Origin of the sequence: Sphingobium sp., assembly GCF_048594625.1 — a bacterium.
In the GTDB taxonomy this organism is placed as follows: Bacteria; Pseudomonadota; Alphaproteobacteria; order Sphingomonadales; family Sphingomonadaceae; genus Sphingobium.
On record NZ_JBMDWL010000082.1, the window covers coordinates 1 to 42839 of the forward strand.

The following is a 42839-nucleotide window of genomic DNA, read 5'->3' on the forward strand; positions in this document are numbered from 1 at the left end:
ATCAGAGGGGATGGGCTGCGGGCATCACTTCCGGCGTGCTGATGTTTGCCTTCGCCATCTGGATATGGCGGCGGCAGATCATCAAGTATCCAGACGACACTTGGAAAGCTCGCTTCTAACCAATTTGTCCACGCCGCCTAGCATGAATGGGACTTTTGAAAATCCAAAAATATGCTTGGGGAATGTTGGCACGCGGATTAGGCCCGTGGGTTGACAGGTGCAAAGAATGGCGGCCGTCCATGCCGGATAGGGAGATGCGGTCCTGCGCTGGCGCGATCCGGGGTGAAACTTGGAGCGTATGCCGGACGCGACTTCGGATCAGACTGCCTGTGGGATGGGGTAAATCGCCGTCATACCGATCAATCTACATTCCGTACTGCTGGCTGTCGGCGCGGAGAATTCTGACGGAAATTCCATATTCCCAGCTTGTTTTTGACTCTCTGCGGTACCAAACCAGAATGGAAAGGCGCAGTTTCGCGCGCAAATTTAGGATCTTATCCAGTCTTTTGAACTACTTAAGACTAGATGGCGGGCGGGAGGGAGTAGAATCGACTCGATATATTATTGATATATCGAGATTATTTGTAAGGATAAAAATCCTTGCCCACATTATTCCCCACACTTTCATGATGTGTACCCATTTCAGTTGGTAGGAGGGGTGTGGTCAGCGTCGTTGGATGCACTGGCTGCATGGTTCGTCCCGTAATGTTTGATTCCGGTGAACAACGTGCAGCCTCCCCTGATTCGGGAGTCTGCGAAAGCCTCTGGCATTCCATTTCCCTCTCAGTCTGAAGCGAGAATAATTTTTTATTCTATGTTTTTCGAAGCACCCAAAAATTCAAAATGCGGAAAATCGCGATTGAGAGGGGATACGTGAAGTGTGTGAAAGTTTTATTGTCGCATTATCTCTTGAATAGATAGTCATAATTAAGTTGCGTTAAGTATTTGTTGTTGAAAGCTTTTAAATTTTTCGTATGTGTACGGATGCCACCGCATAAGTGTGGTTAATAACGGAAATTTAAAATGTTAAGTTCGATTAAGAGTGCATCACAAGCTTTGGGAATAGGTAGAACACTGACCTATAGTCTCATCAAGCAAGGGCGATTAGATACGGTGAAAATCGGCAGCCGCACCTTGGTTAAGGTGGATAGTATAAAGGCGCTGATCGACGGCGCGACTGGCGGTGCCGTATGAACCATGCAACGATAGAAAAAGGGCCAGACGCTGCGTCAACAGCGACCGGCCCGGATGTTGTCATAGCTACGAACCAGACGGCCCTTGATAGTGCAAATATGCACCTGCTGCCAGATGAAAACCTACTTTCTGATGGTGAGGGAATTGATGGAGCGGACCTGCTGGATCGCATTCATGCCTTTGCTCGTCGGTTCATATGTTATCCCTCCGATATGGCCAGCATTGCGCATGTATTGTGGATTGCCCACACGCATTTGATGGATGCTTGGTTCTCGTCGGGACGTCTAGCCGTCTTGTCGCCGGAGCCGGGAAGCGGGAAATCGAGGGTTTTGGAGATAACGGCGCTGCTGGTGCCTAACCCTCTGCTGTCGGTTAATTCATCTGCTGCATATATCCTGCGGAAAGTCGCCTATCAGGAGAATCGGCCCACCATTTTATACGATGAAATTGACACGATCTTCGGCCCTGCTGCTCGTGGGAACGAAGACCTGCGCGGAATGATCAATGCCGGGTATCGACGTGGTGCCGTAGTTGGGCGTTGCAATACCGAACGCGGAAAGGTTCAGACCGTCGAACTGGATACCTATGCTGCTGTAGCGATGGGCGGTCTCGGCAATTTGCCGGATACAATTATGACTCGGTCAGTCATCATTCGTATGCGGAAACGGGCGGTTGGCGAAAAGGCTGAACCACTTCAGCCACGTATCCATGAACAAGAGGCAGGTGTTCTGCGGGACGAATTGGCGGACTGGGCTTCTGGCATTTTCAGCATGGCAGAAATGGCTAAACCTGAATTTCCTGATGTCATCGTTGATAGAAATGCTGACGTATGGGGTCCGCTTTTTGTAGTGGCTGATCTGGCGGGCGGTCACTGGCCTCAGTTGGCTAGGCAGGCTGCTATGGATGCTGTCATGTCCGCAAAGGCGAATGAGCGCCCCTCTTTAGGTGTTCAACTGCTGGTCGATATCCGCACCTGTTTGGGTGATGCTGACCGTATCACGACAGCCAAATTGGTTGAGGGGTTGCTGGCTGATGAGGAAGCACCTTGGGGTGATCTCAAAGGCCGGAAAATAGATGCTCGGAAGTTGGCGCATATGCTCCGTTCCTATGGCATTCGCTCGGTTACGATCCGTATGCCCGATGGTTCAACGCCGAAAGGCTACAGGCGGGCAGACTTCATTGATGCATGGGAACGCTATCTGCCTAAGTCGGGATCGAGCGCAACAAACGCAACATCCGCCACAGGTCATGAAAGCCCTGAGAAAACCGGGGATTCTGGTGTTGCGGATGATAGTCCGTCTCCGCCATGTGGCGTCAAGGGCGACGATGTTGCTGATCCAGAAAGTTGAAAAACATAGGTAATCCGCCATTGTTGCGCTGTGGCGCTTGTGGCGGACAAGTTAGGGGAGCGGTGAAAAAGTTCAACTTTGCCGTTCCCCGATAGCCTAAAGTTGGGACGGAAGTAGAGATGTTGAAAAGTTCAACGGACAATCCCATGCAACCGGCAAATCTGGCTAATGCGCCAAGGTGTGGAGCCACGACAAGGTCAGGGGAGCCTTGCCAGTCACCTGCCGTGAGAGGACGAAATCGCTGTCGGATGCATGGGGGAACCAATGGTGGTGCGCCCAAAGGCAATCGGAATGCATGGAAGCATGGAAATCGTTCGGCGGAAGCTGAGAGCCAGTTGAAAACCGTGAAAGCCATTGATCGCGATCTTCGATTGTTAGGAAAGATCAGGAAGGGGGTAAGCCTACGATCGGACGAGTTGGATCGGTTGATAGAATTATCTATCGGAAAAATTGAATCATAGTTGAAAAGAATTAGGCGGATTTCTCCGCCTTTTTCTTGTCATACTCTTCCAGAAGGTCCATTTTCCGTTTGAATGCGGAATTGAATTTTTCGGAATATGAGGGGTTTCTGCAAAGTTGATCGACCTCATCGAGTAGGTCTGCTTCTGCCTTTGCATTCTGGGTCACGAGTTTCTGACGCCTGTGATCCTTGTTGATAACTTCGGATTCTTGCAGGTCTTCCAGCCACTGTTCTGCAATGATGTTGAGGCCGGATACACCCTTGTGAACAAAGTTCACGCTGCCGACGACGGTGGATGAGGAGGCGGTGGCGATATTGAGTATGCCGCTAAATGCCTGAGCCATATTGGCCATGCTGTTCGATCCTTCTGAAATGTCGTGAGGGTTATGATGCAGTGAATGCATCCACACGACCGTAAGGTCGTTATCCTTGCTGCCATGGTGGGGGTGGGTGTTTATATGTGTGGGAATGACCGGGGGGGGGGGGTATGTTGGGATCGCCGGGTGTTGATCCCGTGTTTATTGATGCCGGACATAGTTGGAGCCAGAATGGAAACCTGCCCCCCCTTTCGCCTTCGCAGCGGGGGCGCTTCGGGCAATGCATTATGATATTGAGCATCGCGACAAACAACCTACCCGCTGGACCGGAAAGCGCCAAACCCGCCCTTCAAATTTGTCCAGATGAGTGCAATATACCGACGCTGGATAATGATTAGAATTAGCGGGATCGGCTTACCGCTCCTCGTCGCAACATATAATCAAATATTGCAATCAATATCTCTTGGTAGGGCAAAATGGCAGAGCAAACATTCTCGGACGGCATTAGTGATCCTCCCGCCACATCAAGTCTGGAGGAGGCTGGTACAATTGCTGAAGCAATCCAGAGCATTCTTGAGGAATTTGATGTTCAACCAGTCTTGTTTGTTGGCGCCGGAATTGCGCGCAGATATATCGGTGCTCCGGACTGGGAGGGCGCGTTGAGGTTTGCGCTCGACCAAGTTCAGCCGGCCAGTCAGCCTTACTCATATTTCTTACAAAAATTTGGCGACGATAAAGTCGCCATTGGAACGGCGATCGCTGACATAATTTTTGAGTGGGCATGGACCACAGGCAAAGACCGATTTTCCGAAAGTCTCTTTGAAGGTGCCGACCGTCACGTTTTTATGAAGGCGCTTATAGCGGAGCATCTGCTAGAAATAACTCCTCCGTCTCTGGCAGCGCTATCAGAAGAGCAACAGGAGGAATTGCAAGCGCTTGCTAACATACGGCCGCACGCCATCATAACTACAAATTATGATGAGCTTCTTGAACAAGTTTTCAAGGGTTACGAACCAATCGTTGGAAGAGGTGTTCTGCGCTATGATCTAAATTCATTCGGAGAGATATTTCATATTCATGGAATGGCGGGAAATCCAAGAACTCTGGTGCTCACAAGTCCGGACTATATAAATTGGGAAAAGCAAAGTCGATATTTTGCTGCTAAACTTTTAACTTATTTTGTAGAACATCCAGTGTTTATTTTTGGATATGGATTAGGAGATCCAAATGTAAGAACCCTTTTAAGGGATATTGGACGGATTGCTGCGGATGATAGCGGTCTTATTACAAATGTAGCCCAAGTGGTTTGGCATCAAGAGTTAAAATCAGGCGCGAATCAATCAGAGGTCGTTATTGATGACGAGGATGACGGTCGGCAATATAGGTTGAGAGTATTTAATGTAACGTCTCTCATAGATGTATTTCAATTGCTCGCAGCACGTCACGAACTGAAGCAAGTCAACCCCGCATTGCTGCGCACCCTTGCAGCTAGGCTGATGAAGTTGACCCGAAAAGACATCCCCGGTGGTACTATAGAAGTGGATTATGCTACGCTGGAGAAGGTGGCGCAAGATGATGATATGCTACCAAAAATGTTGGGCCTTACCTTTGCTGATAGCGACAACAAAACACATCCTTTCACGCTTACACAAGTGGCTGATGAATTAAATCTTAAAGGATGGAATGCGCTTGATCGAATTATAAAGAAGATCAAGTTTGAAACGGGCAATGATCTGCGTGCTTCCGATAACCGTTATCATGAGAGAATTAAGACAGGAAAAAAAGATTCATCTGCGGTAAGAAAATGGTCGCACGAAGCGGTTGCTCTGTTTGGTACTATACTTGCAGGCAAGCCGTACAAGATTATTGATTGATGGAATCCTGAGCTATGCCGCTGCGTCAGCTTCCTATTCGGCGATTGAGGGTAAGTTGAAGGCGGCTTTCTGCCGTCACAGTAAGTAGCCGGACATTCTCCTGTCGACTAGTGTTGCCCAGTCACGGTAGGGCTGCCTTATGTGTGCAATGCGAAGTCGGCTGGGCGTGTAGTTGGGTAGCCCTGCCACTTCCATCATGCAGGCTTCGACCCGTCCGTAACGGAGGCTGCCCAGAGGCCCGGAGCGCAGCGAGGACCGATAGGGCAAGGCGAGAGTGAAGGGCGGGGCGGGAGCCATGGAGTGAAATTTAGATCACCCATTTAATCAAAATCGGCGCTTGGGTGATTTTGAATTTCTTATCTCTGGTTCAGGGAAGGGGATGCTTGTCTTGGTTCAAATGTTGACCGGCTGGCCCCATCCTTTTCCACTCCTGTCCCACCGCCTGCGGCGGATGTGTTGGGTGGTCGGCTGGGCCAACCGGTCAATCTCGGTGGATGGGGAATTTGCCATAATAATTACTAATACGGATATTCTGAGCTGTAATCTTTTCCTTCATAAATAATTTCGAACGGTAAGCTGTACGGCTTTCTAATGGAAGATATTATTCCAAATTTTGATATATATCTCATTTCATCTATTAAGATTTTCTCAAATTCATCTTCATTAAAATCTTCAGAGTATGATGTAATTTTTATAGCAACTTGAATTATGTCATCTTTATTGTCATGAAATCTTCCACTGTTTTTTAACGTCATTTCTATTGCAGAAGAAAATTTCATAACCCTATTTATGATTTCTGAATCTGCCATGTTTGACAGCCCCATCTGCCTGCCAACGAAGCTATGATACTTCTCAACAATTTCTTTTCGGACAATGGATGCTGCTGATGCAATAAGAATTGCGTCATTTATCTGGTCTAATTTTTTCTCTTTTTTAATGAAAAAAGTTATTGCGGTGGCAACCGCAATAGATATCCCAAAAGTTGGGATCGCTAATACGAGTGCGATTACCCATATTAAGAGCAGCATATTTTTCTCCAAATTTTTGGAAAATTGGAACAATGGTATTGTTGCTTCTTACATTGATGATTTCGGCGAATAAATATGTTTAACCAATCCAATCGAGCGATCGAAATATGATTGACTGAAATAGGCCGATTTATTTGGCGTGACCGAACTGCATCGCAATCACATTGGCGGCATTGAGCGTGGTGAACGAAATATCACCATCAGGACCATATTGGCATTGGCTCAGGCGCTAGAGGTTCGGCCAGCCGATTTGCTGGCGGATTATTCATTTTGAGAGTGGGCGGGGAAAATTGATCTCGCCGCCCACATGCTATCCTGCCTGCTTGAACGGTACGACGTTCGCCAAAGTGGTATCATTGGAGCAATAAGCTCCCCATGCTTCCATTAGCTTCCGGCGTTTATCGAGCAGATCGCCGCGTTGATATGCTCGCTCAACTTCATTGGGATTCTGATGGGCTAATGCGGCTTCTGCCACTTCGCCGGGGAAATTGGTTTTCTCTGCTACCCAAGTGCGGAATGAGGAACGGAAACCATGGACTGTCACTGGCTCCTTCATGCGACGGATAACGGCCAGCAATGTCATATCAGACATTATGCCGCCGTTTGTTCCGGGGAATACGAGGTCCGTTCCTGTCAGTCGGACAGCCGATGCGCTTTGCAATACTGCCAACGCTTCTGGTGAAAGAGGGACAGTGTGTTCCCGCTTCATCTTCATGTGATCGGCTGGAACGGTCCACAGCGCGGTTTCGATGTTGAACTCATCCCAAGTCGCTTTCCGCACTTCCTGCGATCTGGCTGCTGTCAGAATGGCAAATTCCAGAGCCAGCCTTCCCCACACTCCACCTGACGCTTTAAGGCGGGTCAGGAAAATAGGAACATCCGCATATTGCATAGCGGCGTGATGTTTTCCGCCCTGCTGCTTAGGCAGTCCTTTGCCTACAGCCAGCGCCTTATGCGGGGCTTCGGTCGCCCGCCAGCCACGCGCATGGGCATAGTCTAATATAGTGCATATTCGCTGCTTCACTCGTCGCCCGGTTTCAGGCGTCTTTGTCCATACTCCCATGATTGCGGTGATAATCTCACCTGCGGTGATATCGCCGACTGGCTTTGAACCAAGAGCCGGAAAAGCATGGGTTTCAAGCGTATTTAGCCACTGGTCCTCATGCTTATCGTTGGCCCACTGGTGTTTGTGCGTATCGAGGTAAGTGAGGGCGGCTTCCTTGAAAGTGACAGCCTCCGCTTTCGCCTTGCGCTTTTCCGCGACAAGATCGCGTCCGTCTTCACGGATCGCTCTACGGGCTTCTGCTGCCTTGGCTCGCACTCCGGCCAGTGTCACCAGTTTGGCGCTTCCAAGTCCTATGTCGCGTCGTTTGCCTTCATGCTGGACGCGAAGTAGCCAGCTTGCGCCACCGGACCTACTAACTTTTAGAAAAAGGCCGTCACCATCGCTGTAGGTTCCGGGCTTTGAAAGTGCGGCCTTAACTTCGTTGGCTGTCAGCTTTCCCATGCTGGTTCTCCATGTGTTTAGGGTGGCCTTCCCCACACTCGGAAATTTCCCCACACTGTTCCCCACATAATAGCGCGATTGCTGGTGAACGCAAACGAACCGCAGCGGTCTGAAGTGGTCAGATTATCCTCAGAAATCCGCGACTTTGCGCGGTCAGGGGTGAACAGGTCTGAATGGGTAAATGGCGGAGCGGGAGGGATTCGAACCCTCGATACGCTTTTGACGTATACTCACTTTCCAGGCGAGCGCCTTCGACCACTCGGCCACCGCTCCGCATGCACTGGAAGGCGGCTCCCTATCGTGCGGCGTAGCACTAGGCAAGGGGGGATGATAAGTCGCTTTACATTATCCCGATCGCGCTGTTTCATCGGGGCATGAAAGCTTCCTTCGCGCTGGCCCTCTCCGCCGCTCTCCTTGCCGCTTCCGCCCCTACCATCGCCGCCGACTCGCCCGCCACGCCGTCTGCGGTCGTGGCGCAGGCGCCTGCCACCGCGTGGCGGGCGATCCCGGCCGATGACCTGCTGGTGATGCGCGTGGAAGGCGGAAGGCGCGTTGTCATCCAGCTGGCGCCCGGCCTGTCGCCCGGCCATGTCGGCAATATCGTCAAGCTGGCGAAGGCGCATTGGTGGGACGGGACCAGCATCAACCGGGTGCAGGACAATTATGTCGTGCAATGGGGCGATGCGACCGAAAAGAAGCCGATGCCGCCCGGCCTGTCGCCTACCAGCCCGGACGATTATGCCCTGCCGCTGGCAACACGGCGGCTGGCGGTGACGCCATTGCCCTATCCCGATCCTTATGCGCCATCGACCGGATTCGTGGACGGGTGGCCGGTGGCGATGGATGGATCGGCGGCGTGGCTGCCCCATTGTTACGGCTATGTCGGGGTGGGGCGGAACATGTCGCCCGATGCCGGGACCGGCGCGGAACTCTATGCGGTGATCGGGCAGGCGCCCCGGCAGCTGGACCGCAATATCGCCGTGGTCGGGCGGGTGATCGAAGGAATGGAGATCCTGTCCAGCCTGCCGCGGGGAACGGGGGAACTGGGTTTCTACACCGCCACAGAGCATAAGGTGCCGATCCTCACGGTCCGGCTGGCGAGCGCGTTGCCCAAGGCGCAGCAGCCGCGTTTTGAGATGATGGATACGCAGTCGGCCAGCTTTGCCGACTATCTGCGGCTGAGGGCGAACCGGAAGGATGATTTTTACGATCGGCCTGCCGGAGGCGTCGACCTGTGCAATGCGCCGGTGCCGGTGCGACGGGCGCCGTAATGGGGCGCTGAAGTCGGGAGGTTTCGCGGATCGGGGAGGCCGGACCTGATGCATGGCGGGTCAGGGACGATCGCCGGGTGGCGGAAAGAGACAGCGAAAGTGACAGAGTCGCGAATAGGCGTTATTTGCTTCGTTAGCTAACTAATTATATCTAAGTCATTGATATTGCTGTTCTTTATGAGATGTTTTGTCGGCTGTCGCGTCGGGCGGAATGTAAAAATGGGTGATTTTGCAGCCTTTGCGGCGTCGGGCTTTGAATGAGATTGGTAGGGCAGGGCGAGGGTGAAGGCCTGTTCGTTCGTGGCCGCGAAAGGTTTGGAGAGTGAGCAGCTTCGACCGTCCGCGGGGCGTTCAAGGCATGAACGGGGCGGCTTGAGCGTTCAAGGCGGGTTCCGACAAGGCCGAAGGTGGACGGAGCAGGATAGGATAGTGATGTGACGCGGGATGCTCTGATCGGCGGAAATGGCCGTCAGAATATCTGCCACGGTCGCGCAGGATAGCGCTGGGCAGGCAGGACAGCACAGGACAGGCGGGACAGCGCAGCAGGGCAAGCGGGGTAGGCGGAGCAGACAGGCGGCGTCACGTCCTGTAGCGGCGCGGGTTCGGGCCGATCCCGTCATGGCCTGAAACCCCAGCCTTCGCTGGGGTGACGGTTGGAATGGGCGGATTTCAAAGGGGGGATGCGTTTGGGCTGGCGGCTGGGTTCTGCCCTCGATTTTTTGAAGCGGATGGCATCATCTGACGGCTCGGAAAATACCGGAAACAAACGGAAAATTTAACAATTTCCGATTCAGGATGAACGGATCATTCTTTAGTCTTGCACTTCCGCCGCCACCGATATTTGCAATCGCATCGCATCGCATCGCATCGCATCGCATCGCATCGCATCGCATCGCATCGCATCGCATCGCATCGCATCGCATCGCATCGCATCGCACGCCCGACGCCTGTGCCCAACGTCCGATAGCCGTGCTCGCACTTGACATCCGTGCCTGACGCTCGACGCCTGATCCTGAACCCGCCCCTGAGTGGAGCGGCGGCCTTGTCCTGTCGCATGACAGCCGCAGATGCTCTGTTTTCGCGATGCTCATCGGTGGAGGCGGGAAAATTGTTTCCTTTGAATGTAGGACTTTGGGAGGATGGCTTGCGGGTTCCGGGGCGTCGTTCGTCTAGCGGGGCAGGGGGACATGACACCATGCCCCCCATGCAGCTTGATTCCGCCGAAGAGAGGCATGGTTTTACGTCATGGTCGATTTCCCCACTTTCGCCGCCTTGATCCACAGAGGCGAACGCAGCAACATGCGCGCTGACCGCCGCATCGGGCAGGAAGGGGCACGCTGATGCATATGGACGTGATGACTTGGCTCATTCCGCTCATCGCCATGCTGGCGGCCGGTCTGCTCGCCGGTTTTGCCGCCGGTATCTTTGGCATTGGCGGCGGCTTCGTCGTCGTGCCCGCGCTGCTGGTGGTGTTGCCGCTGCTGGGCGGGACGAAGGATGGTATCGCCCATGTCGCGATCGGCACGTCGGCTGCGACCATCATCCTGACCTCCATCCGATCGCTGCTGGCGCATTCCAAGCGCGGGGCGGTGGAATTCGACGTCCTCAAGACATGGGCGCCCTGGATCATACTGGGCTGCGGCGCGGGCGTCGTGCTGGCGGGCCATGTCGATGGCCGCACGCTCAAGATGATCTTTGGCGCGGGCGTCATGCTGATGTCGCTCAACTTCCTGATCCCGGTGCTGAACGGCAAGGTGATCAGCGACCAGATGCCGTCGGGGCTGGCGCGCATCGGCATTGCGGGCGGGCTGGGCACCTTTTCCTCGCTGCTGGGCATCGGCGGCGGCACCATCGCCATCATGACGATGACGCTGTGCGGCCGCACCATTCACCGCGCCATCGCCACCGCGTCGGGCATCGGCACGTTGATCGCCATTCCTACCACCATCGGTTTTGCCATCATCGGCTTCCGCGAAGGCGGCCTGCCCTGGGGGTCGCTGGGCTATATCAACATCCCCGCGACGGTGGCGATCGCGTCGATGTCGATGCTGACCGCGCCGCTGGGCGTGGCCGCCGCCCACAGCCTGCCCGCCGGGCCGCTGAAGAAGATTTTCGGCGTCTACCTGCTGATCATCGGCGCGCTGATGCTGCGCGCGGGCCTGAAAATCTGATCGACCGATCAGAAACGATACAGGCTTTTGTCTGAAAGAGCATGGTCCGATCCGATGGGGTCGGGCCATGCTTTTTTTGTGGATATTTTCCGATGAGAGGCCCTGTCGGCAGAGCCTGATAACAATCTTTGTCACTGGCGGGCTTTCGCGTTATCTGCAAGCGGGGGCACGATGGGGCAGATGGACGCAATTTCAGTATTGCTGGTGGAGGATGACGACGCGGCGCGCGCCAATATCGCCGCGATCCTGACCGGCGCGGGGATGACCGTGGAGCAGGCGGTCGACGGCGCAGCGGGGCTGAACCGCGCGGGCGGCGGCGGCCATGACGTCATCATTCTGGACCGGATGCTGCCGCATCTGTCGGGCATCGACATCGTCACCCGGCTGCGCGTCGCGGGCGTGGGCGCGCCGGTGCTGATGCTGTCGGCGCTGGGGCGCAGCGAACATCGGGTCGAAGGGCTGGAAAACGGCGTCGACGATTATATGGCCAAGCCGTTCGAACCCGACGAGCTGATCGCGCGGGTGCGGGCATTGTGGCGACGCGCGAACCGGGGCAGCCATGAACCGGTGCTGCTGTTCGGCGATCTGGAATGCCATGTGAAGGCGCGCACCGCCTTTCGGCAGGGACGGCATCTGCCCCTGTCGCCCAAGGAATTCGAACTGTTCCGTTACATGATGGAGCATGCGGGCGAGGTCGTGACCCGCGAAATGTTGTTGCGGCAGGTATGGAAGCTGAGTTTCGACCCGCAGACCAATGTCGTGGACGTCAATGTCGGCCGGCTGCGCCGCAAGCTGGAAGACGGGTTCGACGCGCCGGTGCTGGAAACCATATGGGGCACGGGATACCGGCTGATTGCGGCGGCTGGCGCGAGCGGTGGTTAAACCGGGGCTTTTCCGCTCCATTTTCGGGCGGGTCACGATTTCGGCGCTGCTGGTCAGCCTGTTGTCCACGCTGGCGCTGTTTCTGGTGGTGCAGAAGATCGTCGATGATGACGGCCGGGCGATGCTGGCGCGGGAAGTCGACACCGATCTGGCCGGGCTGGCCGACATCTATGTCAGCAGCGGCGACGCGGAATTGCGCGCGCGCATTGCCGACCGGCTGGCGATGAACCGCGAAGATGGCGAGCCGAGCTGGTATCTGCTGACCGATCCGGCCGGGCACAGGCTGGCGGGCAATATGGACAGCTGGCCCGTCATCGCGTCCGAAGTGTCGGAGGCGCGTTATGTGACATTGCCTAACGGGGCGCGCATATTCGCCCGCGCGACGCAGCTGGCCAATGGCGCGCGTCTGCTGGTCGGGCGCAGCGACCAGCGCGGGCAGGCGCTGCTGGGGCGGCTGGCGACGGCATTCGCCGTGGCGGGGGCGGGCATCGCGCTGCTCAGTCTGGTGGCGGGGCATTTCGCCGCGCGGCGGCTGCGCGCGCGGGTGGAGACGGTCAATGCCGTATTCGCCGCCGTGCGGGCCGGGCGGATCGCGGCGCGCGCGCCGGGCGCGGGCAGCAATGACGAACTGGCTGAACTGGCCGCCAACACCAATGAGATGCTGGATCAGGTCGAGCGGCTGGTGGAGGCGCAGCGGGCCGTGTCGGACCAGACCGCGCATGAAATCCGCACGCCGTTGATGCACCTCGACACGCGCATCCTCAAGGCGATGGAGGGGACGCGCGACGCGGACCTGTTGCGGACGCTGGACCAGTCGCGCGCGGAAATTCGCGGGGTCGTGCGGCTGCTCGATTCGTTGCTCGACATTGCAGGCACGCAGGCGATGCGCGGCGATCCGCGCGGATTGGCCGAAGTCAATCTGAGCGACATCGCCGAAAGCCTGGCGGACCTGTATGGCGCCAGCGCGGAGGATCTGGGCATCGGTTTCCATGCGCGGATCACGCCGCATGTCGGTTGCCGTGCCGACCCGATGCAGATGACCCGGCTGATGTCCAACCTCCTCGACAATGCGTTCAAATATGTGCCGAGCGGCGGATCGGTGGTGCTGGAACTGGGGCCGGGGCCGCGCATCGTGGTGGAGGATAACGGCCCCGGCATCCCCTGTGGCGACCGGCAGCGGATATTCGAACGATATGTGCGACTTGACGGTGCGCGGGGCGGGGGGCATGGCCTTGGCCTATCGCTCGCCAGAGCGATTGCGGAGCGGCATGAGCTGTCGCTGCATGTGGAGGATGCCGCGCCTGGCGCGCGGTTCGTGCTCCAGCCGGAGGATCGCGATGTTTAGCCTGTTGCTGCCCGCATTGCTGATGATCGCAGGGGCGGACGCGGGTGTGGTCGACACGCTGCCGGACGACCCGGTGCTGCGCACGCTGATGGCGGGGGATGCGGCGCGGGCGCGGGGCGACCATCGCGCGTTGCTGGAGGATGCGCAGCTGCTGCGCCTGCTGGGGGCAAAACCGGCGGACGGGCAGGACGATCTGGTGACGGCGTGGACGCAGGAGGCGCAGAGCCATGGCGTCACCCGGTCACGCCTGAATTTTCGCGGGCGCGCGCTGGGGCCGGCCTATCGGCGCGGGTCGATCGGCGCCGGGGCGAGCATGACCGTGCGGCAGCTGTTTCTGGCGGGGCAGCGGGCGCAGATTTCCATCGCGCCGACCCATAAGGCGAGCCATCTGTCGGTGCGGGTGCTGGGCACGGACGGCAATACGCTGTGCGCCAAGCCGGTGAACGGGGCGCAGGCCAATTGCGCATGGCTGCCTTTGTTCACCGATCGATACGACATCGTGATCGAAAATGGCGGCGCGGCGACCGAGGCCTTCTACATGGTCGTGCGATAAGGGGTAAGCGGCTGGAATCGCGTGGATATGCGTGGATTTCCTGCTGTCCTTACGCGATCGGCCGGTCGCTTCTTCCCGTCGGTTCGTCCATTCTGCACATCCGTTCAGGCGAAAAAGACGCGGGTCGGCGCGTTGTGCTCATCATGGTTCAGATCAGCAAAGAGGAGAAGAACCCATGATGCGTTCGAAGATTGTCATCGCCGCCCTCATGCTGGGCACCGTTCCCGCTGTCGCCATCGCGCAGGAAGGGCCGGTCAGCTATGAAGAGCAGCTGGCGCAGGTCGAGGATCAGCTGGTGTATCAGGCGCCGATCGCGGGCGTCGAAAATGATTACTGGTTCAATTATCAGACCGACCTTGCCGAAGCGCGCAAGGAATTGACCAAGGATCTGCGCGGATCGTCCGATGCGGAGGACAATCGCGACGCGTGGGAGGAATATCGCGCCGAACTGGCCGATGCCCGCGGCGATTATGCCAAGGAAATGGCGGAAAAAGGCTATCCGGTCGGTGAAGTGCGCGTGCTGACCGACAATGGCCGCTGATGCCGGATGCGGGGAGGATGGCTGAGGCCGTTCTCCCCGCGCTCATGTTCAAGGCATGATCCGTTCATAGTGAATCGGGTCATGCTCTATTTTTCATTTGTTTTTCGTATGTTGCGAGCCGGAGGATGATGCCTCCTGATTCGATAATGCTTCAATCCGCATCGGGATCGCGGAAATTGAGACGGCGGGTGACGGTATAGTCGAGCACGCCGACCAGCAGATAGCTGATCCATTGTTTGAGGAGGGTGAGGCCGCTGCGGTTGCCGCGATGTGTTTGCCGGTCGATGGCGCGGCTGTCCTGCGCTTCCCGCGCGATGAAGGCGCGCAGGCTTTGCGCGAAGGCGGCGTCCTCCACGCGCAGCATCACTTCCAGATTGATGAACAGGCTGCGCATGTCGAAATTGGCCGATCCGACATAGACGGCATCGTCGATGACGATCAGCTTCATATGCAGTTTGCAGGGCTGATATTCGTAGATGTCCACGCCGCGCTTGAGCAGCGGGCCGTAGAGAAGCCGGGCCGCCGCGATGGTGGCGCCATTGTCCGACCGGGCAGGCAGGATGATGCGCGCGCCCTGTCGCCGCGCGGCACGGGCGATGCGTTTGAGCATGCCGCGCCCCGGCGAGAAATAGGCGGCGATCATGTCCACCCGCTGCGCCCGTTCCAGATCATGCTTCACTACCTGCGCCCAGGGGCTGAGGCGGCGGGTCGGGCCGCCGATCAGCCAGGCGAAGGGATCGGCGTCGTCATGATGGAGCGAGGGGTGCCATTGGTGGACCATGCGGCGCAGCGTGCGGAACCGATGCTTTTTCGTCGCGCACCAGCGCCAGAGCTGGCCATACCAGCGGGTCATCGCCTCCACCTGATCGCCGTCGATGGACAGGCCGATGTCGCGCCAGCAATCGTCGGGCGGGATGCCGAAATAGCCATCCTCTATGTTGAAGCCGCCGATCATCAGGCGCTTGTCGTCGGCAATCGCCATTTTCTGGTGGTTGCGGATCAGATAGCGGGTGGTGCGACCGGTGCCGAAGCGCGCGAAATGCCCGCCCGCGTCGATCAGGGGGGTGAAGAAGCCGTCCGGCGTCCCCGACGATCCGAATGCATCCACCATCAGCGTGACCGACACGCCGCGCGCGCAGGCCGCGATCAGCGCGTCGCGCACCATCGTGCCGCTGCCATCGTCGGCGAAGATATAATAATAGAGTTTGAGGCTGTGCCGCGCCCCGTCGATCAGGTCGATCAGCGCCGTGCGCAGCGCCGCGCCGTCGGTGATGAGGCGCAGATGATTGCCGCGCAGGTCAAGGCGGATGTCGTGTCCGTCCGTCGACACGGAAAAGGGGGCAGGATCGGGTTCGGCGGTGGCCATGGTCCCTTCATGCCCATTTCGGACGCGCCCGGCCACGGGTTTATGGGCATAGCCTTATGGGCATGGCTTCATGGCCTTTTCATTGACTCTTGAAAGGGGCGCTGCTAGTCGGCCTATTCACGTTTTTCCATTCGCTGTTTGCAGGAGGCCCTGTTTGGCCCGCGTTACCGTCGAAGATTGCGTCGACAAGGTTACCAACCGTTTTGACCTCGTCCTTCTTGCCGCCCAGCGCGCGCGGGAGATTTCCGGCGGTGCCGAGCTGACGCTCGACCGCGACCGTGACAAGAATCCGGTCGTTGCGCTGCGCGAAATCGCCGAAGAAACCGTCCTGCCCGACGATCTGCACGATTCGGTCGTCGCGTCGCTGCAGAAGGTGCAGATCGACGATGACGATACGCCGGACGAAATCGGATCGATCGCCCAGTCGGCGGAGGCCCTGCGCCTGACCGCCGCCGCGCCGCCGCGCAACCAGAATATTGGCGGCGATTACGACGGCTGATCGTCCCGGCCCGTAACGGCCGAAAAGTTTGGAGAGGGAATGAGGCTCGGCCTGCGCAAGCGGGACCGGGCCTCGACCTTTTTGGGCGTGGTGGGTTGCGCGCCGGGGATATGGCCTGGGGGGAGGCACGCTTTCGGTTTTCGGGCGAGGGCGGGCTATCGCCGGTGTCGGGGCTGATGTTGGAACGGCGGCGCGAGGCGAGTTGGGAGGGATGCTCGGTTTGCGCATTTTTGGGCATCGCGCTTTTGAACGAGGTCCATGCGGGTTGAGCCTGTCCACGCCTTGTGCTTGCTTTACGGCATGAGATCTGAACGTGCAGGGCCGGCTTTTACCTACCTGACAGGGTTCAAGGCAGATGCCCGGTGAGCGAATATGACAATGATCCCGGTCTATATCCTGATGGCGGACTGGCGGACTGGGCGTCCATCGGAGGGGCCGGTGTGATCGGGTGGTTTCGTGTACCGCTGGATGATGGGCGCGGGTCCATGCGGCATGGGGCGTCAATGCGGGGTGGAGGCGCGGGCTGGCAGGGGTCATTGGCTGGACACAGGGGCTGAGCACAGGCGCCGGACACAGGAGCCGGACACAGGGGGCGGACACAGGGCCGGACGCAGGCGGCGCATGAAAAAGCGCGACGGGCATCATGCCCGCCGCGCCTGTCCTGAGGGCCGCCTTTACCGGCGACCATCCGCATCGGCCTAGTCTCGCGCCGATGCGGTGGGTGTCGGATCAGCAGCTGGAGTTGCGGTCGATCGCGCGGCCTGCCAGCGCGCCAGCGCCCGCACCGATGATCGTGCCGGGCGCGCGGTCGCCGCGCGTGTCTACAGCGCGGCCCAGCAGGGCGCCCGCGACGCCGCCGACCAGCAGGCCGGTCGTACCGCCCGACTTGCGGCAGCCATAGCGGCGATTGTCGCGATAATCACGGCGGTCGACATAGCGGTCGCCACGATAATGATCGCCGCGATAGTCGCGATGATAGCCACGGCGGTCATGATGATCGCGGGCCATGGCGGCGGAAGGCACAACGGCCGTCAGCGAAGCGGCGGCCATAGCAGTGGCCAGAATGGCTTTACGAATGAACATGGTCTTTCTCCTCTGACCTGAATTCTGTCTGCGATTGCAGCTATGCCATGATTCGCTTGTTTCGATCCTGAACCGGTCTGTTATCGGCCGTTCAGGTTCGGAAATCCGCGACGCATCGGCGCCCGCATGTCCGGCACGCCGTGCGACAGCATCGGTGTCACCGGCAAATGCGACGCGGCGGGCAGGGTGGGCGGATCATCGCGCCCGTAGCCATCGGCGCGATCGTCAGTCCGGGGGAGATGTCATGGCGATGTGTCGCGGCCTGATGACATGCAATGCCGGCCGATGGTGCAGGCCGTTGGCTGATTGTGGGCAGGATCGCGCGCTACGCGTTCGACCAATGGGCATTGTGCAGGGAGTGGTCATCATGGGCATAGCTATGCGGGGGCATCGGCATGGGTGGAGGCAGGCGCAGCCATGGCTTTTGCTGCAATCACCAGGCCCAACCGGAGAAGATGCGCCAGATTTGGGGGTCGGCCGCATGTTTCGAACCATGGGTGATCTTATCTGACTGGATATGCGCCCAAGCCGCAGCCGCCGCACGATCTTTTCAGAAAAATCGAACGGTAGATGCGATTTTATTCGGGTGAGCAAAGGCGGTCGGCTGCGTTATTGAAAGGGGCATCAGGAAGGTCAGAACCCGCCGCCTATACCGGCCGTTTACACAGGGAGCGTCCCATGCTTGCCATCGCCACCCCCCACCTTAGCCCTACCGAATGGCAGGATGTGAAGGCGACCCTCAACGCCGTGGCGGATTGCGGCTGTGGCGAGGGGGCGGCGCCGGGACCGATCCGCGCGGGCATCGGCCGTGCGATCGATGCGCTGTTGGGCGCGAAGAAGGATGCGCCCGTTCCACTCGCTCCGCATCTGCGGCCGGTGCGCGATTTCCTGTGTGAAACCGGGCGTTCGCGCCGGGTGGCCGAAGGCCATGTGCCAGCACTCGTCGCGCAGGGTTTTTCCCGTGCCCAGATCGAGGCGATGGCGCTGCTGGGCGCGTGACGCGGCGCGCCGCTGAAAACCAGCCATCATTGTGGTATTTGGCGCGACGGAGGCTGATCCGGGCGGCTTCCCGATGTCGCGGGCGCTCAGTCGAGCGGGGGCAGCGCCCAGTCGATCGCGCCGCGCCCCTTCGCCTCCAGAAAGGCGTTGGCCTGCGAAAAGGGGCGGGAACCCAGAAAGCCGTTATGCGCGGACAGGGGCGAGGGGTGGGCCGATTTGATCACCAGATGGCGATCCTGATCCACGAACGCGGCCTTGCGCTGGGCATAGGCGCCCCAGAGCAGGAACACGACCGGTGCATCCTGCTGCGCGACGAGGCGGACGATGGCGTCGGTGAACGATTCCCACCCCTTGCCCTGATGCGATGCGGCGCGGCCCATTTCTACCGTCAGCACGCTGTTGAGCAGCAGGACGCCCTGTTTCGCCCAATGTTCCAGAAAGCCGTGGCGGGCGCGCGGGATGCCGAGGTCGGTTTCCATTTCCTTGTAGATATTGACCAGCGACGGCGGAGTGCGCACGCCGGGCTGCACCGAAAAGCACAGGCCATGCGCCTGTCCTTCGCCATGATAGGGATCCTGCCCCAGGATGACGGCCTTCACCCGATCCAGCGGGGTGAGGTCGAGCGCGCGGAAATATTCGCCGCCTTTGGGGAAGATGCGTTTGCCCGCCGCCTTTTCCGCCTGAAGAAAGCTTTTCAGCCCCTGCATGTGCGGGGCGGCGAATTGGTCGGCCAGCGGCTGGCGCCAGCTGTCGTGCAGCCTGATGCTATCGGTCATGGCGCCGGTGATGGCGCGGGGGGCGAAGGCCTGTCAACTTGGGCCTGTCAACTTTTGCGCAAAGATGCTTGCGCGGGACGCGGCGATCCGCGAGAGAAAAATCATGCCATTTCGTCGTCCTGCCGCCATTTGCGCCGCCCTTGGCCTGTTCTTTGCGCCCCTGCCCGCCGCCGATGCGTTCGGGCCGCCGCCAAAGCCGCTGGCGCAGCAGAGCGCGGAAGCGAAATTGCTGGCGGAATTTGCGCGCTTTGCGACTCTGTCCGACGGCACGGTGGGGATTGCCGCGCGCGACCTTCAGACCGGGGAAACGCAGGCGCTGAACGGCGACACGCTGTTCCCCATGGCCAGCGCCTATAAGGTCGCGGTGGCCGGGCGCATATTCGCGCTGGTCGATGCGGGGGAATTGCGGCTGGACGACATGCTGGCGCTGGACCCGGCGCTGGCGAGCGAGGGGGGCATCGCATGGATGTTCAATCGGCCCGGTGTGTCGCTGTCGGTCGACAGGCTGCTGGAGCTGATGCTGCAAAAGAGCGATAATAATGCCACCGACGTGCTGGTGGCGCGGGCGGGCGGGCCGCGGGCGGTCACCGCATTCGTGCAGAAGCTGGGCGTGACCGGACTGCGCGTGGACAGCGATACCGCGCATCTGCTCTACCGGGCGATGGGCATCCACCCGACATCGGGCCGTTTCCGCCAGAATGCGGAGGCCGCGCGCAAGGCCGACCCGCAGATCGGCGTGCGCGACATACGCGATTTGCCCAACATGGCGTTCGCCATGGAAGTGGAAGATACGTCGACCCCGGCGGCGATGATGGACCTGATCGTCGCCTATGAATCGGGGAAGGCGCTGTCGGCGGCCAGCACGCAGCGGCTGTTCACCATCATGGCGGGATGCGAAACCGGCAAGAAGCGGATCATGGGCATGTTGCCGCCGGGAACGGCGGTGGCGCACAAGACCGGGTCGCTGAACGGCGTGGGCAATGATGTGGGCGTGGTGCGGTTGCCCGACGGGCGGCGCTTTGCCGTGGTGGTGTTCGTGATGAAGGACAGCCGGGGCCATGTGTCGCGCGACCGGATCATCGCGGAAGCATCGCGCGCGGCCTATGACTATTTCCTGTTCGCGCCCGCCCGCGCGCATGGCGGTTCGCTCTTAACAGCGATCCATCCGTCCGCTAAAATATCCTGACATCGGCGGAACGGTCGGCGACCCGCAAAATAGTTTCATATCGCGGGCGGAGAGGAACCATGAAAAAGCTGACCCGCTTTTGCGATTTCTGGCCCTATTATCTGCAGGAACATGCGCGGCCGGGCACGCGGGCGCTGCATTATGTGGGAACCAGCATCGTCGTGGCGCTGATCGCCATCATGCCCTTTGCCGGGCGCGCGTGGATGGCGGTGGCGTTGCCGGTGGCGGGCTATGGCTTTGCATGGGCGGCGCATGGGCTGATCGAACGCAACCGGCCCGCGACATTCCGCTATCCGCTCTGGTCGCTGCGCGCCGATTTCCTGATGTGGTATCGGTTCCTGACCGGGCGCATCGACCATGATCTGGCGCAGGCGGGGGTGAGGCCCGACGGAACGGTCGATCCGGCGCGGCGGATCGCGGCCTGAGGTATCGGGGCGATCGATCCGCTTGACCCGTAACGATGCTCTGCCACAAGGGGCGCGATGACATTATCCGCGACATTCTCGCAGCCTGATCGGGCGGCTCTGGCGCAGCGCTGGCAGGCGCTGGAGGCGCGGGCGCAGGGCAGCTTCTTCCTGGGATGGACATGGGTGTCGGCGTGGATCGACAGTTATGGCTTGCGGCCCGACCTGCTGACGGTGACGGACGAGGCGGGGCGAGACGTCGCGCTGGCGCTGATGGGCCATGCGATGACGCCGCGCCTGCTGGGACCGGTGGCGACATTGAGTCTGAACCAGTCGGGGGACGCGCAGGCGGACCGGCCCTATGTCGAATATAACGGCCTGCTGATCGAGGCGGGACGGGAGGCGGAGGCGAGCGCGGCGGCGATGGCGGCGATCATGCGGCGCAGGGACTGGCGCGCGCTGCGGATGAGCGGAGTGGAGCCCGGCGCGCCGTTGCTGGCGATGCAGGCGCATCGGCGGGCGCGGGTGGATGTGTCGCCGGTCTATCAGGTCGATCTGGACGCGGTGCGGGCCGCCGATGGCGATTATCTGGCGTTGCTGAGCAGCAATACGCGCAGCCAGATCAGGCGCGCGATGAAGGATCATGGCGGGCCGCTGCCAACGGTGACGGTCGGCGGAATGGACGATGTGACGCCGTGGCTGGCCGAAATGGCGGCGATGAATGGCGGGCGGCATGTGGACAATGCCTGGGACGATGCGGCCTTTCGCGATTTCGTCGCCACCATTGCGGCGCGGGGATTGCCGTCGGGCGCGGTGGAACTGCTGCGCTTTACCGATGCGGGGGGCGTCGTGGGGCTGCTGGTCAATTTCGTGCATCGCGGGGTGGCGATGAATTACCAGTCGGCCTTTGCCTCGCCGCGCACGGGCAAGGACAAGCCGGGCCTGTTATGCCATGCCGCCGCCGTCGGTGATTATGCGGGGCGGGGCCTGACCCGCTATTCGTTGCTGGCGGGGAAAGACCGGTACAAGCAGAGCCTTGCCACCTGCGAAGAGGTGCTGGAATGGTGGGTGCTGGAACGGTTCAGCCCCCGCCTGGAAGCCGAGGCGCTGTTGCGCCGGATGCTCAGGCGCCCAGTTTCCGCATGATGCGATAGACGAGACGGCGGACGCCCTGTCGTTCGGGCCGGGCGCTGACCGTGCCGGTGGGCAGGCCGCGTTTGCGCAGCAGGGCGTTGAAACTGTGCAGTTCCCCTTCCGCCACGCTGCGGTCGGACCGCCATGTGACCGACAGGCTGACCGATACGGTCGGGCCGTTTTCCACGAAATGCGGGGCCTTTACCGGCACATGGATGGCATCGCCCGGTTCCAGCCGGACGGCGGTGCCGCGCGATTTGAACCCGTCCTGCCACAGAAGATTGCGGTGGCCGCCGCCGTGAAATTCCTCGCTCTTCTGCGCGGGCACCAGTTCCTCGTCACGGGCGGGGAAGACGGTCATCGTCTTTTGCCCCATGATCTGGAGCAGGATATTATGTTCCGGGTCCATGTGGAACGGCGTGACGCTGCCCGGCGAGGACAGGAAGATGAAGGCTTCGCGATGAAGCATCGGCCCGGTCTTTGCCGCGACGACAGGTTCCAGCTGCGCCAGCGCGTCGTCCAGCAGGGCGGCATAGGCGGGATCGCGCTCGACATTTTTGAGCACGGCCCAGCTGCCGTTCGTGTCGATGGTGCGGATGGTTTCACCCAGCGTCAGCCCGTTGGACGGGGTGTCTTCCGCCCGCACGCCCAACGGCAGTTTCCCCAGATTATATTCGACCGAGGTGGCGGGCATGCGTTCGGCCAGCACCGCCAGCGCGTCCAGCGTCAGCAACCCATGGCCGACAAGGCCATGATGCAGCTTCGTCGAACGGTCGGGATAGGCGGCGGCAAAGATGGCGCGCGCGTCGTCCGGAAAGATCGCCGGGCTGACGGGCGCGATCGGGCTATGGGCGGTCATGCCTGTCCTTTCAATGTTCTGGCCAGCATTTCGGCGCCGCCGGCAAGGGCGAAGGCGGCGTTGCGCCGCATCCGTGCCATGCCGCCGCCGTGCAGGGCGATGCGATATTGTACGATGGTCCGCCGCTGCGCCCACAGGCTGTCGATCATGGGATGATCGGCGGCGGCGCAGCTGTCCATCCAGCCTATGCCCGGATCGCCCTGAACCGCGTGGAGATTGGCGATTTCGATGAGGACGCCGGGGGAAAAGCGGCCCAGTTGTTCGTCAAAGGCGATCTTGAAGGAGAAAGCGCCGTCGCCATGGCGGAAATTGACCAGCATGGCGATGGCGCGACCATCAAGGTCGATGCGCAGCATGTGCAGCCGCCCGCCGTCGAAGGCGGCGGCGCAGGCGGCGCGGAAGAAGGCGGTGTCGCCGGACGCGCAGGCGAGCGCGGTGCCCTCCTGCCCCTTCCACCCCGATGCTTCGAGCGAGAGGAAATCGCCGCACCAGTCCGGCAGATCCCGTCCGTCGGTCAGCAGGCGGGTTTCGACCGTGCCCATTTCCGCCAGCCTTTTTTGCAGGCGGCGCAGTTCCTTGCGCTTTTTCGCGCGGACATGCGTGTCCCAATAGATGTCGGCGGACAGATCCGAGCGCAGCATCGCCCGGTCATAACGATGGATTTCCTGCCGCCTGCGCCGCTGTTCGACGCAGAGCGCCTCCAGCGCGGCGGCATTGGCCCCGGCGGCGTCCAGCCCCTCCAGATGCAGAAAGGCGCTGGCCCATGGCGCGGTGTCCAGCTGGGCCAGGAAGCTGCGCCATGCCATGATTTCATGGCCGCGACGGACGATCGGCGCGCCGAAGAAGCAATGGCGATGCATCCAGTTGCCGACGCAGGCGATGGGCAGGCGGCCGTGACGGGCGCGCTGTACGATCGGCAGCAGGCCGATCAACCGGTCGCCGTCATGCGCCTCCATCAGGTGGACATGATCGTCGGCGGCCAGATGGTCGAGCGCCGCGCACAGCATGTCGGGGGCGTAGAAGGCATTGGCTTCGGCCGCATCAAGCGCCAGACCGCGCCAGTGCGACAGCTGGTCCTGCCCATCCGGATCGACGGGGGGGAATGCGGGATGGGAAGCCATGTCCATGGCCATCGACATAGTCGACAAAGATTAGAGTGCGGTAAAGATGGCGGAAAGGTTGCGTCCTCTATAGCGCCTGATCGTGGCGTTGCCGGAACAAGATGGTAGAAGGCGCGGCGGATGTTTCGATAAAAGGCAGGGTGGTAAAGCCCCGGCCCATGCCAAGAGGGAAATGCATGACCATCCTGATCACCGGAGCCGCAGGTTTCATCGGCATGCATGTCGCGGACCGGCTGTTGGCGCAGGGGCATGCCGTGGTCGGCATCGACAATATGAACGATTATTATCCCGTGTCGCTGAAGCGCGCGCGGATCGTCCGGTTGCAGGCGGCGCATGGGCGGCTGTTCACCTTTCACGAACTGGACTTCGCTGATCTGGCCGCATTGAACACCGCGCTGGCCGATCAGGTGATAGCGGCGATCATCCATCTGGGCGCGCAGGCGGGCGTGCGCTATTCGCTGATCAACCCCCACGCCTATGTCCGGTCCAATCTGGCGGGGCATGTCAACATGCTGGAACTGGCGCGCGAACGGAGGGTGCGGCACATGGTCTATGCGTCGTCATCGTCGGTCTATGGCGGCAATGACGTTCAGCCGTTCCGCGTGGAAGACCGCGCCGACCACCCCGTGTCCCTTTATGCCGCGACCAAGCGGGCGGACGAGCTGATGAGCGAAACCTATGCCCATCTGTTCCGCATTCCGATGACGGGGCTGCGTTTCTTCACCGTCTATGGCCCATGGGGGCGGCCCGACATGGCGATGTGGATATTCACGTCGAAGATATTGGCGGGCGAGCCGATCCCGGTGTTCAACCATGGCCGGATGCAGCGCGACTTCACCTATATCGACGACATCGTCAGCGGGGTGATTGGCTGTCTGGATCATCCGCCCGCCGACGACGGCGCGGCCAAGGCGGGGGGCAGCCGGGCGCCGCATCGATTATATAATATCGGCAATAATCGCCCCGAAGAACTGATGCACCTGATCGCGGTGCTGGAAGATGCGCTGGGGCGCAAGGCGCAGATCGATTTTCAGCCCATGCAGCCGGGCGACGTCCCTGCGACCTTTGCCGACATCAGCGCCATTGCGCAAGACATCGGATTCTCGCCCGCAACAGCCATCGAGTCGGGAATACCGCGATTCGTCCAATGGTATCGCGACTATCATGCGTTAGTATGATGACTGGAAGGCGGGATGGAAGAAGTCGACAGAGGTTCCGCGACTTGTCGCTTTTAATGCCCGCTTCATCTTGTTAACTGACGGTTTATGTTGATTTTTCCGCATCTATTTTTTCTTCGCAGCTGCAAAATAGATTGCCATAAGTAGCTGAAACGGCGTAAGCCAAGTTCATGCTGATGCTTATCGGCTAGGGGTCGCAGAAAAAGGGATAAGACGACACATCGAATGCGATGGTTCGTCGCCGTTTTTCAGGTCGGGCATCTGACCATGAAGAGCGGATAAAAGGGCAAATGCGTGTCGACACCAGCTTCCAAGATTATTCCATTCGGGTCCGGCGGTCGTATCGTGGAGACTGCGTGTCGCAGTCTTTCGATCGCAGCCGATGGCCTTAACGCGCTGGAGGCGAAATTCGCCGAGCGCGATTTTGCCGCGACTTTCCTGCGCGTCATCGGCGTCATCATGAAGGTGCGGGGGCGTGTCATCGTCACCGGCATCGGCAAGAGCGGCATCGTCGCGCGCAAGATGACGGCGACGCTGACATCCACCGGGACGCCTGCGATATTCCTGCACCCCGCCGATGCCGGGCATGGCGACCTGGGCATGGTCACGCCGGACGACGTCGTGCTGATGCTGTCCCATTCGGGTGAATCGACCGAGCTTGGCCCGATCATCCAATATTGCAAGCGCTTTGCCATCCCGCTGGTCGCCGTGACGGCGCGGGCGCAGAGCACGGTGGCGCAGGCCGCCGACATGTGCATGCTGATGCCCGAAGTGGCCGAAGCCTGCCCCAATGCGCTGGCCCCCACCACATCGACCACGGTGCAGATGGCGCTGGGCGATGCGATCGCGGTGTCGCTGATGGAAATGCGCGGTTTTTCCGCCGACGATTTCCACAAATTCCATCCCAATGGCCGTCTGGGCACGCAACTGATCAAGGTGCGCGAGCTGATGGCGAAGGGCGACGACATGCCCGTGGTGCGCGAAGACGCGTCGCTGCTGGACGCGACGGTCGAAATGACCCGTGGCCGTTTGGGCGGGACGGCCGTGGTCGATCGCAACGGCCGTCTGATCGGCGCCTTCACCGATGGCGACCTGCGCCGCACGGTGACGGGAAAGCAGAACCTGACCGGATCGATCGCCACCGCCATGACGCTGACGCCGCTGTCCGTCGGACCCGACGAACTGGCATCCGAAGCGCTGCAGCTGATGCATGAACGTAATATCATGTTGCTGTTCGTGTGCGAAAATGGCCGTCTGGTCGGCGCGCTGCACATGCATGACCTGCTGGACGCCGGGGTCGCCTGAGCCTTCTGGTCGTCATTCCCGCGCGGGCCGGATCATCCCGGCTGCCACGCAAGCCGCTGCGGATGATTGCCGGGCGGACGTTGTTGCATCGCACGATTTCGATGGCGCGAAGCGCGATTGGCGGGCGCACGGATGTGGCGCTGGTCGTGGCGACGGACGATGACGAGATCGCCGATCATGCCCGCGCCGTGGGGTGCGATGCGGTGATGACCGACAGCGCCATTGCGACAGGGTCGGGCCGGGCGCTGGCCGCGGCGATGGCGCAGGCGGAAACGCCGCGCTTCGTCGTCAATCTGCAGGGGGATTCGCCCTTTCAGCCTGAAGGCGCGCTGGCGGCGGTGATTGCGGCGTTGCAGGATGGCGCGCCGGTGGCGACGCCGGTCATCGCGCTCGACTGGCCCGCGCTCGACGCGCTGCGCGATCACAAGACGCGGTCGCCCTTCAGCGGCACCACCTGCGCGCGGGCGCCCGATGGGCGGGCCTTGTGGTTTTCCAAGACGATCATCCCGGCCATTCGCGGCGAAGTCGGGCTGCGCGACACCAGCGCGAAATCGCCGGTGTGGCGGCATGTGGGCCTTTATGGCTATGCGATCGATGCCTTGCAGCGGTTTGAGGCATGTCCGCCGACGGCGTTGGAAAATCTGGAGGGGCTGGAGCAGCTGCGCCTGCTGGAGCTGGGCATCCCGGTCATGACGGTAGCGGTCGATCCACCGCGTTTCGATAGCAGCGGTATCGATACCGAAGCCGACATCAGCCGGGTCGAGGCGCTGATCGCGTTGCATGGCGACCCGACGCCGCCGCTCTGACCGGTATGCGGCGCATCTTCATCATTCGCCATGGCAATACGTTCGCCAGCAGCGCGGATGCATGCCGCGTGGGCGCGCGCACCGACATTCCTCTGGTGGAAAGCGGGCGCGGGCAGGCGGACCGGCTGGGGGCGTGGTTCGCGGAGCAGGCCCTGTCGGTCGGGCGGCTATTGTCCAGCCCGTTGCAACGCGCCAGCGAGACGGCGGATCGTATCGGCGCGGCGATCGGCCATCAGCGGGACGGGACGCGCGACTGGCTGGGCGAAATCGATCATGGACCGGACGAAGGACGCCCCGAAGCCGAGGTCGTCGCCCGGATCGGTGAACGGGCGCTGGCGGACTGGGACGCGTATGGCATCGCGCCGGACGGCTGGATCGTCGATGCGGACCGGCGCATCGCGGCGTGGCGCGCCTTTTTCGCGGAAGGCGGGGCTGGCGTCGATTTGCTGGTCACCAGCAATGGCGCGGCGCGTTTCGCGCTGATCGCGGCGGGATTGCAGTCCGCGACGCTGAAATTGCGGACCGGGGCCTTTGGCGAACTGATGGTGGAAAGCGATGGGGCGGTACGGTTGCTGCGCTGGGACGAGCGGCCATAGGGCGCGTTGCGCGTCCTGCGCCGTATTTCGCACCAGACCGGGATAGGGCGAGACAGGTTGGTTCTATCCCTTCCGTTTCCCGACCTCGCCCGAAGCGATGGGATCATGCGCCAGATGGGTGATGCCATCAACTGCGAACATGCCCTGCTTATCCGTTGCCGCATCGTCATCTGCGCAAAACCGGTTTCTGATCTTGTGCACGATGCGCTAGCCGCACTCCACCGTCACATGTTCCATGCCGGGCAGGGCGCGGACGCGGGCGCGGACCTTTGCGCCGTCTGCGCCGGGGGCCAGGCTGACGATGGCGGCGTGGGCGTGCGGGCCGATCCGCCACACATGCAGGTCGCGAATGGTGGCGTCTTCGGCCTCCACCTGCGTGCGGACCCGCGCCATCAGCGCCGGTTCGGCGGTGTCGAGCAGAATGGCGGCGGTATCCTTCATCAGGCCCCACGCCCAGCGCGCAATCACCACCGCGCCCAGCAGGCCGACCGCCGGGTCCATCCACCACCAGCCCAGATAGCGCCCGGCGAGCAGCGCGCCGATCGCCAGCACCGATGTCAGCGCGTCGGTCAGCACATGCACATAGGCGGCGCGCAGATTATTGTCGGCATGGCCATGTTTGTGATCATCTTCGCGCCCATGATCATGATTATGCCCGTGATCATGGCTATGGTCATGGCCCAGCAACAGCGCGCTGACGATGTTGATGATCAGGCCGACGACCGCGACCAGCGTCGCTTCGCCAAAGGCGACATGGATCGGCTGAAAGAAGCGCATGCCCGATTCGACCGCGATAAACAGAGCGGTGACGCCCAGCAACAGGGCGGAGGCAAAGCCCGACAGGTCGCCCACCTTGCCGGTGCCGAAGGTGTAGCGCGGATTGCGGGCATGGCGCCGGGCGTAGCTGTAGGCGGCGGCCGCCACCGCCAGCGCGCCCGCATGGGTGGCCATGTGAAAACCGTCGGCCAGCAGCGCCATCGATCCGGTGATCCAGCCGAACGCGATTTCCACCACCATCGTCGCGGCGGTCAGCCAGACGACCCATAAAGTCCGCTTCGCATTCTGATCATGCCCGGCAGTCAGGTAGATATGGTCGAAATAATGGCTGTCATCGCCAGCGTCGGCGGGTGGCGATGCCGGTGCATGGGCGTGGCTGTGGTCGCCATGATCATGGTCGCAGTCATGGTGGTGATCATGACCATGATGACCGTGCTTATGGTCGTCGTGCATATTCATTTCCCGTAACGGCGGATCAGCGCGAGCATTTCTTCGGTCGCGGCGGCGCGGGCGTCATCGGTCAGGCCCGGCCGGGCGACATGTTCGCGCATATGCTGTTCGATCAGCTCCTCCATCAGGCTGCCGACCGCGCCACGCACGGATGCCACCAGTTGCAGGGTTTCCGAACAGCCCGCGTCGCCGGTTAGTTGCCGTTCGACGGCAGCGACCTGCCCCGCGATGCGGCGCGTGCGCGCCAGCAGCTTATCCCGATTTTCGATAATGTGCATAGGATACCCCCCTATACTATACCGTCGGATCAGCCAAGGGGGTTCCGATCCAGGTCCGGCATGTCCCGGCGAAGGCCGCAGCCCCGTCCTATCATTTCAACGGCGTTCCCGCCTTTGTCGCAACACGGCTTTCCCTGAAACGGGACAGGCTCTAACAGGGGGCTATGGCGGATATTCTGGACTGCGATCTGGCGATTGTCGGCGGCGGGCTGGCCGGGGGGCTGATCGCGCTGGCCTTTGCCCGGCTGCGGCCGGAGGTGCAGCTGTTGCTGGTCGAACAGGGCGAGCGGCCAGGGGGGAACCATGTCTGGTCCTTCTTCGACGGGGACGTCGCGCCCGCCGATCGCTGGCTGATCGACCCGATGATCGCGCATCGCTGGCCGCAGGGCCATGGCGTGCGATTTCCGGGTTATGCGCGCGAACTGGAGACGCCCTATAACAGCGTGACCAGCGATCGCTTCGCGGCGGTGCTGGAGCGGACACTGGGCGACCGGTTGATGACGGCTGCGTCAGTCGCCGCGGTTGCGCGCGATCGGGTGACCCTGGCCGACGGGCGGGTGATCCGCGCCGGGGCGGTCATCGATGCGCGGGGGGCGGGCGACCTGTCGGCGCTGCGGTGCGGATGGCAGAAATTCGTCGGCCACACGCTGAAACTGGATGCGCCGCACGGGATCGACCGGCCCGTCATCATGGATGCCGGTGTCGAACAGATTGACGGCTATCGCTTCGTCTATCTGCTGCCATGGGACGCGCACACGATCTTTATCGAAGACACCTATTATAGCGATGGTCCCGAACTGGACGTGGCCGCCATCGATGCGCGGATCGCCGATTATGCGCGGGCAAAGGGGTGGCATGGCGCAGTCGTCCATCGGGAGCAGGGCGTGCTGCCCGTCGTCCATGGCGGCGATTTCGATCGTTACTGGCCAAAGGGGGATGAAGTCGCCCGCGCCGGGGTGCGCGCCGGGATGTTCCAGCCGATGACGGGATATTCGCTGCCCGATGCGGTGCGCTTTGCGATCCGCATCGCGAACGCGGCGCTGGATGACCTGCCAGGCAAGACCCGCGCCCATGCGGTGGCGCACTGGCGACGGGGCGGATATTACCGGCTGCTGGGCCGGATGCTGTTCGGCGCGGCGGCGCCGGACCAGCGCTGGCGGATATTCCAGCGCTTCTATCGCCTGTCTCCGCCGCTGATCCAGCGTTTCTATGCCGGGCAATCGTCGATCGCCGATCGCATCCGCATCTTGTGCGGGAAGCCGCCCGTGCCCATAAGGGACGCCATGCGAACATTGTGGAACCCGCCCGCCTGATGGACAGGCCAAACCCCAGACGTGCGATCGTCATCGGCGCAGGCTTTGGCGGCCTGGCGCTTGCCATCCGCCTGCAATCGGCGGGGGTCGACACGACGTTGGTCGAGGCGCGCGATCGCCCCGGCGGCCGCGCCTATATGTGGGAAAAGGACGGCTTCACCTTCGACGCGGGGCCGACCGTCATCACCGACCCCGATTGTCTGGCCGAATTGTGGCGCCTGTCAGGGCATGACATGGCGCAGGATGTCGGGCTGGTCCCGGTATCGCCCTTTTATCGCCTGAACTGGCGTGACGGCACCAATTTCGATTACAGCAACGACGAAGCGGCCCTGCGCGCGGAAATCGCAAAGCTCGATCCCGGCGATGTCGCGGGTTATGAGCGTTTCTGCGACTATGCCGCAGGCGTATATGAGGAAGGGTATCGCAAGCTCGGCTCGGTTGCCTTCCTCGACTTCGCATCGATGATCAAGGCGGCGCCATCCCTTGCCAAATATCAGGCGTGGCGGTCGGTCTATTCGGTCGTGTCGTCCCATGTGAAGAATGAGAAACTGCGCGAGGCGCTGTCTTTCCATACGTTGCTGGTCGGCGGCAATCCGATGAAGACCAGCGCCATCTATGCCCTGATCCACAAGCTGGAAAAGGATGGCGGCGTGTGGTTCGCCAAAGGCGGGACCAACCGGCTGGTGCAGGCGATGGCCACGCATTTCGAGCGGCTGGGCGGCACATTGCGGCTGGGCGACGCGGTGACGCGGATCGAAACCTATGGCGACAAGGCGACGGCGGTCCATACCGCGTCCGGCTGGCGCGGGGAGGCGGACGCGATCGCCACCAACGGCGACCTGATGCACAGCTATCGCGATCTGCTCAGCCATCATCCGCGCGGGGTGAAGCAGGCCGAAAGCCTGAAGCACAAGCGCTGGTCGCCCAGCCTGTTCGTGCTGCATTTCGGCATCAAGGGCAGCTGGCCCGGCATCCCGCACCACATGATCCTGTTTGGGCCGCGTTACGAAGGGCTGCTGACCGACATTTACGATCATGGCGTGTTGCCGCAGGACTTCTCGCTCTATCTGCATCATCCGACCGTCACCGATCCGTCGATGGCTCCCGATGGCCATTCGACATTCTATGCGCTGGCGCCGGTGCCGCATATGGGCAAGCTGCCCATCGACTGGGACCAGTTCGGTCATGCCTATGCCGAACGGATATTGGACGAGATCCAGCACCGGCTGATCCCCGACATCCGCTCGCGCATCGTGACGCGGTTCCATTATGCGCCGACCGATTTCGGCCGCGACCTGAGCGCACACATGGGCAGCGCCTTCAGCCTGGAGCCGCTGTTGACGCAGAGCGCATGGTTCCGGGCGCATAATCGCGACGATGTCATTCCCAACCTTTATCTGGTAGGGGCCGGCACCCATCCCGGCGCGGGTATCCCCGGCGTGGTGGGCAGCGCCAAGGCCACCGCGGCGCTGATGTTGCAGGATTTGGGCTGAAGATCATGAAGAGACTGGCGGTTTATTGTGGTTCGGCGACCCCGGCCGACCTCACCTATATCGACGCGGCGCGCCATGTCGGGCGCACGCTGGCGCAGCGGGGCATCGGCGTCGTTTATGGCGGCGGGCGGCTGGGTCTGATGGGCGCGGTGGCGGACGCGGCGCTGGAGGCGGGCGGCGAGGTGATCGGCGTGATCCCGCAGGCGCTGGTCGGTGCGGAGGTCGCGCATCGCGGCTGCACGGAATTGCATGTCGTGGAGACGATGCATCAGCGCAAGCAGCTGTTCACCGACCTGTCGGACGGTTTCGTGACGCTGCCGGGCGGCGTGGGCACGATGGACGAACTGTGGGAAGCGATCAGCTGGGCGCAGCTGGGCTATCACAGCAAGCCGGTGGGGTTGCTGAACGTCGCGGGTTTTTACGATCAGCTGATCGGCTTCAACCGGCAGATGGTGGAGGCGGGTTTCATCCGGCCGCAGCATGCCGGGATCATGGTGCATGCCGACGGGATCGAGGCGCTGGTGGACGCCATGGCCGCCTATCAGCCGCATGAGACGATATTCGCGATGAAGGCGGCGCGGCTTTAAAAAACATATCGCCCGTTCGTTTCGAGCGTGCCGAGAAACAAGAAGCGCGGAGCTGGCCGTTTTTCGACTGCGTTCGAAACGAACGGAGTTGGGATGACATTGCGAGCCGGGCAGGGCATGTCCTGACCCATGTCTTCCGCGATTCCAGACCGTTCCGCCCTTGTCGACCATGCCCGCGCCAGCATCGCGCGCGGGTCGAAATCCTTTGCCATGGCGTCGAAACTGTTCGACCGCGTTACGCGGGAGCGGGCCTGGCTGCTCTATGCCTGGTGCCGCAAATGTGACGACATCGCCGACGGGCAGGACCATGGCGGCGCAATGAGCAGCGTGGCCGATGCGCAGGCGCGGCTGTCGATGATGCGGGTGATGACGCACAGGGCGCTATATGGGCATGCGACCGGCGATCCGGCGTTCGACGGCTTTGGCGTGGTGATGCGCGAATGCGGCATCCCGCACCGCTATGCGCATGACCTGATCGAAGGCTTTGCGCTGGATGCGCGCGACTGGCGGCCCCGGTCGCAGGCGGACATGCTGCGTTACTGCTATCATGTGGCGGGCGCGGTCGGGTGCATGATGGCGGTGTTGATGGGCGTCGACCCTGAGGATCGCGCGACGCTGGACCGGGCTTGCGATCTGGGGCTGGCGTTTCAACTGGCGAATATCGCCCGCGACATCAGCGAGGATGAAATCGCCGATCGATGCTATCTGCCCGTCGAATGGCTGGTGGAGATGGATATTCCGCCGGGCGAACATATGAAGCCGTGGGTGCGGCCGCGTCTGGCCATCCTGTCGCGCAGGCTGGCCGATATGGCGGCGGCCTATGAGGAGAGCGCGCGCCATGGCACCGGCGCGCTGCCGCCACGGGCGGCATGGGCGGTGCTGGCGGCAGCGGGTATTTATGGCGACATCGCGCGCGAAGTGGCGCGGCGGGGCGAGCATGCCTGGGATCATCGCGTGGTGACGCCGGGCCGCGAGAAGCTGGGCTGGGTCATGCGCGCCGGGGCGCAGGTGCCGGGGCGCGGGCGGCGATGGCCCGCGGACAAGGCGCGGCCTGAAGGATTGTGGACGCGGCCGGACTGACATCTGCTGGCCCGGAAAATGCGGAAAACAAAAGGAAAATGGAGCGTGATCCGATTCAGTATGAACGTATTGCGCTCCAGGGGCGGTTGGCGATTGCATCCGGATTGGGAAACCCGTTCGGGCTGAGCGTGCCGAAACCCCTTGCCTGTCAGAAAGAAGGCCCTTCGACAGGCTCAGGGCGAACGGTGCTTGTTGGGGCACCGCCGCTTCCCACCCATGCCGGTCCCGATGGTGAAACCATGATCAGGGCATAAAAAAAATAGGGCCGATGTTTTCACACCGGCCCCAAGGCATGTTCGCAGGAGGAACAAGGTGGGGCGGGCGGGCCATGTCCGGTGAGGGCGGCCCGCCCTGCCAATTCAATCAGGCGTTGTAGGCGCGTTCGCCATGTTCGCCGAGGTCGAGGCCTTCATATTCGACTTCCTGGCTGACGCGAAGGCCGGTCACCGCCTTGGCGATGAAGATGGCGATGGCGGTGCCGATCGATGCCCAGATGATGGTCACGACGACCGCTTCGATCTGAACCAGCAGTTTTGCGCCGATTTCATAATCTTCCGCGCCGGGGCCACCAAAGGCAGGCGAGTAGACGATGGCGGTGCCGATGGCGCCGATCATGCCGCCCACGCCGTGGATGCCGAAGGCGTCGAGGCTGTCGTCATAGCCGAGCTTCGGCTTGATGACGGTGACCGCATAGAAGCAGATGATCGAAGCGACGGCGCCCAGGATGATCGCGCCGAACGGGCCGGAATTGCCAGCCGCCGGGGTGATGGCGACGAGGCCCGCGATGATGCCGGAGCAGAAGCCCAGAGCCGAACCCTTGTGACCGTTCAGCTTTTCCGCGAGCATCCAGAACAGGGCGCCCGAAGCGGTGGCGACGAAGGTGTTGATCATGGCGAGAGCGGCCGAACCATTGGCTTCCAGCGCCGAACCGGCGTTGAAGCCGAACCAGCCGACCCACAGCAGGCCGGTGCCCACGCCCGTCAGCGTCAGGCTGTGCGGGGCCATCGGTTCCTTGGGGAAGCCGATGCGCTTGCCAAGGATGATGCAGGCCACCAGCGCGGAAACGCCCGCGTTGATGTGGACCACGGTGCCGCCCGCGAAGTCGAGCGCGCCAGCCTTGAAGAAATAGCCCGAAGCCGCCCAGACCATGTGCGCGATCGGGAAGTAGACGATCGTCAGCCACACGATGGCGAACACCATCACGGCCGAGAATTTGATGCGTTCGACCACCGAACCCAGCACCAGCGCGACCGTGATCGCGGCGAAGGTCATCTGGAAGCTGATGAACACATATTCGGGGATTTCGACGCCGGCGGTGAAGGTCGCGGCCTGCGAAGCAGGGGTCACGCCCTTCAGGAAAGCCTTGTCGAAGGTGGAGACGAAGTTGGAAAGGCCGCTGGTATAATCGGGGCCAAAGGCCATCGAATAGCCGTACATGACCCAGATCAGCATCGCGAGGCAGGCCACCGCGCCGATCTGCGTCATGACCGACAGCATGTTCTTGCTGCGGACCAGGCCACCGTAGAACAGGGCCAGGCCCGGCAGGATCATGGCGAGGACCAGGATGGTCGCGGTCATCATCCAGGCGACGTCGCCCTTGTCGACCGTAGCGGCGGGTGCCGCCGCGTCCTGCGCCCAGGCGGGCAGGGCGGCGAAGAGCGAAAGGGCCGCTGCCCCCGCCACGCCGCCGATTTTCTTGGAAAAGGTCATCATTCCCCCCTTCTTACAGCGCGGTTTCGCCGGTTTCGCCGGTGCGGATGCGCACGGCCTGCCCAACATCGAGTACGAAGATCTTGCCATCGCCGATGGCGCCCGAATTGGCGGCCGCCTGCGTCGCTTCCACGACGCGCGGCGCCAGATCGTCGTCGCAGACGACCTCGATCTTGATCTTGGGAACCATGTTGGTCGAATATTCGGCGCCGCGATAGATTTCGGTCTGCCCCTTCTGGCGACCAAAGCCCTTCACTTCGCTGACCGTCATGCCTGCGATGCCAAGCGAGGACAGCGCCTCGCGGACATCGTCCAGCTTGAACGGCTTGATGATAGCCATGACAAGTTTCATGTCGCCCCCTGTTGCTGGTGTGCGTGGAAAGCCACAGCAAGAGCTGTGCCAAAACACTAAAGACCAGTTAATACGGGGTTGCGCCAGTGGCGTCATAAAAGTGACGCCAAAAAAATGGGCAGCGGCAAAGCGCTGCACAAAATTTAGGCAGCGGGCGTCACCAATGCGCGCCTTCCGCGACGGCGGCAGCTTCGTCGGGCAGGGTTTCACGTCCCAGCACGGCGTTGCGATGCGGGAAACGGCCGAAACGCGCGATGGTTGCATGATGGGCGCGAGCGAAATCGAGGGATTGTTCATGCCCCGCGCCCTCGAACAGGGTCAGCGACAGATCCTGATCCTCCAGCGCCTCGCTATGCTGAAAGGGCATGTAGAAGAAGAGGCGGCCCGCTCCGCCGATCTGGATGTCATAACCCTGCGCGATCGCGCCATGAGCTACCGTGCGGGCAAGCGCGTCGGTGGCGAAGGCCTGCGCGTTGTTGCGGAACATGTTGCGGGGCAGCTGGTCGAACAGCAGGATCGCGGCCAGCGCATCGTCCGCGCGGCCGAGGAAGGTTTCGGGCGGCAGAGCCTGTTTTTCATGCCAGAGGCCGCGAAAACGCTGAATGCACAGGCGATCGAGCGCAGGATCACGGCTGTACCAGCCATCCTCCCCGACCTGATTGAACCAGAAATCGAGCAAAGCGGCGGCCCAGTCGTCGGTCACCGCATCATGGCTGTCGGTCAGCATGTTCATACAGGATGAATGACGGACAGGGGGCGGGGTTCCGCCATTCATGTCCGTAAAAGGATCGGGTCGCCGTATCGCGGCCCGTCCTTTCCATGTTCGGTCGCCGCAGCGCCGGTTCAGGGCGCGCGATTGTCAGGTGGCGGTGCCGCCGATGGTCAGGCCGTCCAGCAGCAGGGTCGGCTGGCCGACCCCAGCGGGGACGCTTTGCCCGCCCTTGCCGCACATGCCGATGCCTTCGTCCAGCGCCCAGTCGTTGCCGACGCCGATCACCTTGGTGAGGGCAGTGGGACCATCGCCGATCAGGGTCGCGCCCTTGATGGGATCGCCGAGCCTGCCATTTTCGACCTTATACGCCTCGGTGCAGGAAAAGACGAACTTGCCCGACACGATGTCGACCTGACCACCGCCGAAGCTCTTGGCGAAGATGCCGGTCTTTACGCGGCTGAGCAGTTCTTCGGGATCGTCATTGCCGCCCTTGATGAAGGTGTTGGTCATGCGCGGCATGGGGGCGTGGGCATAGCTTTCGCGGCGGCCATTGCCGGTGGGGGCGACTCCCATCAGCCGGGCGTTCAGGCGATCCTGCATATAACCGCGCAATATGCCATCCTCGATCAGGATATTTTCCTGCGTCGGCGTGCCTTCATCATCGATCGACAGCGATCCGCGGCGGTTCATGATGCTGCCATCGTCCACCACTGTCACGCCGGGCGCGGCGACGCGCTGACCGATGCGGCCGGAAAAGGCGCTGGTGCCCTTGCGGTTGAAATCACCTTCCAGGCCGTGCCCGATCGCTTCGTGCACCAGAATGCCGGGCCAGCCAGCGCCCAGCAATACGGTCATTTCGCCAGCCGGTGCGGCGACCGACCGCATGTTGACCCGCGCCTGCGCCAGCGCTTCGTCGATGGCGCGGTTCCAGATCGCCGGGTCCATGACGTCGTCGTAGAGGTAACGGCCGCCAATGCCGAAGACGCCGGTTTCGCGGCGGCCATTTTCCTCCAGAATGACGGAGACGTTGAGACGGACGAGCGGGCGGACGTCGGTGGCGACGAAGCCGTCCGCGCGCACGATTTCGACCACGGACCAGCTGCCCGCCAGGCTGACCGACACCTGCGCGACGCGCGGGTCGCGGGCGCGGGCGGCCGCGTCGATTTCACCGCACAGCTTCACCTTTTCGGCAAAGGGGACGATTTCCAGCGGATTGGCGTCGGTATAGAGATGGCGATTGGTATGCTGGGGCGGGGGCGCGGGCTGGCCCTTTGCCGGATCGAGCAGGGTCAGCGTTTCCGCCGCCTTGCGGATCGCCGCTTCGCTGATGTCGTTGGCATGGGCAAAGCCGGTCATTTCGCCCGACACGCCGCGCAGGCCAAAGCCCGCATCGGTCGAATAATCGGCGGTCTTGAGCCGACCGTCGTCAAAGCCGAACGCTTCGCTCGCGCGATATTGCAGATAGAGTTCGCCATCGTCGCAGGCCCTGAGCGCATCGGCGGTCAGGCGGCGTGCCCCGTCGGGATCGAGCAGGCCCGGACGATAAAGAAGGCCGCGGGCGTCAGTGAACTGGTTGGCAAGATCGGTCATGCCGTCCGATATAGGGATGGCATGGCCCAAGCCAATGGAAATTTTGGCGCATCATCCGATTGGATCGAATCGGATGATGCCCGGCCGTCGGCCGTGACAGCCGACGCCGTCTATGGATCAGAGGCTGGCGCCCGACGCGATGTCCGGCTGGGCAGCGGCGGCGCCGTTATCGGCCACGCCGCCGATCAGGACGAAGCGGCGATCGCAATAGCCGCAGTCGACATAGCCATGTTCGTCGATTTCCAGAAAAACGCGCGGATGGCCGAGCGCGGCGGGAATGTCCCCCGACCCGTCGCAGGACACGCGGGATTTGGAGACTCGGATGGTTTCGGGCGGCTGGATCATGAAAAGGCGGTTAGCAGCGGCGTCGCCGCGCCGCAATATGCGGCTTTACATCAATGGCAGGGGATGATCGATGCAGGCCCGGTCCGCGTTGGCGGAGGCGGTGGGGGAAGCCGCAGGGTGCCGGTCGCCGCAATGGCTGGCCGCGATCACCGCCAGCGGCGACAGCATTAGCAGGACGGGCATCATCATGCCGCTGAAAAGGGCTGCAAATGGCATGCAATATATGTGGCGCAAGCGGCATTGCTGCACGATGAACGTTACGCAGGCGGAGCGGATTGCGGGATCTGGTGACAGTCGTGCCTGTGATGCTGCGGATAGGGCAGGGGCTTGGTTGGCGCTGAGGCGGCTGGTGGAGCCGAAGATAACCCTTCGCTTTAGACTTTTTACCGGTGGCCATCCCCGGACAGGCACTAGAGACGGAAGGCAGTACGGAGGTTGCGCCGGAGGCCGTCCCCCCGGACAGGCTCTGAAGGCCGAAAAACTGGTGGGCGATGACGGGCTCGAACCGCCGACATTCTCGGTGTAAACGAGACGCTCTACCAACTGAGCTAATCGCCCCCGTTCGGGAGAGCGCCTATCTAAGCGAAAAAGCCGGGCCGTCAAGCGGGCACATGGAGGGCGATGCAGATCGGGGCGATGCAGATCGGGCCGACGCCATCAGGCGGTGAGCAGGCGGCGGCTGGCCCCGAACCAGCGGATAAGCGCATCGGCCGCTTCCTGCGCCAGGGCGATAAAGATGCGGCGGCCGTCATGGGGATCGGCCTGCCGTTCCACCAGCCCCTTGTCGGTGAGGGTGCGAATCCAGCGCAGCGCGGTGGTCGGCGGCACGGCGGCCGCGATGCAGAGGCTGGAAACGGAAACGCGTTCATGATCCAGCCGCGCGGCCAGCAGGTCCAGCATCATGTCCCATGCCGGATCGGCGAATAGGTCGCCGGGCAGGAAGTCCGCGCGTATCCGCCGCGCGCGCAGCAGATCGCGCACCTGGGTCGCGGTGAGCGTGGGCGCGGGCTTTTCCATCGTCTGCGGAGCGGCGCCGATGGGAGCGAGGACGGGCATGCCGATATAGTCGCTGGGCCGGTCGGAAATGCGCGGGCCAAGGTCGAAGCTGGGCACGGCCATGCGGCCCCGTTCGGTCAGCGCGTCGAGCGTGCGGGCAAGGCGGCCGACCTCTTCGCTGAGCTGCTGAAGGCGCACGCCCTCCCGATCCACTTCATGGACCTGCCCCGGTGTGGGGCGATGTTCGGCGGCGGCGACCAGCGCGGCGGCCAGTTCGGTGCGGTCGGGATCGCAGAGCAGCTGGCTGTGCGGGCTGCGCAGGCAGGCGAAGGCCAGGTCGATGGTGGGCAATCCGGCGACGATGATGACGGCCATGCCGTTCTGGATCGCCTGCGTTTCGATCTGCACCAGCAGCCGTTCGAGCAGCGGGGTCATGGCCGGGCAGATGATGAGGAGGGTGTCGCATTGTGCCTGTAGATCGAGCCGGGTGGGTGCATCGTCCAGCGGCGTGACGCCCAGCAGACGCAGGCCCGCCGCGGTCGCCACCGGTTCCAGATCGACCGCATCCATCCGGTCGGCGATGACGAGCAGGCTGGCCCGGTCGTCGCGGGGCGCAAGCGGCGGCGCGCCGTTGCCCGTCAGGGGCGTGGCATAGGAAAAATCGTCCATCATGATCCGGCTCCCGTTCTACCTTCGTTCCGGAGGTTAAAGCAAGAACGGATCATTTCATCATCGTAATCAGCCCATAATGGATAGGCTCTGGAGAAAAGGCGGCAGCCGGTCGCAGATGACGCCCGGTTGAGGCCGGTTTTCCATCCGGCTTGCCGCCATTTCAGCGCCAGAATGAAGGCAAATCCCGGTTTCCTTAGCAAAGGGTGAAAATGCCTCCATTATGGAGTCTTTTCGAGCATGACCCGTTCATACCGAATCGGATCATGCCCTATTTTCCGTTTTCCGCATTTTTCGAGCCAGCAGTTTATGCGACCTGCTTCGAAAATGCTCGGATCAGACCCCGGTGCGGCGGGCGAAATCGAGATAGAGATCGCGCAGGCGCATCGCGACCGGGCCAGGCGTGCCGTCGCCGATCGTCTGCCCATCGATCCGCACCACCGACAGGCAGAGGGTGGACGCGCTGGTGATGAAGGCTTCCTTTGCGGCGAGCGCTTCATCGAGGGTGAAGGGGCGGCGGATGACCGCGATGCCGCTTTCCTGCGCCAGCGCGGTGAGCGCGGCGGCGGTGCAGCCGGGCAGCACCGACTGGCTGTTGGGGCGCGTCACGATGCCTTCGTCGGTCAGGATGAAGGCGGTGGACGATGCACCTTCGGTGACGAAGCCGTCCTCGATCATCCAGGCTTCCTGCGCGCCGGCATCCTTGGCCGCCTGCTTCGCCATCGCCTGTGCCAGCAGGCCGACGCTCTTGATGTCGCGGCGCGCCCAGCGCAGGTCCGGCATGGTGGCGACGGCAAGGCCGCTTTTCACGCCGGGCAGGTCGACCACGACCTTGTCCTGCATGAACATGAACAGGGTGGGCTGAATATCGGGCGAGGCGATGAAGTCGCGGCTGGCATCCGCGCCGCGGGTAACCTGAAGATAGACCAGTCCTTCGGTCAGGCCGCTGCGGGCGACCAGTTCCTGCTGCGCGGATTCGATGTCGGCCAGGCTGATCGGCAGGGCGATGCCGATGGCGGCGGTGGAGCGTTCCAGCCGGGCCAGATGGCTGGCGCTGTCCACCAGCTTTCCGTCGATCACGGCGGCGACTTCATAAATGCCGTCGGCGAACAGGAAGCCGCGATCGAGCGGGGAAATGCGGACCTCTTCAAGCGGCAGGAAGGTGCCGTTGAGATAGGCGACGGCGGAGGAGGCGGACATGGGGCTGGCGATCCTTGTGGCTGATTTTCTGCTTGCCGCATTTTGCGGGCCGTCATCCGTTCGCGATGGCCGCAAAATGCTTTGGGAGCGCTCTTGCCGGTTGCGGGAGCGGGGTCAAGCGCAGGGCCGCGCGAAGGGCCTTCATCCGCTTAACTTCCCACATTTCCCCCAAAACTCGACATTTTATTCCCAGGTTCGGAAATTTTGTTTCGTGAGCGTTGGCGCCAAGCGGCACACGGGCAGCCTGACGATGGGAAAGAGCGGGCGGGATGATGGCAGGCGAGGGGTGGGGTAGGAAAGCCGGGGGGCTTTGGGTGGTTTTCCACAGCGAAACTTGCGCGCGGAGCGCGTTACTTGCAGCGGGGTGGGCATTTGCAACGCTGCGCAGGCCCACCCCCTAACCCCCTCCCGCCAGCGGGAGGGGGAATATGACGGAAACCGGTCGCGACCGCCTTGCCCCTGCGGTCAGGCGGCCTTGCCCTTGAGGGCTTTCTGGCGGCGGCGCTGGACCGAGGAGCCGATGCCCAGCGCCTCGCGATATTTGGCGACGGTGCGGCGGGCGATGTCCATGCCCTTGGCGCGGAGCAGGTCGACCAGCGTGTCGTCGGACAGGATCGCGCCGGGATCTTCGGCGCCGATCAGCGCCTTGATATGGCTTTTCACCGCTTCGGCCGACACCGCGCCTTCGCCGCCAGCCGCCGCGACGCCGCTGGTGAAGAAATATTTGAGTTCGTAGAGGCCGCGCGGGCAGGACAGATATTTGTTCGACGTCACGCGGCTGACGGTCGATTCATGCATGCCGATCGTGTCGGCCACGGCCTTGAGCGTCAGCGGCTTGAGGTGGGCGACGCCCTGCTGAAAGAAGGCTTCCTGCGTGCGGACGATTTCGCTCGCCACCTTGATGATCGTTTTCTGCCGCTGGTCGAGCGCCTTGACCAGCCAGTTGGCGCTGGCGAGACAGTCGGCCAGCCATGTCCTGCTGCTCTTGTCCTGCGGGCCGCTCGCCAGTTCGACATAATAGCTGCGGTTGACGAGGACGCGGGGCAGGGTGGCGCTGTTCACCTCGATCGCCCAGCCTTCGCGGGTCGGGCGCACGAACAGGTCGGGCGTGACGGGGGCGGCGCGTTCATGCGCGAATTTAAGGCCGGGCTTGGGATCATAGGCGCGCAGGTCGGCGATCATGTCGGCCATATCCTCTTCATCCACGCCGCAGATGCGGCGCAGCTGGGGCAGCGCGCCTTTGGCCAGCAGGTCGAGATTGGCGAGCAGGCGGGCCATGGCGGGATCGTGCCGATCCGCTTCCTTCGCCTGCAGGGCGAGGCATTCGGACAGGCTGCGCGCGCCCACGCCCGTGGGGTCGAATGTGTGGATGGTGCCCAGCACCCGTTCGACATCGAACAGGGGGATGCCAAGGCCATGGGCGGTCTGGAGCAGGTTCGCCTCCAGATAGCCCGCTTCGCTGATCTGGCCGATCAGCTGGGTG

General features: G+C 61.8%; 43 protein-coding genes and 2 tRNA genes. 24 read left to right on the top strand and 21 right to left on the bottom strand.

Features of this window, described 5'->3' with window-relative positions:
- The first annotated feature begins 1023 nt into the window (after nt 1-1023).
- The 3 genes from ACOJSJ_RS09755 to ACOJSJ_RS09765 all read left to right on the top strand — a co-directional run bounded on the left by ACOJSJ_RS09755 (nt 1024) and on the right by ACOJSJ_RS09765 (nt 3004).
- Nucleotides 1024-1194, top strand: a complete 171-nt coding sequence (locus tag ACOJSJ_RS09755; RefSeq protein WP_420144791.1) for a helix-turn-helix domain-containing protein — start codon at nt 1024-1026, stop codon at nt 1192-1194.
- 98 nt (nt 1195-1292) lie between these two features.
- Complete coding sequence (locus ACOJSJ_RS09760) at nt 1293-2543, top strand: DUF3631 domain-containing protein (RefSeq protein WP_420144792.1); 1251 nt, start codon at nt 1293-1295, stop codon at nt 2541-2543.
- A 146-nt stretch (nt 2544-2689) separates the two neighbouring features.
- Nucleotides 2690-3004: an HGGxSTG domain-containing protein gene (locus tag ACOJSJ_RS09765; protein ID WP_420144828.1), complete on the top strand. Its 315-nt coding sequence runs from the start codon at nt 2690-2692 to the stop codon at nt 3002-3004.
- 10 nt (nt 3005-3014) lie between these two features.
- Here the strand turns inward: ACOJSJ_RS09765 and ACOJSJ_RS09770 are convergent, their stop codons facing one another.
- A complete protein-coding gene (locus ACOJSJ_RS09770) occupies nt 3015-3356 on the bottom strand; it encodes a hypothetical protein (RefSeq protein WP_420144793.1) in 342 nt (113 codons plus the stop codon).
- 440 nt (nt 3357-3796) lie between these two features.
- Between ACOJSJ_RS09770 and ACOJSJ_RS09775 the strand changes: the two genes are divergently transcribed.
- Nucleotides 3797-5194, top strand: coding sequence for an SIR2 family NAD-dependent protein deacylase (locus ACOJSJ_RS09775; protein ID WP_420144794.1), 1398 nt, complete (start codon nt 3797-3799; stop codon nt 5192-5194).
- 518 nt (nt 5195-5712) lie between these two features.
- On the opposite strand, the gene ACOJSJ_RS09780 is transcribed toward ACOJSJ_RS09775, so the two are convergent.
- Nucleotides 5713-6222, bottom strand: coding sequence for a hypothetical protein (locus ACOJSJ_RS09780; RefSeq protein WP_420144795.1), 510 nt, complete (start codon nt 6220-6222; stop codon nt 5713-5715).
- 139 nt (nt 6223-6361) lie between these two features.
- Here ACOJSJ_RS09780 and ACOJSJ_RS09785 point away from each other — a divergent pair, with 139 nt between their 5' ends.
- Complete coding sequence (locus ACOJSJ_RS09785; protein WP_420144796.1) at nt 6362-6496, top strand: helix-turn-helix domain-containing protein; 135 nt, start codon at nt 6362-6364, stop codon at nt 6494-6496.
- Nucleotides 6497-6532: 36 nt separating this feature from the next.
- Here ACOJSJ_RS09785 and ACOJSJ_RS09790 read toward each other — a convergent pair whose 3' ends face one another.
- Both ACOJSJ_RS09790 and ACOJSJ_RS09795 read right to left on the bottom strand, forming a co-directional pair.
- Nucleotides 6533-7729 carry a tyrosine-type recombinase/integrase gene (locus tag ACOJSJ_RS09790; RefSeq protein ID WP_420144797.1) on the bottom strand — a complete coding sequence of 399 codons (1197 nt, stop codon included), beginning with the start codon at nt 7727-7729 and terminating at the stop codon, nt 6533-6535.
- A 182-nt stretch (nt 7730-7911) separates the two neighbouring features.
- Nucleotides 7912-8002 (bottom strand) — tRNA-Ser (locus ACOJSJ_RS09795).
- 101 nt (nt 8003-8103) lie between these two features.
- Here ACOJSJ_RS09795 and ACOJSJ_RS09800 point away from each other — a divergent pair.
- The 6 genes from ACOJSJ_RS09800 to ACOJSJ_RS09825 all read left to right on the top strand — a co-directional run bounded on the left by ACOJSJ_RS09800 (nt 8104) and on the right by ACOJSJ_RS09825 (nt 14492).
- On the top strand, nt 8104-9000 hold the full coding sequence (locus ACOJSJ_RS09800; RefSeq protein ID WP_420144798.1) for a peptidylprolyl isomerase: 897 nt from the start codon (nt 8104-8106) through the stop codon (nt 8998-9000).
- A gap of 1340 nt (nt 9001-10340) precedes the next feature.
- Entirely contained in the window at nt 10341-11171 is an 831-nt protein-coding gene (locus ACOJSJ_RS09805) for a sulfite exporter TauE/SafE family protein (RefSeq protein WP_420144799.1), read from the top strand.
- Nucleotides 11172-11342: 171 nt separating this feature from the next.
- Complete coding sequence (locus ACOJSJ_RS09810; protein WP_420144800.1) at nt 11343-12053, top strand: response regulator transcription factor; 711 nt, start codon at nt 11343-11345, stop codon at nt 12051-12053.
- A complete protein-coding gene (locus tag ACOJSJ_RS09815; protein ID WP_420144801.1) occupies nt 12046-13398 on the top strand; it encodes a sensor histidine kinase in 1353 nt (450 codons plus the stop codon). Before ACOJSJ_RS09810 ends, ACOJSJ_RS09815 begins: the two co-directional genes overlap by 8 nt.
- Nucleotides 13391-13951 carry a hypothetical protein gene (locus ACOJSJ_RS09820; RefSeq protein WP_420144802.1) on the top strand — a complete coding sequence of 187 codons (561 nt, stop codon included), beginning with the start codon at nt 13391-13393 and terminating at the stop codon, nt 13949-13951. Before ACOJSJ_RS09815 ends, ACOJSJ_RS09820 begins: the two co-directional genes overlap by 8 nt.
- Nucleotides 13952-14126: 175 nt before the next feature.
- Nucleotides 14127-14492, top strand: coding sequence for a hypothetical protein (locus tag ACOJSJ_RS09825; RefSeq protein ID WP_420144803.1), 366 nt, complete (start codon nt 14127-14129; stop codon nt 14490-14492).
- Nucleotides 14493-14643: 151 nt separating this feature from the next.
- Here the strand turns inward: ACOJSJ_RS09825 and ACOJSJ_RS09830 are convergent, their stop codons facing one another.
- Nucleotides 14644-15858: a phospholipase D-like domain-containing protein gene (locus ACOJSJ_RS09830; protein ID WP_420144804.1), complete on the bottom strand. Its 1215-nt coding sequence runs from the start codon at nt 15856-15858 to the stop codon at nt 14644-14646.
- Nucleotides 15859-16012: 154 nt separating this feature from the next.
- On the opposite strand from ACOJSJ_RS09830, the gene rpoZ reads away from it, so the two are divergent.
- A complete protein-coding gene (gene rpoZ / locus ACOJSJ_RS09835; RefSeq protein ID WP_120250960.1) occupies nt 16013-16357 on the top strand; it encodes a DNA-directed RNA polymerase subunit omega in 345 nt (114 codons plus the stop codon).
- Between the two features lie 729 nt (nt 16358-17086).
- On the opposite strand, the gene ACOJSJ_RS09840 is transcribed toward rpoZ, so the two are convergent.
- Entirely contained in the window at nt 17087-17440 is a 354-nt protein-coding gene (locus ACOJSJ_RS09840) for a glycine zipper 2TM domain-containing protein (protein ID WP_420144805.1), read from the bottom strand.
- A 678-nt stretch (nt 17441-18118) separates the two neighbouring features.
- Here ACOJSJ_RS09840 and ACOJSJ_RS09845 point away from each other — a divergent pair.
- Complete coding sequence (locus ACOJSJ_RS09845; RefSeq protein WP_420144806.1) at nt 18119-18439, top strand: hypothetical protein; 321 nt, start codon at nt 18119-18121, stop codon at nt 18437-18439.
- A gap of 86 nt (nt 18440-18525) precedes the next feature.
- On the opposite strand, the gene ung is transcribed toward ACOJSJ_RS09845, so the two are convergent.
- The gene (gene ung, locus ACOJSJ_RS09850) at nt 18526-19215 is read right to left on the bottom strand and encodes a uracil-DNA glycosylase (protein WP_420144807.1); all 690 of its coding nucleotides are present in this window, start codon (nt 19213-19215) and stop codon (nt 18526-18528) included.
- Nucleotides 19216-19318: 103 nt separating this feature from the next.
- On the opposite strand from ung, the gene bla reads away from it, so the two are divergent.
- From bla to ACOJSJ_RS09865, 3 genes are read left to right on the top strand one after another with little or no spacing between them, the layout of a single operon-like run.
- Nucleotides 19319-20401 carry a class A beta-lactamase gene (gene bla / locus ACOJSJ_RS09855; RefSeq protein ID WP_420144808.1) on the top strand — a complete coding sequence of 361 codons (1083 nt, stop codon included), beginning with the start codon at nt 19319-19321 and terminating at the stop codon, nt 20399-20401.
- Between the two features lie 59 nt (nt 20402-20460).
- The gene (locus ACOJSJ_RS09860; RefSeq protein WP_420144809.1) at nt 20461-20826 is read left to right on the top strand and encodes an Mpo1-like protein; all 366 of its coding nucleotides are present in this window, start codon (nt 20461-20463) and stop codon (nt 20824-20826) included.
- 57 nt (nt 20827-20883) lie between these two features.
- On the top strand, nt 20884-21951 hold the full coding sequence (locus ACOJSJ_RS09865) for a GNAT family N-acetyltransferase (protein ID WP_420144810.1): 1068 nt from the start codon (nt 20884-20886) through the stop codon (nt 21949-21951).
- Here the strand turns inward: ACOJSJ_RS09865 and ACOJSJ_RS09870 are convergent.
- Both ACOJSJ_RS09870 and ACOJSJ_RS09875 read right to left on the bottom strand, forming a co-directional pair.
- A complete protein-coding gene (locus tag ACOJSJ_RS09870) occupies nt 21929-22798 on the bottom strand; it encodes a cupin-like domain-containing protein (RefSeq protein WP_420144811.1) in 870 nt (289 codons plus the stop codon). The two genes, ACOJSJ_RS09865 and ACOJSJ_RS09870, sit on opposite strands and share 23 nt — an antisense overlap.
- Nucleotides 22795-23925, bottom strand: coding sequence for a GNAT family N-acetyltransferase (locus tag ACOJSJ_RS09875; protein ID WP_420144812.1), 1131 nt, complete (start codon nt 23923-23925; stop codon nt 22795-22797). Before ACOJSJ_RS09875 ends, ACOJSJ_RS09870 begins: the two co-directional genes overlap by 4 nt.
- Nucleotides 23926-24095: 170 nt before the next feature.
- Here ACOJSJ_RS09875 and ACOJSJ_RS09880 point away from each other — a divergent pair, with 170 nt between their 5' ends.
- The 4 genes from ACOJSJ_RS09880 (at nt 24096) to ACOJSJ_RS09895 (ending at nt 27804) form a co-directional block, all read left to right on the top strand.
- A complete protein-coding gene (locus tag ACOJSJ_RS09880; protein WP_420144813.1) occupies nt 24096-25097 on the top strand; it encodes an NAD-dependent epimerase/dehydratase family protein in 1002 nt (333 codons plus the stop codon).
- Between the two features lie 345 nt (nt 25098-25442).
- Nucleotides 25443-26402, top strand: a complete 960-nt coding sequence (locus ACOJSJ_RS09885; RefSeq protein WP_420144814.1) for a KpsF/GutQ family sugar-phosphate isomerase — start codon at nt 25443-25445, stop codon at nt 26400-26402.
- Between the two features lie 5 nt (nt 26403-26407).
- Nucleotides 26408-27208 (top strand): 3-deoxy-manno-octulosonate cytidylyltransferase, encoded by an 801-nt coding sequence (gene kdsB, locus ACOJSJ_RS09890; RefSeq protein ID WP_420144829.1) that lies wholly within the window; start codon nt 26408-26410, stop codon nt 27206-27208.
- A 5-nt stretch (nt 27209-27213) separates the two neighbouring features.
- The gene (locus tag ACOJSJ_RS09895) at nt 27214-27804 is read left to right on the top strand and encodes a histidine phosphatase family protein (RefSeq protein WP_420144815.1); all 591 of its coding nucleotides are present in this window, start codon (nt 27214-27216) and stop codon (nt 27802-27804) included.
- A gap of 207 nt (nt 27805-28011) precedes the next feature.
- Here the strand turns inward: ACOJSJ_RS09895 and dmeF are convergent, their stop codons facing one another.
- Nucleotides 28012-29040 carry a CDF family Co(II)/Ni(II) efflux transporter DmeF gene (gene dmeF / locus ACOJSJ_RS09900; protein ID WP_420144816.1) on the bottom strand — a complete coding sequence of 343 codons (1029 nt, stop codon included), beginning with the start codon at nt 29038-29040 and terminating at the stop codon, nt 28012-28014.
- Nucleotides 29037-29309 (bottom strand): metal/formaldehyde-sensitive transcriptional repressor, encoded by a 273-nt coding sequence (locus ACOJSJ_RS09905; protein ID WP_420144817.1) that lies wholly within the window; start codon nt 29307-29309, stop codon nt 29037-29039. Before ACOJSJ_RS09905 ends, dmeF begins: the two co-directional genes overlap by 4 nt.
- 164 nt (nt 29310-29473) lie before the next feature.
- Between ACOJSJ_RS09905 and crtY the strand changes: the two genes are divergently transcribed.
- From crtY to ACOJSJ_RS09925, 4 genes are all read left to right on the top strand, one after another.
- Nucleotides 29474-30622: a lycopene beta-cyclase CrtY gene (gene crtY, locus ACOJSJ_RS09910; protein ID WP_420144818.1), complete on the top strand. Its 1149-nt coding sequence runs from the start codon at nt 29474-29476 to the stop codon at nt 30620-30622.
- The gene (locus ACOJSJ_RS09915) at nt 30622-32115 is read left to right on the top strand and encodes a phytoene desaturase (protein WP_420144830.1); all 1494 of its coding nucleotides are present in this window, start codon (nt 30622-30624) and stop codon (nt 32113-32115) included. The genes crtY and ACOJSJ_RS09915 overlap by 1 nt, the downstream gene beginning before the upstream one ends.
- 5 nt (nt 32116-32120) lie before the next feature.
- On the top strand, nt 32121-32702 hold the full coding sequence (locus ACOJSJ_RS09920; RefSeq protein ID WP_420144819.1) for a TIGR00730 family Rossman fold protein: 582 nt from the start codon (nt 32121-32123) through the stop codon (nt 32700-32702).
- Between the two features lie 129 nt (nt 32703-32831).
- Nucleotides 32832-33782 (top strand): phytoene/squalene synthase family protein, encoded by a 951-nt coding sequence (locus ACOJSJ_RS09925; protein WP_420144820.1) that lies wholly within the window; start codon nt 32832-32834, stop codon nt 33780-33782.
- A 363-nt stretch (nt 33783-34145) separates the two neighbouring features.
- Here the strand turns inward: ACOJSJ_RS09925 and ACOJSJ_RS09930 are convergent, their stop codons facing one another.
- The 10 genes from ACOJSJ_RS09930 to rpoN all read right to left on the bottom strand — a co-directional run.
- Nucleotides 34146-35492 (bottom strand): ammonium transporter, encoded by a 1347-nt coding sequence (locus ACOJSJ_RS09930; RefSeq protein WP_420144831.1) that lies wholly within the window; start codon nt 35490-35492, stop codon nt 34146-34148.
- Between the two features lie 13 nt (nt 35493-35505).
- On the bottom strand, nt 35506-35844 hold the full coding sequence (locus ACOJSJ_RS09935; RefSeq protein WP_004209785.1) for a P-II family nitrogen regulator: 339 nt from the start codon (nt 35842-35844) through the stop codon (nt 35506-35508).
- Between the two features lie 157 nt (nt 35845-36001).
- Nucleotides 36002-36577 (bottom strand): DUF924 family protein, encoded by a 576-nt coding sequence (locus tag ACOJSJ_RS09940; protein ID WP_420144821.1) that lies wholly within the window; start codon nt 36575-36577, stop codon nt 36002-36004.
- Between the two features lie 126 nt (nt 36578-36703).
- The gene (gene tldD, locus ACOJSJ_RS09945; RefSeq protein WP_420144822.1) at nt 36704-38146 is read right to left on the bottom strand and encodes a metalloprotease TldD; all 1443 of its coding nucleotides are present in this window, start codon (nt 38144-38146) and stop codon (nt 36704-36706) included.
- Between the two features lie 117 nt (nt 38147-38263).
- Complete coding sequence (locus ACOJSJ_RS09950; protein WP_420144823.1) at nt 38264-38491, bottom strand: zinc-finger domain-containing protein; 228 nt, start codon at nt 38489-38491, stop codon at nt 38264-38266.
- 45 nt (nt 38492-38536) lie between these two features.
- Nucleotides 38537-38707 carry a hypothetical protein gene (locus ACOJSJ_RS09955; protein WP_420144824.1) on the bottom strand — a complete coding sequence of 57 codons (171 nt, stop codon included), beginning with the start codon at nt 38705-38707 and terminating at the stop codon, nt 38537-38539.
- A gap of 266 nt (nt 38708-38973) precedes the next feature.
- Nucleotides 38974-39049: transfer RNA gene (locus ACOJSJ_RS09960), tRNA-Val, on the bottom strand.
- Between the two features lie 99 nt (nt 39050-39148).
- Nucleotides 39149-40159: a winged helix DNA-binding protein gene (locus tag ACOJSJ_RS09965; RefSeq protein ID WP_420144825.1), complete on the bottom strand. Its 1011-nt coding sequence runs from the start codon at nt 40157-40159 to the stop codon at nt 39149-39151.
- 333 nt (nt 40160-40492) lie between these two features.
- A complete protein-coding gene (locus tag ACOJSJ_RS09970; protein ID WP_420144826.1) occupies nt 40493-41356 on the bottom strand; it encodes a D-amino-acid transaminase in 864 nt (287 codons plus the stop codon).
- 465 nt (nt 41357-41821) lie between these two features.
- The coding region (rpoN, locus tag ACOJSJ_RS09975) for an RNA polymerase factor sigma-54 (RefSeq protein WP_420144827.1) at nt 41822-42839 on the bottom strand (1018 nt) is incomplete at its 5' end.

Bases quoted from the DNA above. Each gene is read 5' to 3' on its own strand.
- ACOJSJ_RS09755 (WP_420144791.1), top strand. From the start codon at position 1,024: ATGTTAAGTTCGATTAAGAGTGCATCACAAGCTTTGGGAATAGGTAGA.
- ACOJSJ_RS09760 (WP_420144792.1), top strand. From the start codon at position 1,293: ATGCACCTGCTGCCAGATGAAAACCTACTTTCTGATGGTGAGGGAATT.
- ACOJSJ_RS09765 (WP_420144828.1), top strand. From the start codon at position 2,690: ATGCAACCGGCAAATCTGGCTAATGCGCCAAGGTGTGGAGCCACGACA.
- ACOJSJ_RS09770 (WP_420144793.1), bottom strand. From the start codon at position 3,356: ATGGCCAATATGGCTCAGGCATTTAGCGGCATACTCAATATCGCCACC.
- ACOJSJ_RS09775 (WP_420144794.1), top strand. From the start codon at position 3,797: ATGGCAGAGCAAACATTCTCGGACGGCATTAGTGATCCTCCCGCCACA.
- ACOJSJ_RS09780 (WP_420144795.1), bottom strand. From the start codon at position 6,222: ATGCTGCTCTTAATATGGGTAATCGCACTCGTATTAGCGATCCCAACT.
- ACOJSJ_RS09790 (WP_420144797.1), bottom strand. From the start codon at position 7,729: ATGGGAAAGCTGACAGCCAACGAAGTTAAGGCCGCACTTTCAAAGCCC.
- ACOJSJ_RS09800 (WP_420144798.1), top strand. From the start codon at position 8,104: ATGAAAGCTTCCTTCGCGCTGGCCCTCTCCGCCGCTCTCCTTGCCGCT.
- ACOJSJ_RS09805 (WP_420144799.1), top strand. From the start codon at position 10,341: ATGCATATGGACGTGATGACTTGGCTCATTCCGCTCATCGCCATGCTG.
- ACOJSJ_RS09810 (WP_420144800.1), top strand. From the start codon at position 11,343: ATGGGGCAGATGGACGCAATTTCAGTATTGCTGGTGGAGGATGACGAC.
- ACOJSJ_RS09820 (WP_420144802.1), top strand. From the start codon at position 13,391: ATGTTTAGCCTGTTGCTGCCCGCATTGCTGATGATCGCAGGGGCGGAC.
- ACOJSJ_RS09825 (WP_420144803.1), top strand. From the start codon at position 14,127: ATGATGCGTTCGAAGATTGTCATCGCCGCCCTCATGCTGGGCACCGTT.
- ACOJSJ_RS09830 (WP_420144804.1), bottom strand. From the start codon at position 15,858: ATGGCCACCGCCGAACCCGATCCTGCCCCCTTTTCCGTGTCGACGGAC.
- ACOJSJ_RS09840 (WP_420144805.1), bottom strand. From the start codon at position 17,440: ATGTTCATTCGTAAAGCCATTCTGGCCACTGCTATGGCCGCCGCTTCG.
- ACOJSJ_RS09845 (WP_420144806.1), top strand. From the start codon at position 18,119: ATGCTTGCCATCGCCACCCCCCACCTTAGCCCTACCGAATGGCAGGAT.
- ung (WP_420144807.1), bottom strand. From the start codon at position 19,215: ATGACCGATAGCATCAGGCTGCACGACAGCTGGCGCCAGCCGCTGGCC.
- bla (WP_420144808.1), top strand. From the start codon at position 19,319: ATGCCATTTCGTCGTCCTGCCGCCATTTGCGCCGCCCTTGGCCTGTTC.
- ACOJSJ_RS09860 (WP_420144809.1), top strand. From the start codon at position 20,461: ATGAAAAAGCTGACCCGCTTTTGCGATTTCTGGCCCTATTATCTGCAG.
- ACOJSJ_RS09865 (WP_420144810.1), top strand. From the start codon at position 20,884: ATGACATTATCCGCGACATTCTCGCAGCCTGATCGGGCGGCTCTGGCG.
- ACOJSJ_RS09870 (WP_420144811.1), bottom strand. From the start codon at position 22,798: ATGACCGCCCATAGCCCGATCGCGCCCGTCAGCCCGGCGATCTTTCCG.
- ACOJSJ_RS09875 (WP_420144812.1), bottom strand. From the start codon at position 23,925: ATGGACATGGCTTCCCATCCCGCATTCCCCCCCGTCGATCCGGATGGG.
- ACOJSJ_RS09880 (WP_420144813.1), top strand. From the start codon at position 24,096: ATGACCATCCTGATCACCGGAGCCGCAGGTTTCATCGGCATGCATGTC.
- ACOJSJ_RS09895 (WP_420144815.1), top strand. From the start codon at position 27,214: ATGCGGCGCATCTTCATCATTCGCCATGGCAATACGTTCGCCAGCAGC.
- dmeF (WP_420144816.1), bottom strand. From the start codon at position 29,040: ATGAATATGCACGACGACCATAAGCACGGTCATCATGGTCATGATCAC.
- ACOJSJ_RS09905 (WP_420144817.1), bottom strand. From the start codon at position 29,309: ATGCACATTATCGAAAATCGGGATAAGCTGCTGGCGCGCACGCGCCGC.
- crtY (WP_420144818.1), top strand. From the start codon at position 29,474: ATGGCGGATATTCTGGACTGCGATCTGGCGATTGTCGGCGGCGGGCTG.
- ACOJSJ_RS09915 (WP_420144830.1), top strand. From the start codon at position 30,622: ATGGACAGGCCAAACCCCAGACGTGCGATCGTCATCGGCGCAGGCTTT.
- ACOJSJ_RS09920 (WP_420144819.1), top strand. From the start codon at position 32,121: ATGAAGAGACTGGCGGTTTATTGTGGTTCGGCGACCCCGGCCGACCTC.
- ACOJSJ_RS09925 (WP_420144820.1), top strand. From the start codon at position 32,832: ATGTCTTCCGCGATTCCAGACCGTTCCGCCCTTGTCGACCATGCCCGC.
- ACOJSJ_RS09930 (WP_420144831.1), bottom strand. From the start codon at position 35,492: ATGACCTTTTCCAAGAAAATCGGCGGCGTGGCGGGGGCAGCGGCCCTT.
- ACOJSJ_RS09935 (WP_004209785.1), bottom strand. From the start codon at position 35,844: ATGAAACTTGTCATGGCTATCATCAAGCCGTTCAAGCTGGACGATGTC.
- ACOJSJ_RS09940 (WP_420144821.1), bottom strand. From the start codon at position 36,577: ATGAACATGCTGACCGACAGCCATGATGCGGTGACCGACGACTGGGCC.
- tldD (WP_420144822.1), bottom strand. From the start codon at position 38,146: ATGACCGATCTTGCCAACCAGTTCACTGACGCCCGCGGCCTTCTTTAT.
- ACOJSJ_RS09950 (WP_420144823.1), bottom strand. From the start codon at position 38,491: ATGATCCAGCCGCCCGAAACCATCCGAGTCTCCAAATCCCGCGTGTCC.
- ACOJSJ_RS09955 (WP_420144824.1), bottom strand. From the start codon at position 38,707: ATGCCATTTGCAGCCCTTTTCAGCGGCATGATGATGCCCGTCCTGCTA.
- ACOJSJ_RS09965 (WP_420144825.1), bottom strand. From the start codon at position 40,159: ATGATGGACGATTTTTCCTATGCCACGCCCCTGACGGGCAACGGCGCG.
- ACOJSJ_RS09970 (WP_420144826.1), bottom strand. From the start codon at position 41,356: ATGTCCGCCTCCTCCGCCGTCGCCTATCTCAACGGCACCTTCCTGCCG.